Genomic DNA, 42,329 nt, shown 5'->3' with positions numbered 1-42,329 from the left:
TGCCTTTCATTCACATCACCACCGTACATATCATTTGGTACACGGCGGTTTTCTAGTTTCATATAGTTTCAAATAATACTCTTTGAAACGTGAGCCGCCAGGGGTACCAAATAAGAAACCTGCTTATTAATTTATACTAATAAGCAGGTTAAGAGATTTATATTAAATTGAAACTACTGAAAATACTAGACCAGATATTAATTTACCTATTTACAGCCTGTAGGATCATCTATTAAGGTAACAAATATATAATCATGACAATGATTATCATCTACACTGGTAGCACCTTTAACGCAGTGAACATGTCTGTCATTTCCCACTGGAATCCCAGGTCCTGTTTTATTGCACATCATATGAAAATGATCTTCATAATAATCGGTTCTATTTTCTAATTCATGATAATGATTTCCGCCAGGCATTGGTATTGCTTCTCCGGTAACACCTGCAAATCTATGATTATGGGGGTCTTCCTTGTCTGCAATTTTAACGCTGCCTAGGTATTCATGGGTATGGCTTTGCTTTTTACAATTATTGTTACTGTTGTTATAATTGTTTCTATTATGATTATTAGCATTATAGTTATTTCCATTATAGTTATTTCCATTATAGTTATTTCCATTATAGTTATCACTATAATTGTTCCCGCCCAAATTTAACCTCCTGAAATATAAAATTTCTGACAACTCATTTTTATTTTCAGTACAATGTATGCATAATTTTTTCACGAGTGTTTGTACAAAACATTTTTATCCAGAAAGTTACAGCCTTAGTGCTGCTTCCTAATTTTCTTGATTTAAAGTTAAACATAAAGTAAGAATTAATTTGGACATTTCTATTATATAATTATATTAAAATGCATCTATAAGAAACCTCTAAAATTGCGCCTTTTGGCATTAGTCAATGTTATCTTTTAAGGTTTTATATAGATGCATTTATATGAAATAATGGTTTTATTCAATAATTCTTAACAACACAATAGTTCTTAAAAACAAAATAATTCTTAAAAACAACATAGTTCTTAAAACAAAATAATTCTTAAAATAACATAGTTCTTAAAACAACATAGTTCTTAAAACAACATAGTTCTTAAAACAATAAATCTCAAAGCATATATTTATAAATTTTGTCTTATTCAGATATGTATTAAAACAGGAATGTATCTTACCGGTTCATTTCACTTTGATAACCGGTACTTTGGTGTCCTTCTATAATTCTATCTATTTCTCTTTTGTCTGTAGAAGGCAGATCACCTAATACCGTGTTTTTAACCGCACAGGCGGCATTACCGTATTCTAGGGCTTTTTTGCAGTCACCATAAGCAAGGAGACCATATAAAACACCGGATACATATGCATCACCACTGCCGATACGATCGATTACTTCAATATTTTCATAGGGTTCTTCCTGATAAAACTTATCCTCTTCGGCATTATAAATGGTGGAACCAAAAGTATGTTTTTTAGGGCTTATGATTTTACGCTCGGTTGATGCCAATACTCCTATATTGTATTCTTTTGCAAAGGATTTTAATATATCCTTTAATTCACCGGTCTTTCCAAAGGTCCGTCTGGAAGTTTCCTCTGATATAAACAAAATATCTACGTAAGGCAGAATCTCTTCTATGTATCTCTTAGCATCTGCTTCGGACCACAGATTCGCTCTGAAATTTACATCAAAGGATATTAACGCACCGGCAGCTTTGAATTTCTTTATGAAGGCTGTAGCGGTGTTACGAGTCTGTTCTGAAAGGGCCAGTGAAATGCCGCTGGTATGAAACAATCTGGTACTGTTAAACATCTCTTCAGGAATATCTTCGGGTTTTATTGAATTAACAGAAGCGTTTTTTCTGTCATATACAACGGTAGGTTTTCTTGGATATACTCCATGTTCATAATAATAAATCCCAAGTCTTGCCTCCGGACTTTCATCATAGATCAATCCTTCATCGCTTACGCCACAGAACCGGACATTATTCCTGATATACATCCCAAGTTCGCTTTTGGGGAGTTTGGAGATGATTCCTGTATGCAGACCCATTAAAGACATTCCGGATACTACATTAAGCTCCGCACCACCTGCTCTTTTTTCGAACACTGCTCCTGATATCATTCTCTCATTCAGAGGTGATGATAATCTTAATAGTAATTCACCGAATGCCAGGGCATCAAATTCCTTTATTTCTTCTGAAAACTTCATATGTCCTCCATAATTGCACTTCATTTATATACAACAATGATTAAGTGGGTTTATATTAAATATGTTTATATTAAGATTGTTATATTAAGTTTGGTTATATTAAGTTAATTATATGATGTCGGGGTCAAAAGGTAAAAATCAAGAATTTCTATGTTGAATATATTCAAAAAAATTGCATTCAAAAAGAAGTTTTCGATATACTTTTATTGTTCAATTTTACAAAGAGCCATGTGAGAAATGAACTTTTGACCCTGACATCATTATATAGCCTTATATAAAGTATTCCTACTTCCTTTGAAGTAAATGAACGGCGAAGCCGCCAATCTCTTCTTCCAGATAAATTGCAGCCATTTTACCGTTAGTATCATATTTTACAGAATCCCTATTAAAAACTACGCCCTGTTTTTCAAGATGGTAGATTGCTCTCTCGATATAATTAGTCTGAATCGCAATATGACCATTACTTCCGAGATATGGTGTTTTCATAACTTCAATTCCAAGTCCGGCAAATACAGAACTGACTCCGGAATTCCGTGTAAAGCCAAACAGTTTCTCAAAAGATGCTGCAATACTATCTGCCTCTGATTCCTCCGAGGCATTAATTCCAATATGGCGCACTTCAAAACCCAGCATTCTGGTTACGGCTTCTTTTGTTAATTCCCTGATTTTTTCAAATTCTTTATTCTGAATCAGCGCATCACTTACCATCCAGCTACCGCCGCAGGCAATAATTTTGGGAAAGTCCAGATAGGTATTTAAATTCTTTTCGTTAATTCCTCCCGTAGGCATAAACTGCATATTAACATATGGTGCCGACATGGCTTTTATCATGTTCAGCCCGCCTGCTGCTTCTGCGGGAAAAAACTTAACTACTTCAAGACCTAATTCAATTGCTTGTTCTATATCACTGGGGTTGGCACAGCCCGGGGTTATCGGAATCCCTTTGGTGATACAGTACTGTACAATTCTGGGATTGAGCCCGGGGCTCACTATAAAAGAAGCACCCGCGTCTACTGCCTGGTCAACCTGTTCCGTCGTTAATACGGTCCCTGCTCCCACAAGCATATCCGGGTACTTTGTCGTCATAATACGTATTGCTTCTTCAGCTGCATCGGTACGAAAGGTTACTTCCGCGCAGGGCAGACCGCCTTCACACAGTGCCTTTGCTAAAGGTTCTGCATCTTCTGCACGCTCTAGTTTAACTACTGGGACAATACCCATCTTTTTAATGCTCATTAATGTCTCGTTCATATTAATTCCCGCTGTATATTGCAGTTCAACCTGCAATACTGCTGCCACATAAAATTAAAACTGTCGGTGGCATTCCTTTCTCTGTTAATTGATATGTAACTTTTGTCCTTGGCATATCAGTAATCCCTGGTCGCAAGAAGTCTGTTATGCCATATTTATCTTGTATCAGTATACCCTATTAAAATTGTAAATTCAATAAATTATGCCAAAATTTTAGAAACTGGTATACCAGTTCAGCTATACCAATCTGATATAATCCGGTTTTGCTAAAATAGTATTTTCCCCAGATTCATAATGAATTTTAGTAAGAGATTATTATTATACAGGGTGCTTAAAAACTCACTTTTATTTATTAGTTCGAATATGGTCTTACCCCACTCCGTACTGCTTAAAAGGGTCAGAAATATACAGCCAATCCATACTACTATAATTCCGTGCAGAAGCCCCGCAAGAAGACCGGCGGTTTTATTAAGTCCGTTTATCAGAGGCAGTTTGCTTATTATATCCAGCGTTTCGCAAAGCAGTGCCAGTCCGATGGTTATAAAAAGCACTATCACAAGGAAAACTGCCGCATTGATAATAATCCTTGCTACGGATTCACTGATATAATCTTTGAAATTGTTGACATCCATGGCTTGATAGACATCTTTTGTATTATTTTCTATCAGGGTATGTTTCATTATTTTAGGCAAGGGCAGTTTATTGATAAAATTTACCTGATCTGTTATTTTATTTCCTTCATCGGTAAACGTAATTACCTTTTCAACTTTTTCTGTTACAAAATTCATGATTTTATCGTTTTTCTGCAGTTCTTTACTAATTACCGGACTGACCCACATGGTCAGGATTAACGAAAGTATTGTTGAAAAGAGCGTAAATACGGTACGGATAAATCCTCTCCTATGTCCGTTAAAGGCATACCCTGCCAGTACTATTATTACAAGGATTACTAACCAGTTCATTGTGACCCCCTTAACTATATTGCTATTGACCAGTTCCTGTACTAAATAAATTTTCATCATCATAATTTTTCTTTCTTATTCTTTATCTCGGTGTGGCTTTTCAAACGATAGAGGCAGAGTAAAAACCACTCACCGTTAATGATGCTGCCCTATCTTGTTTATTTTTTAGTAATCGCAAATGGAAAACCCTTTCGATACTGCAATAACAAAAGAGAAGGACGGCTCATTTATTCTTTTTTTCTGACAATTTTACTTCTTCCATATTTGTATTATCAATTAAAATATATTTATCTGCATTATTGACCGGAAGAATATAGGAAATATCACTTTCAAAGGTGTAATGGAATTTTATATCACCATTTGTATTTAATATAGTCCAGTCTAAATTGGAATAGAGGATAATATCTCCGCCAGATATAATAATCTTATCATAATCATAATTAATGCTTTTCGTTAAAACAGCTTTACCTTTTAAATCATACAATAGCAGCTGGTATTTATCGGTTCCCTGTCCGTTATTTAAAACAAAACCCACATATTTATCACTGTAAAATATACTCTTTATCTGTGATTTAAAGGTTTCTTTGTAGATTTCCTTGGGAGTCTGCTCCATGGAATAAAGGCTGAATCGGTCATCTCCAAAAACACATACTGTGTCATTATTTAAAAATTCTATTTTAGGTACGATTGTCTGGTTGAAACCTTCCGTGCCTACCAACCTATCCCCGAAATTCTGCCCAACACTTCCAAAGTTATAAAAAGTGATAACACTATTCACTTTACCGCCATTAAAGGACAGATAACTGGTAACTAATTTTCTTCCGTCATTGGATATCGAAATATCCATTGGGAAACCGTCATTTTTATTTATGGTTCTTTTACCAACCAGTTCTACCCCGTCTTCACTGTAAATGCTAAGGTAATTTGCCCCATCCCCATCCATTAAAACAGCAACTACTCCCTGTTCTGCAATTTCACTTTTGATAATTGCGTTTGCTACATTAATAGTTGACATACCGCCATCCCCGTTAAATATCTGGAGGGTTTTATAACCTCTGTCACTGATTACTGCATATTTACCGCAGACATCAACAATAGGATCCTTCATCTGATAAGTTCCATTCCATAAGAGATTGCCGGCTCCGTCCATAGCCATGGCACCATCCCTGCTATAGCGGATAACCCCACTGCCATAGTGCTCATACTGGGCTGAATTGCTGTCGCTTCTCTGGGTTTTATGAATTACTTGGTAGCTTGTATAGTTTTTATGTAAAACTGCATTGACTGCAAAGAATATAAATACAATTGCTGCAATTATTATTACAATCATCAATATCGTTATGAACTGTTTATGTTTTCGTTTTCTTAATTCATAGCTTCTTAATTCATTTTTCTCTAATTCTATCGCCATGATATCTCCTTTTTATAACTGTACATACCACATATCTTTTTTCTGAACCGGAACTTCATTATACGAAAATCACTATCCCTCCGGCTTTGTATGATATTATACCTTATTTTGTACATGTACGATAATTATACCTTATTTGCCACGTATTGACACTACCTTTTTTATTTTTTTAAATTAGTAAAGCTGTCCTCCTGAGCGTTGAATATCAGGGCTCAGAAGGGCAGCTTTTCATAATTCTATGATTCCTGTATTATATAGGAAATAATACCTAATCTGATCGTTTGCCACTGTCCTTACGGTACGATTAACTTCTGTCCTTCAAATATTTTGTTTTCATCTTCTATACCGTTTAATTCTTTTATTTCGTCCATATAGCAAAAGGTATGGTACAGTTCAAAACTGATGGCGGCCAGGGAATCACCGGCACGCACGATATAATATTTAACCTGGGCAGACGCCGGAACAGCTTCTTTTGAATCCTTTTTGGTATTCGTGTCTTTCTTATCCTCTGCCTTTGCCGCATCTGTCTTTTTGTCGGTATCCTTTTTAACTGTACTCTTTTTTCCGGAGTTATCCTCCGCAGCCTTGTCCTCTTTTGAACCGGCAGGGGTATTATCTTCCTCTTCTTTGCTGTCAAGATTTCCTTTTACGGTCTCTACTTTTGTACTCTCCTCATCTGCATCCGTTGAATTAGTATTGTTATTTTCGGTTTCCTTAAGAGACTGTGCGTCATCTGCGCTGTTTAGCTCTGCTGTGTTTTCCGCCACCTGACTGTTATCCTCATTATCACCCTCGGCTGCCTTTACCGCCTCCTTATCCTTTACTTCCGCAGTTTCCGACAGCTCTGAATTTCCGCTTAAATTAAGGTTTTTGGATATAGTATTCAGGGCTGTCTCCATACTTTTCATCTTATCATAATTGTCAAGCATCGTGGCGGCAATCACTAATACTATAATTGCCAACAAGGTACTGGCGGCATACAAAAGACGGATAACACTTCTGTCATCCTTAACTTCCTTTTTTTCCTGTATTACATTTCGTATCTTTCTGGTGGTATGATCACTGTAAGTTTTCTCCTCACTGGGAATCTCCTTATTTTCCACCATATAATTCTGCATTTCTTCGTTTTTTTCGTAATATATGTAATAGCCGGTCTGTTTTACTAATTGATTATTTTCATTTAAATAAAATGCTTCTTCTTTTTCCATACTATCCATTTTAAGAAGGACTTTATCTGGTCCCTGGAAATTGTCCATATGGATTTTACGTATTTTATCAACACTTTCAATAAAAAATTCGGGACCGATAAGGGACCAGCCGACAATTTCAATATCGCTGAAATATTTTTTAATGTTCTCATAGATACTTGTCCAGCCTTCGTCGGAAAGTATGATTCCATTGCTAAAATCCGTATTCACCATTTCAAGGGCACCTTTGATGAATATATTCTTGCCCTCTTCATTCCTTACGTAGTATCCCAGTAATACCGCTATCTTGCAGCCGGAATGTTCTTTATCGGATAGCTGTTTTATATAAGTCATAACATAGTCTTCTACATAGATTACTTTATTACGGGCGCCGATGCTTCCTACCTGTCTTACGTTCTTTGGCATTTTTGCAGGTACCGCTTTTACAGGTGCGGGTTTTACAGGCTCTGGCTGGTTATTGGTAGTTCCGCCCTTGCCGTATGAGTTGTCCATAACTTATTATCCTCCTAACCACAGTCTCATTCAGACAATGATATATATAGCCTTAAATTATAGAAACCTTACGTTTATTTCTATAATATTACTAGTTGCAATCGTACCATATGGAGGTTAAATATTATGTCAAAACAATACGCTGTTTTTAAATATCTTACCTGTTTTATCTTTCTTTATTCGCCCTGAATTTTCACATTCTGTCAATTTAGTCCCCTGCTTGTCTATTTTGTGTGGGAATTAATTCAATTGTTGGTGAAAATTGACTTTGAAATTATTCCTATATTCTGACTATTTTGCTTTTTTGAGGTAATACTTTTGTTATTACAGAATATGGTTGTAGTGTACGAGTATTAATAGGAGGTTATTAATGAATAGAGAGTTAGAGGCAGAAAAGAAATTATTTTATTTTAATACGAAAGATCGTTATTCTGTGTATGATTTTAGTAAGACATTACAAGAAATGATACAAAAACAGATCTATAATAAAAAGCAGATCGTATTTCTATGTATAGGCACAGACCGGGCAACCGGTGACTGCTTAGGGCCTATCGTCGGCTATAAATTATCCAAACTCCAGCATAACATTATATTATATGGAACTTTGGAACAACCTGTCCATGCGAAGAATCTTAGTGAAACGATGAATTATATTTATGAAAAACATCAGGGTGCCATGGTTATTGCAATTGACGCTTCTCTTGGTAAATCCGGACATATTGGGTATATTACCCTTGGCGAAGGTCCTCTTTTACCCGGTGCCGGAGTAGATAAGGCACTTCCGCCGGTAGGTGATATCTTTATAACCGGCATTGTTAACTTCTCCGGAATGCTAGATCATATGCTGTTACAGACCACCAGACTGAATATTGTTATGATTCTGGCGGATTTTATCTGCACCGGAATTAATTATTGTTTTTATAAACTGGCTAAAGAATAGCAAAAAGGGCTGTTTTTCTGATTTAAAAACAGCCCCCCTTTTATTTCAATAAGATCTAATTAAATTTTATACTGCTATAATAATATAAGGTAATTAATAATTCCCTTCTTTATAGAAAGCGATCGCTTCGGATACACTCTTTAAATCATTGTCGGTCATGATATCTGTTAATATGGTTAACTTCTCTATTGTCATAAGTTCTTTTCCCAGATACGCTTCATAGTTATTTGCTATACTCATAGATAAGTTCTTTATCTTGTCATCTATGTCTTTCAGCTCAATATATACCTCTGCATATTCTTTTTTCAAAGCATTTAAATCGTCTAAGTTTCTAGCTTTAATTTCTTCCCCGATAACGGGCCGGGTAGTATTTTCAAATACGCTCAAAGCTTCTTTCTTTTGCTCCGATATGGATTTTAAGTCATTATCCAGTTCGGTAAGTTCCTGATTAAAATCCTCCAAGCCATACTTGCTTTCATCCTTGTCTTTTAAGATGCCTTTTCTGATTTTATCCCGTTTCTTTTTATTGTCGATGATTTGCAGGCGGAGCCTGTAAGTCCGTTTTATGGTCTCCTTATGCCGGTCTTTTATATTGTTATCGATTAACATATATAAACCGCCGAAGAATATAACGGTAATAAAATAGATTAATATAAGATATACCATATTTTCTTTTGGAATTACATAAAAATAAATAAAACAAGGTAAAACCAAAAGGCATGCTATAAGGGCTACCGCAATAATAGCCAGATCTCCCATACCCCTTGGCATAAATAAGGCATAAAAAAGCTTGGTATTACTAAAAGCAGGTACTTTATTCTGCTTTAACAGGGCTTTGCTCTCAAGTGCCATCTGCCGGTATTCTTCTTTTAGTTGAAAGGTTTCCTCTTCGATACGTTCTGAAATTTTGGCACTTTTCGATTTCTCTTTTCTGCCCCGGATTTTTTTAATTCTGGCCCGTGTCTTTTCCAGTTGTTCATCATAGGCTGCTTCTATTTCATCTTTTCGTTTTTTGGTAGTAGCGGCAATTTCGTCGGCTATGGCCTTTTCTTTATTTTTTATATTTCTTTCCAGCTTCGCTTCTTCCGTTACCAGTTCATCGTTCCTGTCCTTATAACCGTCCAATTCCGATAATATATCTTTTAGTCCATTCAAGTCATTCAGTCCGCCGGATAATATATTACCTTCCATATATCCTTCCTCCTATGTGATGTAATATGTTTACCTACTGTATTCAACAAAATATTTCTATATTCGATTTTACTAGATATGCCAGGAAAGGTCAATGGATATTAAGTGCTTTGCCAAATTATAAATCCAGTTTCATCACTCTTACGCTATCCTGTTTATCGATTACTGTAAATCCGTTTTCTGCATACATATTCATAGACCCACGGTAACTAAGTTCGGATGACTGTACAGAATTTACCGGCATCGCAATGACAGAATTAAATTTTTGCAGTTTAAAATCCGTTATGGCCTGTTTTAATAACAGTCTTGCAACACCCTGCCTGCGGTAGTCAGGATGTATGACATAGCAGGTTACACAGCCTGCTTTCTCATCTTTTATCAGCGGATTGATATATTCCTTGATACGGATAAACTTGTCCGCATTATCCGCATTGCACCATCCAATACATTTGTCATTGTCAAATGCAAGATAACCTTTCATATGACCTGCTTTGATTTCCTGCAGCGCTTCCATTCTGTTATCTTCTCCGGTCCGTCTCATCCATTCCTCCTGGCTGCAGTCTGTAAAATAAAATCTGCAAAAACAGGTTGCCCAATGTGGTGCATGACTAAAATCCAGATTTCCTAAAAACTCAGCAAATATTTCTTTATTGTCCTCCGTAACTGCTTTTACCGTATAACTCATATGCTTTTCCTCACTTTATTGACTTTTCCGGCATTATGTTTCAAGATTTTTAATGGTTTCCTATATTTTCTATTTTTATTTTACTGGTTATGTAAAAATTGGTCAAGAGATAATAAAGGGCCGTCACAAAATTTTAAGAGTAAATTACCTGGTGGTGAAAGCACAATCTGGTTTTCGGACCGAAGATAGGTAATCTTACTATTTTGCAACAGCCATTTTATAGCTTATATATAATTCTCCCCAAAGAATTGTTTTAATGATATTGTATTTCTTACAAGTTTATCCTGCATTAATTGCCTTGATTTTTTCTGTATCAATCCTATGTTTTTTACCGTTATAATGTCATTATACTTTGAATCAAATACAAAATTTACATGATATTAATTGCAGTATTAACTTAGTATGATTATGCTATGTTTCATAAGTGCTTTATTCCATTGCATGTACTATTTTATAGTTTAAATTTTTTTATAATTAACTGTAAATCCTGAGCCATGCCGGCAAGTCCCTCGCTTGCCTTTGCAACATCTTCAACGGAGGCAGCCTGTTCTTCTAACGAGGCTGTTACCTGTTGGGTAGAGGCCGAATTCTCTTCTGCTATGGCAGAAAGATTCTGTAATGTTTCCAGGATTTCATTTTTCATGGTTTCCATTTCCTGTCCGGATACATTTAGGTTATTTACCGCTTTTTTTGCTTGATCAATCGCTTCTGCAATTGCCAGGTAGTTCTTTTTATTATTTTCCACGCTTTCTGTCTGCTCTTTCATAACAGCTGCTATTTCTTCTATTGTTTTAACCGCATCGGCTGAATTGGTCTGCAGCTCCTTAACCACATCATCAATATTTTTTGTAGAGGCTGCGGACTGTTCCGCCAGATTCCGGATTTCTTCTGCAACCACAGCAAACCCTTTGCCTGCCTCTCCTGCTCTTGCTGCTTCGATAGCCGCATTTAAAGCTAATAGGTTCGTCTGTTCTGCTATGGAAGATATTACACTACTGGCATGACCGATTTTATTGGAACTGTCATTGGCTTTTAATATTACGTCCCGGATATTCTTAGAGGCCTGGAAGTTTTCTTCCGTTTTATCAGAGAGAAGTTTTATCTCCTTTAATCCTTCCTCCAATACGGATACTACTTTTTCCGTAGCCGAATTCATTCCGGTTAAATATTCCTGATCTCTTTCAATGGCTTTGCCTAATGCGTCCGCTTTAACTGAACCCTCTTCCGTATGTTTTGCCTGATCGGAAGCTCCTTTTGCTATTTCTTCCACTGTAGTCGCTACTTCTGCAGAGGCGGTGGCTGACTGTTCGGTGGTGGCTGTAAGTTCTTCCGAAGCTGCCGCCAATTGCTCTGAGGAATTATTAATTTCTCCAAGTATGTTTTTTAAGCTGTCCGTAATACGTTGTAATGCCATAGAAAGGGTTCCGATTTCATCTTTTTTCTTAAGATATTTCTCATCAATATTATCTGTTATATCAAGAGAAGCTATTTTTTCCGCATGTTTTACTGTATTAATTATAGGTTTTGTTATGGAGCTGCCAAGTAAATACACGATGCCCATACATATTACTAAGATTATCAAAGTTATAATAACTATTGTACTTCTTAATATGGGAATTGAAGACAATACCTCAGACTGATCTGCGGTTATTACGAATTTCCAGTCTGTCCCTTCAATAGCTGCATAACCTGCATATAGATTTTTTCCCTCATATGAGTAAGCTTTTACACCGCTTTTTTCAGAGGTGATTGTTTTGAATAACTCTGCTAAAGAGGTTAATTCCGGTTCTTGTTTTACCGCTTCGATCGGGTTGAACTGGCTTAATACTTTATCTCTGTCCGGATGTGCTATAACAGTTCCTTTACTGTTAATGATATACCCATAACCATCTTTTCCATATCCTGTATCGTCTACAATCTCACTTAATGCATTGCCGTCCCTGCGACCGATTAATGCTCCTGTTACTTCCCCGCTCTTGTTAAAAATGGGTGCTGCAATCATAATTACCGGTTGTTTTGTGACCTTGCTTATTAGGACATCCGAAACAGTCGTCTCACCTTTTAAGGCTTTTTGTATATAGTCTCTGTCTGCAAGTTCACTGGTTGTTCCGTCTGAATATTGGGCCTTTCCGTTTAAGTCAACGATAGCCATGTCAAGAAAACCAGTGTCCTTTAATAAGGATTTTAACAGTGCCTGCTGGTATGCCCAGTCCATGCCCTGAATGATACTATTCAAGGTAAGCATATTCAAAGTCCTTTTCTGGGTCTCTAATCTGCTCTGGGTTAATTTGGCATCTTCCATAGAAAGGGATACTAATGCTTTTTCCCCTTCTTCTGTTATTGATTTACTGAACATTTCTATTGAGATAGCTCCCAATAGCAAGGAAACCAATAACACCAATAACGAAAAATACACAATCAGTTTAGTTTTGATACTTTTCATACAGTCCTCCGCTTGTATTTTAATTTATAGTGAAAAAATTAAACCCCTTTTCTTCTTTTGGGCATCAGAAAAAAAGGGGTTCATAAACATAACAGCAACCGGCTGCCTTATTACTCTTTAAACTTAGGCCCTTGGCTTTGCGTCCTTACCTTTCGATAAGTTTGCCCTTTTTATTAATGTCGGCTTTCTCTATCGTTCTTATTTATATAAAGAACATATCAAAACACACGGTTTATATCATACATTACTTCTAATAAATATGCAATGCCATAATTAGACAAAATACGATATTATTTTCATTGTTTATTATATTCTTTTTTATATGTGTTAATCGATACTTTTTCAATGATTCTAAGTTTACATTTTAATAAAATAGCTGTAAATCGTGCGAGATAATGAAACACGATATACTAATTATTCAGCACGGAAGACACTCAGAATTTTATATTTCTTCACACTTTTTTCAAATTTTCAACAAACTTTCTACACATTCGGGCAATATAATGTAGGTATCAATCAAGGAAGTCCCTCTCCCTTGTTTACATATATTATACCTTTTCATAAGGGACTGCAGAAAAAATATGTGTTTTCAATCTTGACCGAAAGGCAGGACACTCCCCCGTTAATACATACAACTTAATTTCTGCTGTCCCACTCCTCTAATAATAGTATCATCCCCTATTACCACCAACTAACCCGGTGCCGTTTTCGTTTATCTCCCGCTTCATTTCATAAAAACTTTTCCTCACAAATTTCGCACATTTCACACATGAAATACGTTGTTGACTTAGTTCTTCGTGAATCATATATCCACAGCTTTCCTTACTACAATACTGCAATAAAAACTGCCATGGTAATAAAGATTTTTTTACCATGGCAGTTTTCATTTATTTATTTATTATGTATTTAGCTTATTTTACAATTGTTGCAGTGTCTTCCGCTTTTAATTTTTGCACCGCACTTCTGGCAGGTAAACCAGGCGTCGGCGGAATCATCAGAAAAAGCCAGCCGGTCCTCCCTTACCCATTCCAACAGCTTTGTGGGCAAAATATCATTTGCTTCTGAAATCTCTACAATGGTTGCTTTGGGATGAGCCAGAATATAGTCCTTAATCTGTTCGAATTTTTCTTCTTCTTCCCTTAACACCGGACGAAGCAGATATTTCTTTTCTGTGTTAACAGGTTCCTCTTTTTCTTTTGAAACTATTTTGGAACAATCCGGACATAATTCCGGTCCATAAATATATTTAAATAACTTCCTGCAATTCTTGCATACTCTTAATTCCATTCACATCTCCTATTAACAGGCATCAAAAAAGGGTGTCGTTGGGCAGATTACCTGGCTGCCTCTATTCAAAGGTTACTGTTTTAACCACTGTGGGGTTCATCAGTACAATTATACTATAGTAATAAGCTCATAGGCAACCTTTATTTATTACTCATCAGGCTTTCTGGCTGCTTCACCTTCAAAGGTTACTGTATATACCAATACAAAATCAGCTCGTAATCTTTTTAAAGCACTTAGATTTCTTTCTGTTAGAAGCAGGTAAAAAATAAGAAAGCCTCACACTGGTGTAATATTATTTTAAAAAACACTCTGCTACAATTATTTTGTCGAAGGATAGAGAACTTATTTCCCTGTTTATACTGGTAAAAACCAACCGCATATAAAATTCCGTGTATATGTGTATTCTGGATTTTTACAAAGAAAGGAGGTGCAAAAAATGGATATATATCTCGGAACTATTGAACTTTTTGCATTTAATTATGCACCCGTGTATTGGGCATTATGTGACGGAACCACATTAAGTACATCTGCTTATCCGAAGCTTTATCAGCTGCTTAAAACAACCTATGGCGGTGATGAAGACAACTTCCAGTTGCCTAATCTGTTAGGTACAGAACCGTATCCCTACATGAAATATTATATTGCAACAGCTGGTGAGTATCCGGTGCTGTAATCATAGTAATAATTTCTGTAATTTGTAACGCACTGCCAATAGAAAAAAAGGAAAGAAGGTGAAACTTTATGTCACCATTTATTGGACAAATACAACTATTTGCTTTCGGTTCAGCTCCTCCTAATTGGGTATTGTGTGACGGAGCCATATTGCCTATAGGAAGTTATGAAGCTCTATTCTATTTAATATTAACTAAGTTTGGAGGAGATGGTAAAACAAACTTTGCTGTGCCCGATTTAACCAATGCTGTCCCGCTTAATGTTAATGATGGTTTTATGTGTTATTATATTGCAACCGTAGGTGATTACCCTTACCAGTATTAATTTTTATGATTCCGGGTAAGGATCTGCCCAGTGAATCGTTATGTCATTAATAAAATTCAGAAAGAAGGTATTACTTTGGAAGTTTATACAGGTACAATTCGATTATATCCATATAATTATTCACCAAGGGGCTGGATACTATGTAACGGGGCTAAATTTAATATAGCTCAAAGTATTGCACTATTTCAATTAATTGGTTTTACATATGGCGGTGATAATAAGACTTATTTTAATATACCAAATTTGATCGGCGCAGAGCCAGACCCCAATTTAAAATACTATATGGCAATTGACGGCTATTATCCGGTTGGATCGTAACCATTAAAAGGATATAGAGAAAATATATAAGATATAGAAATATATGTTCTATAAAATAAGCTACTAAAAAAATACGATACAGGAAAGGATGTATACTACAATGGGCAATGTGGCTTTAAACAAGATAGCTTCCTCAAACATGTCAGTAGCACCATTTACACCAGATAAAGCAGTGTCAGGAATATCTGCTGCCATTGACAGATGGGTAGGAACGGTACCCGGTTTTGTTACGCTTGATTTAGGTTATCCCTATTGGATTAACCAATGGACAATTAAACATATGGGATGCATAGCAGGATGGGAAACCTACATAATGAAAGACTATACTTTACAGGGCAGCGACGATGGTGAAAATTGGACCGAGGTCAGCAGTATTTCTGATAATACCCTTGTTACGACTGAAATGAATTTTTCCCCCTGCCGTTACCAATACTTTAGAACCTACGTTAGCAAGGGACTTGCGGTGAATAATTCGGTGGCCTCTATTGTTGAATTTGGTCTGGAGGAATACGATGATTCCCCTTATCTTTCCAAACTAACCTTATCCGCCGGAACCTTAACCCCAGCCTTTTATAAGCAGACCTTTACCTATACTGCAACGGTTCCTCAGGACCAGCTGCAAATTAATGTCACTCCAACCACCTCTGCTGCCAATGCGACAATAAAAGTAAATGGTCAAACAGTCGCAAACTCTCATGTTTCACAAAATATTAATTTGGATAATGACACCACCATAATTACAATTGTAGTAACCATTAATAATACCAATATAAAAGAAACTTATACTGTTACGGTAATTAAAAATCCGTCTCCATATATTGACGATATAATAATACCGTTAGCTTCTATGACCACGAATTTTAACAGTAATATTACAGCTTATGAAGCTTATGTAGATGCTGATGTAACCGGTGTTAACGTGACAGCGATTGCCCGAACCCCAGCTGCCGTGGTGAATGTAAACGGAAAGTTACTTCTTAGCGGAGAATCCTCCGGAGATATCAATCTGGTAACTGGAAGTAATTTAATTTCAGTTTATGTCGAATATGCAATACAACCGATTATATATGAAATAAATGTTATAAGACTGGAATGATGATTTACATGCTTAAGGATGTACTATATTACCCAATACAATATTCGTGTTTTCACTTGCCAATAGTTTCGTTTAAACAAGAAGGGAGTAAAATTTTGTGAAAAAATCAGGAACATTACTACTTGTTATACTCTGCTTTGTCGGGTTTTGCAGTATAACTTCAACAGCAAAAGCCTCTACAGATCAACCGATGGAGTGGTCTGAAACAACAAACATAAATGATAGTACGATAACTTCCGCTATGACGAGTAATACAAAGGCAGCCTATGTCTCCGACCACAGTGGCAACCTTTATACTGCATGGGCGGAACGAAGTGGTACTTATTCTATCATAAGAGCTAAAAAATATAATGGTTCAACCTGGGATACCATTGACGGAGGCGAAGGCTTAAATATAAGCTCTAGTATGAATGCCGTTGATCCGAGTTTGGTTATTTATCAGGGGAGCCTCTATATAGCCTGGTTGGAGCAATGTACTACCGGAGACGGCTCAAGATATGCGATTTATGTTAAGAGATATGATGGGCAAACTACCTGGACCCGGGTGGATGATGGCGGCACCGGCGGCATTTGTTATGATGAATTTCCAGATGCCGACAGCATTTCTATGGAGGTTCATGGAGATAACTTATACACCGTCTGGGAAGAGGGCTACGTTGGTATTAAGAATTATAAAATCCATGTTAAGCAGTATAACAGCAACACCAATACCTGGAAATTTGTTGATGGAGATACTTTAACTGGGATTAACCAAATCCCTGGTCACGAAGCTTTTAACCCTTCCCTGTTTTCCTATGATGGTTTGCTCTATGCTACCTGGTACGAACAAGATACCAGTCTTATTGGCCAGGTAATTGTAAAGCGCTGTGATGTAGATAATACAGATAGTACGTATAACTGGATTTCTGTCAGCGGAAACACTGAGACCGGACTTAACAATAATTCTACTAAGGCTGGTTATAATTCTAAACTATTTGCCATGAATGACACCTTATATGCAGTCTGGCAGGAAAATCTGCAACTTTGGATAAGAAGCTATGATAAATCCTCAGACAGCTGGAGCGCACCTACTAGTCTGGCAGGAACAATGGTTTCTCATTATAATATTGCAGTGTATAATAACAGTCTTTACCTGGTTTATATAAAGGGTGCTTCAACTTACAAAACCTGCGTTCTAAAATATGATGGTATGAATATAACCAATTTGCTAAATGGCACCGAAACCAGCCTTAATACGGATACTAATTATTATAAAAATCCCCCTGCAATTGCAGTACATAATAATTTACTCTTTGTATCCTGGGTAGATCAGGCGGCTTCCGGCGTTTATAGCTACAATATTAAAAACAAAGCAATGACCCTACCCCACATTGTTACAACACCTAAAAACCTGTCGGAAGATACCTTGGACACAGCAAGTTTAAGTCTTTTACTATATGGAACCAGTTTTAAAGATACTACCTATGATACAAAAAATTTTACTTTAACCAATGCACCTGCTGGCTTATCCATTGAAAGTGTCACAGATAATAGCGGGGTATGTACAGTAAATCTGGCATATAGTGGTATTAGGGATTTTGACTCGGATATAAATCATCTGGGTATATCAGTTGCAGGTGCCGAAATCACTTCTGGAGATGAATTATCTGATACCTTATCCATAGCCGCTAATGACGATATGGAGTCCATATCCATTACAGATGATGGTAACCTTTGGGAAGGAGCTGAGAACGGGGAAGTAATTACGGTAACCTTGATAGGAGGAACATTTGAAGATACCATTACACCTGCGAATTGGACGGTGGCAAACCTTCCCGATGGTGTCACATTGGGTTCTGTAGAAAGAGTGGACGCCCATAGAGTTAATATAAAACTATCCGGTAATTCAACCAAAGATTATGATACTGATATTACCAATGTATCCGTATCCTGTTCAACCAGTGAATATGCAGACTCTACCGGAGGCGGCCCACTTGCAGCCGACACCGGCGTTACGATACGGGCTCATGTGAAAACTTTGGAGAGTATTGCAATTACTACTCCTGCCTCTAAGCTGATATATGCCGTAGGAGATGCCTTAGATATCAGTGGACTGGAAGTGACGGGTACTTACAGTGACGGCTCTACTAAAATAGTTAACCTGACAACAGCAGATATAAGCGGTTTTGACAGCAGTGCGCCTGCTACTGATCAGGTACTGACCATAACCGTGGATGGAAAAACTACCACCTTTACCGTATCAATCCTTGATAACAGCACTGGAGAGGCTACCCTTGAAAGCCTCGCAATTACTACTCCTGCCTCTAAGTTACTATATGCCATAGGAGAAAACTTAGATCTCAGTGGCTTGGTTGTGACGGGTACTTACAGTGACGGCTCTACTAAAATAGTTAACCTGACAACGGCGGACATAAGCGGTTTTGACAGCAGTGTGCCAGCTACTGATCAGGTACTGACTATAACCGTGGATGGAAAAACTGCCACCTATACCGTATCGATCCTTGATAACAGCACTGGAGAGGCTACCCTTGAAAGCCTCGCAATTACTACTCCTGCCTCTAAGTTACTATATGCTGTGGGAGACAGCTTAGATCTCAGTGGCTTGGTTGTGACGGGTACTTACAGTGACGGCTCTACTAAAATAGTTAACCTGACAGCGGCAAACATAAGTGGCTTTGACAGCAGTGTGCCAGCTTCTGACCAGGTGCTGACCATAACCGTGGATGGAAAGACTGCCACCTATACCGTATCGTTCTTTGATAACAACACTGGAGAAGCTACCCTTGAGAGCATCGCAATCATGACTCCTGCCTCTAAGTTAATCTATACCGTAGGAGATAGTCTAGATATCAGTGGCTTGGTAGTGATAGGTACATACAGCAACGGCAATAATAAAATAGAAACCGTCACAGGAGGGGCAATCAGCGGTTTTGACAGCAGTGCACCAGCAGTAAATCAAGTGTTAACCGTAACGGTAGGCGGCAAAACCACCACCTACACCATAACCATTCGGGCTATATCAAACGATAATGGCAGCCATTCAGGCAACAATGGCGGTGGCGGCAGTTCCTCAAATGTTGAAACCAGTAATTATGTATCCGAATCGGGCGGTGTTCTGTTTAAGATTTCCCATAGTCCGGATAATGAGATACTTAACCTTGATATTACTCTTACCCCAGCTTATGAGAATGAAGAAAAAGAGCTTACTATTCCACTTACAACCCCAGATATCCTAAACGAGATTGAGACCTCCAACGCACACCAGGTAACTATCACCGTTACCTTACCCTCATCCAGATTGTCAGGTGAGGAAGTAAAACAGATCCATATCGATTTAGCCCCTGAACTGTTTGAGGCAGCAAAGAAAGCAGGGAAGAATATCACCGTATCCGTTCATGATGAAACAGGGAAGGAACGCTACTCCTGGACCTTTACCAAGGATAATCTTACGAATTCAAAACAGGAACTGGGAAAGGTTAATCTATATCTTCAGGTTACCAGTGTAAACAGTACTGAAAGTCTTAAAAAACGTTTAGAGGATAACGGTACTAAAACCCAGAACGGTATTGTTATCAGCTTTTCACATGACGGCATATTGCCAAGCCAGGCTGGTGTAAAACTTTATGTGGGTAATACACTTATGGCAGGAAGCATCGTTTATCTGTATCATTACGACCCGGAAACCGGAAAGCTTATGTCAGTGCCTTTTAACAGTAGTTCTGTAGATAAGGATGGTTATATCACTATTGATATTGTTCACTGCTCCAACTATGTATTGCTTGAGGAACCGGCAGCAAAGGGTGTCATAACTCCATTGAAAAATCAGATTAGCATAACGGAACCAAAAGCATTCCTATACGCAGACGGATCCAGGGATAAAACATCTGCTATTCATGTCAAGCTTCCAGCAACCCTAGAACTAGTAACGGATTTATCAGACAAGACCTCGGAATCGGCAATTGGCGGTGTAACGATAACCCATCGTTCTGATAATAATAAAGTTGCCAAGGTAGATAAGAATGGTATCATTACTGCTGTGGGTGTCGGAAAGGTAACCATTTATACTACCGTGAAGCTTTACAATGGAGAATCAAAGACCTTTAAAAATTCTGTTACCGTAAAAGAAGCTTATATCCAGTTTACAAAAAGCACCTCCAAAATGTCAGTCGGGGATACCTTTACCTTTAAGGTAAAAGCATACGGTTTAGATGAAAAAGATATAAAATGGGCAACAACAAAAAAGTCCATTATAACTGTTAATAAAAAGACCGGTGAAGTAAAAGCAGTATCTTCCGGAACAGACTATGTGGTTGTGACTCTTTTAGATAAAGAAAAAAAGCTAAAGGTAGTTGTCAAATAAAGAGATACCTGGCAGACAACCATAAAAATCTCATAAAGCCTGAAGCAGCTATTTGCTGTAAAAACAGGTCAAAAGGTCAGCATTTACGTTTAATATTAAACGGATGCTGACTTTTTTAAGTCACTAAATAACTTAGGTTTCCTAGCAGTCTTTTATGCACATCTGTCTCTTTCAGACCTTCTATTACCTGCCTTTCCCATATCATCCCATTCACCTGAGTATACAGTTAATAAAATCCCTTGATTTCCGATCAAATAAAATGGTATAATATGTTAAATATGGGGGATAATTTTTATGGCAGTTATTAATTGTATCAATGACAAATTCATACCAGCACCGCTTCCCGGAATCTGCGCACCAAGACAAGAACTCTTAAATCTATATAATGAGGCAAGTGCAAACCGATTGGCAGTAGTCTGTGCACCTGCTGGATATGGTAAAACAATCTCAACCTTGCTGTGGGTCAAAGCGTCAGGGCGCAAATCAGTGTGGATTGGGCTGGATGAATACGATAACGCCCAATTTGTATTCTATAAATTATTTTGCACCGGTATCTTATCTGCCCAGCCGGACAACACAAAAATGCAGGAGATCTTATCCAGCAAAGCCTTCAATTCCGCGCCAATTGAATATACCATCAATCTTTTGTCCGAGTTTGTACAGGACGAACAGACTTATGTCTTAATTCTTGACGATTTACATACCATCACCAATAAAGAAATTTTAAAATCCCTGCCCTTTATCTTAAAGCGTCTGCCACATTCCTTTCATGTTCTGCTTTTAAGCAGAGTCAATCTATCCGAAGAGTTCAACGAGCTTACAGACGTCAGAAAAGTTATTCCTATTACCGCCCTCGAGCTTTCCTTTTCTGCAGTAGAAATACAGCAATATTACAGTGCTTTAGGACGAGCTATAACTAGAAACCAGGCACAGACCGTATTGGATATTACTGGCGGCTGGGCTATGGGAATCGGTGTACTTTCCAAAAGTGAACAGATTGAGCCGGTACAGGGTGACGACCGGATACTCGCTAATTATATCAATAAAAATATATGGGAAAAATGGGACAAGGAGTTACGGGAATTCATGCTCCTTACCTCTGCCGCCGATGAGTTAGATGCTCCGTTATGCAGCATTCTTACTAATAGGCAAAATACAGAAGCAGTTTTGCATGAACTTATTGTTCAAAACGCCTTTGTAATCAAAACCTCAGCCAATACTTACCGATACCACCACTTGTTTTTAGATTTTCTGCGTGGAAAGTTAATGGAATGTACGGATATCCAAATATCTGCCTTAAATCTTAAACTTGCAAGCCTGTATTTTGACCGGAAGGAATATTTCACAGCACTGGATTACTACGTCCGTGCAAGAAATCATGACGGCATTGATATGTCCCTCTACGAATTAAACGTTATTTATATGGATTTTAGTGTCGAAGAATGGCTTAATACTTTTTCTGTTCTTGTTCATGACAAGCTTTCCGATGAATTTATTAAAGAAGATATCCCTCTCCTAATTGAATTTGCCTGGACTAATTTCTTAAATGGGAATGCAGAGGCTACCCTGCATTATATTGATATGATATATGATTATCTTGAATCGGAAGAAAAAGTAAAGGTGATCATGGAAAAAGATATGATTGGTTATGTCAGTGTAATCAGATTCGCTGATTTCCGCCAAAGCCTTTATGAGTATTCCGAAGAATTCTCAAACTGGATAAATACACTACCTGAAAAAAATCTCTATCGCATCAATATGTACACGCCATCCATGACGCAAAATTTTCCGATTATGCACCGTTCTATCTTTGACTGCCTGGATATCGTGCTTGATATGGATAACCGTTTACAGGCCATAAAAGAAGCTTTCGGTATTTTTTATGCCAATGAAACCGATTTGTTTTGCTATTGCGTTAGATCAGGCCTTTATTATGAACTGAATGAACTTGAAAAAGCCAATAAGGTAATTCTATTAGCTCAAAGCAAGCTAAAAAAAGACACCCGGCTGGAAATACGTTTCTGTGTATTTATGATTTTATCACTTATACTAAATGCAATGGAAAAAAATAAAGAATCCGAAACTGCAAGAATGACTATTTCCGAGTACATTAAGAAGGAAAATGCCCTTTATCTGCTGCCGAATATGTCTGCTATTGATGTAAAGCAAAGACTATGGGATGCGGATAAAGAAGCAGCGAAATTATGGCTGGAGAAATTTTTTGTTACTAATGATGAACAGCTTTATTTTTATAAGCTCTATCAATATTTCACTACTGTAAGGGCTTATATCGTGCTGTCAAAACGGGAGGAAGCCCTGGTGATTATCCAAAAATTAAAAAAAATTGGAACAGAGTATCACCGACCCCTAGATATTGCCGAAGCAGCCGTATTACAGGCAGTACTTGAATGGGCAACAGGATTTAAAAAGGAAGCTGTTAAAACCCTTGAAACCGTTTTGGTTGCAATGCAGCCTTACTGGGTTATGCGTATCATTGCAGATGAAGGTGGGTCAGTACTGCCAATTTTAAAAAAGATAATTGCTAAGACCGACAGAGCAGATTATCAGGGGCAGATTGATCGTCACTATTTGGAGCAGGTTTATATCTGTGCTTATAAGGTCTCCAAAAAACATAAAGGAATCACGGCATACTTAAATGAAAAACCGGTTAAGCTTTCAAAACAGCAGACATATATCCTTAAGCTGCTGGCACAAGGTTACAAAAATGCAGAAATCGTAAAAATGACCGGACTGACTATCAATACCATCAAAGCTCATACAAAGCTGGTATATTTAAAGCTTGGTGTCAATTGTGCCGTGGATGCTATTTTAAAAGCAAAAAGTTTAGGTATTATTGATTCATGATATTTTATTTTTATAATTTATAACTGTAGCAGTTTTAAAATCTAGATCAACCAGGAAAGAATAAGGATTATATTTTGTTGATATTTGCAAAATATAATCCTTATTCTTTCCTGGTTAATTCAGTCTTTGACTCGCAGTAGGTATTATACTTTTACTTAAAATTAATCTAACGCTATTCTAAAAGACTTCACACTGGCAAATGACCAGTTAAAAATTTAATTTTAATTAACCTCACACTAGTGTAATTTTTATGTAGGAAGTGAAGTGCTAGAATTGTATTAATGAAGCACGATAGAGGGTTTCTTCTGTTTTTATAGTACTTATTCGGATAAAAAGAGAGGTATTGGAACCTGTTCCTAAGACAAATCTGTGGTAGGCTGTATTTAAACAGAGGTAAATTCTTATAGGTGTATTCAATAATATAAAAAAATTACTAAGGAGGTTTATATGAAAAGCAAAACACATATTTTGATGGCAAACTTAATTCTTGAAGATTTGAAGAAAGGGAAACTTAATCTGAATCAAATAGGTTCTTATGCAGTTCCCAAAGAAATCAGACAAGCCATTATCAACAATCCGGAGTACTTTAGAGCAGGTTCCATTGGACCAGACTTTTTACCGGATATGATTGTGGGTCAGACGGTTATCCATCCGGAAAACTCCGGGGAGTGGCTGGAATATTTATTTCAAGCGGTATTAGATTTGTCACCCCAGGATACAAAAAGGGAGGAAATTATAGCCTTCTATTGTGGTGTAATGATGCATTATGCAGGGGATTTATACGGACATGATTATGTAAATGGCTGGGCTAAGGGCTGGTTCCCATCTATTAATGATATTCTGGATCCCACTAATACTGAAAATGCAAAGATTGTAATTAGACATATCCTGGTAGAAGCTTATATGGATCAAAAGGTGTCAGCAGATGAGGACCTGTCAATAAAGGTGCCTGCTTTATTTATAAAAGAATGCTTTACTAACCCAGCAGGTATAGCAAGATATCCCGATGATAATTCGTTAAATATCCTTGATTTCATGTCCAGGATGTCCAATAGCATACATAAAATCTCCCAGAAAAATACTTATGCTTCTTTAAATGTCTTTAACTATTTTAATTGCTGGGATAAAGATATTGATAAAGGTATTCTTGAGTGGATTACTACCTGGAACAGGATTGCTGCGGATTCCATGAGTGAAGATAGTTTTTTGAAGATGAAAGCTGACATGGAGGAATGGTTCTCCTACTATTTCCTAAAGATGATAGGTGTCCCAGATTTTATGGTAGAAGCATTCCATGCAGTTTCAGAAATTATTGATAATCTAGCTATTTTAAATCAGATTAAGGAAGTTCTTCATAATATTGTTAAAAATCTGATTATACGATTTGTATGTGTTGCTACCGGCAGAGAATATGACGACGTTGAAACTGCGATACAGGAAATCAAAGATATGCTGAAAGATCCGGCAACCTTTTTAAATAACGGATTTTTATTTGAAGATACCAATATTACTGAGCAGCTTGACAGAGACTTCGGGAACTTCGGAGAATCAAGAGATACGAACAATCAGGATTTTACTGCCTTTTACAATTGCCTGAATATGTGTAAGCTGTGCCTTATAGGACCTGATAATCTGAATGCCTTAGCTCAGGAAAAGGGTGGTGTGGCACACTACGAGCATAAGCGGTGCATTAGTACCATAAGAAATTTAAATATAACAATAAAAACCAGCAAAGATAAATGGTCTGGAACAGACGATAACGTTTATTTTGGTGTGCTTACAAAGGATAAGAAAAAATATGAAATACTACTGGACAGAGCAGGATATAATGACTTTGAACGTGGTGATGTAGACTGCTACAGATTTGAGCTGCCTTTTAATATTCCTAAAAGTAACATCAGCGCCTTCTGCCTGCGCAAGGATTATATTCGAATTTCAGATGACTGGAAACCAGAGTGGATTCAAATAACCGATGCGAATACTGACGAACAAATCCAAAAGGTAAAAATTAATAAGGTTATAAAAGACCGGGAACCTTATAATATAAATTATACAGGTGCTACGGATGATAGTACCCCTAATTACATAGAGCTTGACCCCAGTATTATCTCATTCATGTACAGTCTTGATGCAAAAGGACTTTGCAGCCCGGGTGCACAGGGATATGAACTGAAAAATCCAACACCTGACAAACAATGGGCTCATGATGCATTTACCTTTTACGGTGATGTAAATCTCAGAAATAATGTAATGGTTCCGCTGTTCAATCTCTCTGTTTCACAGTATAGTTCAACCATATTTAATGATTATACCTTGGCTTATTCGAAATCAAAGCTTACCTCTATTATCGTTTATGCTGGAGAGGTAGTAGATGCCATTCAGCTTGTATATGATTCCAATTATTATACACCCATCCATGGGGCAATAGGAGGTACTAAATACACCTTTACTTTAGATAAGGATGAGTATATCACTAACATCTCCGAGGACCTTGTGGATTACCTGGGTAATCCTGCCATAGGCAAATTAATTATAACCTCGAATAAAAAGAGTAATACTTATGGCGTGGACGAGAACAGCACGCGTAGATTTACTTTTTCGGCATCAGATGGAGAGCAAATAATTGCACTGTCAGGACATTGTCCAATAAACTATGATCTTAGGAGTCGCTATCCTTCGGATATTAGTGTCAGTCTTTATAGAACGATTCAATAAAAGATAAAAAGTTTAGACAAATCAACTAAGCAAAAAAAACAGACCAGAGGGGCGGTTTAATACCTTTCTCCTGGTCTGTTTTATTTCTATTATAATTTCTATTACAATTTCCAATATGCCAACCAATTCTACTTGCTCGAGGATACGGAGTTGCCTTTTGGATAAAGGGTAGTGCCTGGTGACAAGTGATTTGTTATCTTTACAACTCTACCCGCCCTTCCAGGGCCCGAAGTAATGTTACCTCGTCTATATATTCCAAATCCCCGCCAACAGGAACACCGCTTGCAATCCGGCTTACTTTTATTCCGGTAGGTTTAATCAGCTTGCTGATATACATAGCAGTGGTTTCCCCTTCCAGGCTTGAGTTCGTCGCTATTATGACTTCGTCTACATCACCTTGTAAGCGTTGTATTAATTCTTTTAATTTAATATCATCCGGACCGATGCCAAGCATCGGTGAGATTGCACCATGGAGTACGTGATATACGCCATCGAATCTTCCGGTTTTTTCATAAGCCGCCAGATCTCTTGGATTCTCTACTACCATAATGACATTTCTGTTACGCTTTTCACTGGCACAGATTGGACATAACTCACTGTCTGTTAGTGTGTAACAGTTGGAACAGTATCTGACATTCTGCTTAGCCGAGGTTATCGCCTCTGATAAACTATTTACCTGATCCTGAGGCAGATTAATGATATGAAAGGCAAGCCTTTGTGCAGTTTTCGCTCCGATTCCCGGCAGTCTGGATAATTCTTCGATTAATTTACTGATCTGACTGCTGTAATAATTCATTAGAAAGGAAATCCTCCTAAGCCGCCGCCTAACCCTCCGGTTATGGAACTCATAGCAGCCTGTGATTCATCCTCCATCTTACGGAACGCTTCATTCACTGCTGCGGTTATTAAGTCCTGAAGCATTTCGATATCATCAGGATCAACGACTTCTTTGGATAAGGTTACGGAGGTAAGTTCTTTTTTGCCGGATACTTTAACCGTAACCGCTCCGCCGCCAACAGAAGCCTCCCATTCCTTTTCCTCTATCTCTTTGGTTTTCTCTTCCATCTGCTTTTGCATTCTTTGAGCCTGTTTCATTAAGTTATTCATATTGCCGGGCATTGCTCCTCCCGGAAATCCACCGCGTTTTGCCATGATTTATTCTCCTTCCGATTCTTAATCTTCGTATTCAATGGATATATTCTTTATTATTTTTGTTAAATCAGGAATATCATCTAGATTTTCTTTTCCCTCTGTTAACAGTTTTGTCTGTATCTCTACTTCTTTATGGATAATCTTTGCTATGGCTGCTTTTAATTCCTCCATGTGGCTTTCCTGGGATACTAAATCTTTGTCCATGGATTCGGTAAATACCAAAAGCAAGGAATCATTATTACCGATACTGGGCTTCGCATTCATTAGGGAAGCCTTGGTTAAACGGGAAGTTACGGCTACAATATTGTTCCAATTCTTCGCTAGCTCCTGTAAATCTGCGGATACTGCTTTTTGCAGGACTACCGGCGCGGATGGTTCTTCTTTTACAGCCATCATTACCGGTTTATCCACAGCCGTTACACCAGGTGCTGCTATGATACCGTTCTCCAGTTTGTTTTCAATAAGTTTCAGACGGTTTATGATATCTTCATAACCCGTCTCCATCTGGGGTCTGCATAATTTAATGAGTGCCACTTCCACCATGACCCTTTTCTGGGAGGCATATTTTATCTGATTGGATAAATCTGAAAAAATCCGGATGTAGCGTATTAAAGTCTCCACATCCATACCTTCTGCCTGTTGTTTTAAAATAACCAGGTTATCCGTTGATACCTCGATTACCTCAGAGGTATCCTCCGACGTCTTTACTAACAGCAGATTTCTTAAATACCAGGTAAAATCAATGGTAAACTGAGTCAATTCTTTCCCTTTTATAATAAGTTCCTCAAGTAAAGCCATGGAACCGGATACATTACCGCTTTGTATGAAGTCAAGCAGTCTTGCAAACACTTCAATATCCACTGCACCAAGTACTTCTAACACTTTATCAAAGGTCAGTTTCTCCCCGAAATAAAAGGCGATGCATTGGTCTAGCAAACTTAAAGCATCCCTTAAGGAGCCATCACCCATTCTGGCTACATAGCGGACCGCTTTTTCCTCAGCTTCTACTTCTTCCCGCTGAATTAAGTCGGTAAGCCTTGCTGCTATGGTATCTATGGTAATTCGCTTAAAATCATAGCGCTGGCACCTTGAGAGAATTGTAATGGGAATCTTATGAGCTTCTGTCGTTGCCAGTATGAAGATTACATAGGACGGGGGTTCTTCCAGGGTTTTTAACAGGGCATTAAAAGCACCCGCTGAAAGCATATGAACCTCGTCGATAATATATACCTTAAATCTGCCTTCCGTGGGAGAGTAGCGAACCTCCTCCACGATTTCCCTTATGTTATCAACACCGTTGTTAGAGGCAGCATCTATCTCAATTACATTCATTGACGTCTGGTTATTAATGGATTTACAGGTGGGACATTCATTGCAGGGATTACCATCTACCGGGTGTTCACAGTTGACGGCTTTGCCGAGTATTTTAGCAACGGTAGTCTTACCGGTTCCCCTGGTCCCGCAAAATAAATAGGCATGACCGATACGGTCTGCTTTTACCTGATTCTTTAAGGTTGTTACAATATGATCCTGACCCTTGACATCATTAAAATCGCCTGGCCGGAACTTTCTGTAAAGAGCAGTATATGACATCCTTGCACTTCCTCTTTTAACATAGCTGTAAACAGCCAGTCTATGTTTCTCTTACTTTCGTTTTTATTTTACCAATATCATGGCAGATTGTCAAAAGGTTTATCTTAAGGTGTCAGGGGTCCAGTAAGTACCTCTTCTCCCTTAAGGCTTTTTCGATATTGTCTAAAATATCCTCTGAATCTGCCTCCACCGTATGAAGGTGGACACCGTCGGTTAATTCTTTTAATGGAACTGTATTTCTTAATTTTACCTTTTTTACAAAGTCATATACATCCTGCCGGTTTTTTATAATTAAATCGGCGGCGATTTCTCCGTAAAGATCATGGGCAACGATAACGTCTAATACTTTCCCGCCGTTATCTACTATTGTACATAATTCATCCTCTATTTCTTCCGTTGAGTGTTTTACTAAAAAGCAGCGGTTTACTTTTTGTTTTTCCTGAAAGTATATCATATAACCTTTTGTAGTCGATAGGATATTCTTATTTGTGGCACGCAAAAGGGCAATATCCTGAACGATGACCTGCCTGCTGACTAATAGCTTTTTCGCCAGTTCCGTACCGGATATGGGTTCTTTTGCAGTTTGCAACAGTTCTATTAATTTTTCTCGGCGTTCCTGCCCTTCCATTTCCATACTCCTCCTTATCGGCATAAAACTCAAAATCATAATGTAATTCTATAATATCTTGATAGGAAATGCAAGATATTCCAGTCGTGAATAGCACCTTCAAAAGCTCTGCCACTTTGTTTGCAGCAATTTGCAGGCAATTAGGGGAACTATACATATTATATGAAGAAAGATACCAGGAAGCAGTTCCTAGCATAACTTGAACATGTTCCGGGTATCTTTATTACAGAATCTTTTACTTTTTAGAAAAACTCAACCGGTTGTATCGGCGGTAACTCCTGTCCAGGTACTGTTGCCGGACTTTCTGATGGTATTGGAGTTATTTCCGGAGACGGACTGGTTATTATGGTATCCGGCTGGGGCGACGGTATGGTAAATGGAGTCGGTATTCCTATTTCTCTCCCCGGTTTCTCAGGCGGAACTTCCTGTTCTGAGCTGCCTGGTATCTGCTTCGTTTCCTCTGGTCTAAATCCAATCATAATTTCTGCTCCTTAGGTTTATTTTTCTTATTTTTACCTTTACGAGGATAAATTATGCTAAGGTTTATAAAGACAACCGCCTCTAAAAAACTATACAGTCCTGATGTTCATATGTTATAATCCCATCTTTGACAGGTCAAAAGCGGAAAACGCTGTATTTATAAGGCATTTTCCGCTTTTTAATGATGAAAAAATGTAGCTATATATTATTACTTTTTCTTTGTTTCTCGAATAGTCTTCTTCATGTTAACGTCGGTTATAATCTCATAATCCGTACGGAAACCAAAGGCTTCATGTAAAGCATCCGTAAGGTCTGTCCTTGTGTAGGCTGGTATGTAACCAAGTTTTTCTCCTGGGCGTGATATCATCATAGTTCGCAAGGTATCCATGATCTCTTCACAGGTGTATTCTCCAGAAAGCTTTTTCTCCAGTACCCGGAACACGAATAATGCAATGTAGCACGTAATGAAATGTGCTTTGATACGATCTTCTTTCTGAAGATATATAGGGCGGGCTTTAAACTCTGTTTTCATGATACGGAAGCATTCCTCAATCTCCCAGCGCTTCTTGTTAATCTTAATAATCTCATCAATCCCCATGTTCTCAAGGTTCGTACATACGGAGTAAAAACCATCATATCGTTCTTCTTCATGGATAGCAGTTGCATCCAGAAATGGGATATCTTTTGAACATACCTCACCATCCTCCGTAACAACCTCATGTCCAATAAAACGGTGTGGGTCGTTCTGATTTTTGGGACGTTGTTTATATTTTCCACTATTGATAAGCTCCTGTGCTCGGTCAATCTGCCCCTGACGTATTTTGCGTTGATAGCGTTGATACTTTAAAGAAAAGGAAACAATCAAATGCTGTTCCAGTGGGGTAGCACCCTGTTTGATTTTTCTTTGGGACAGGTCTTCTTTTATCCAGCGATCCTTGTAGTAAATCTTATTGTAATCTTCTGTTTCATCCAGCTCACTAATGTTATAGGTTCGGCTGTCGCCAGCCAGGCGCCACCCATCTGGATCAAGGGCAAAGTCTTTTAGATAGGAAGGGAGTTGTTTGACTGACTGCGTAGTAATAAAACTACGGAGTCGCTCGCCTCCAATGGATTTATCATTAAATTTACGGTTGCTCTTGGATGAGAGCCCTGCATCGGTGCAGACAATGATCTGATCCAGACCATAATCACTGATCACCTTTTTTTCTAAAGGTTTCAGAGTAGGCTGCTCGCTTTGATTTCCGGGAAAGATATCAAAAGCCAGAGGAATACCATCGTAATCCATGAAAAGACCCATACCAACCAGGGGTAAAGGCTGATGCTGCTTGCTCTTTCCGTATCTGCGAAGATCATCCGCTTCTTCAAGTTCAAAGTAAAAGTTAGTACAATCGTAGTAAAGGATATCCTTGCGTCGTTCCACGACTTTCTGACTATTTTTATAAAGCTCTGCCTGGATAAAGTCATTTTCTTGTGCCAGAACAGATAAGGCACGATAAATATCATGCAGTTCGAAAGAAGGTTGTTCTATGAACACGTCGGCCTGCCTGTTTGAAGCCAGTTTAGAAGAAGGATAGAGAATCCTTGTATAAATAAGTTTGGAAAGGATATCATTTAGGTCATACTCAAAGGAATGCCTTGAACGGATTGAGCTGCATATTTTGTGGAGACCAAGACTGTAGTAAGCATCCTGCAAGAAAAGATATCCGCAGTTAAAAGCTTTTTGCTCACCCTTTTTTAAGAGTTTAGTAGGGGAATAACTAACAATAATCTCTTTCTGTTCGTCGTACACTTTACGATTGAGTTCATTTACGTATTCCTGAGCCCAAATATATGGATCCATGCCATGAGCTTTTGTTCTTACTTCATCAAGGTTACCTAATTTTTCAACTGTAACAGTGGTAACAGAGCCATTCTGCTTGCGTATGGTTTTTTGTACATAGAAAGATGAAGAATTTTTGGACTTACTAACAGTTAGTTTCATAAAAAACACCTCCATGCCTTATTATACCATATATAGCCAAAAATAGCTACATATATTTACGCGAAATTTGACAAAAAAATAAGCCTATATCAAGGCTTACAGCAATTTATTCTTCATTTAACTGTCAAACTTCCGGGTATCTGCTTCGTTTCCTCTGGTCTAAATCCAATCATAATTTCTGCTCCTTAGGTTTATTTTTCTTATTTTTACCTTTACGAGGATAAATTATGCTAAGGTTTATAAAGACAACCGCCTCTAAAAAACTATACAGTCCTGATGTTCATATGTTATAATGGGTGAAAAGAAATGATATAGTAGTTGTAAAACCAGATATTAATATTTTTATTTGACGAATGGAGAATGCTATGTTCCGATTATGGGCCAAAATATTTAAGGACAATCGTATGCTTAAGGATACGGTTATCTGTAACGATAAAATAGAGTTAAGCCGTACCAAAAAGATTTTTGATGCTATTGATGAAATCTGTTATGAGTTTGATTTGTCAAAACCATTTTGGTTGGACTCTACTATTGAAGACTTTAAAAAGCACGATAAGACCAGGTTTACCCAGGATAATTTTATTGACCGGATTGAATTCGATTACCTGGAGATTCATGTTATAGAGGAGGGTTAAATAAAATGGTGCAGTTATTATGAAAAGAAGAATTTCACTATTTTTACTTCTTATATTGGTTTCTTTCCTTGTAATCAATCGTACAAAGGCTGAGATTGTTAGTCTGGACGGAATCCGCTTATCTGCCAGGGGTAACCAAAGCACTTCTAAGGGAGTCAGCACCTCTGCCGGCAATAACAATAGTAAATCAAGTAAAGCAACTAGTACCCTGCCAATGTCGAAAAAGTCTCTTCGGACAGTATCAGCCGGTACGGTAATTGACATAAAGAAACCGGGAGACCTCATAATGGATAACTGTTTTTACTATGAAAAGATTAAAGCGGATATTAAGAAACGTATTGTTGGAAAATCCTACAAGAAAGATTGTACCGTACCTTTTGAAGATTTAAGATATGTAAGAGTTTTATATTATGGCTTTGATGAGAAAACACATATAGGCGAGCTAATTGTAAATAAAGGGATTGCCTCTGATATTGTCGATATATTTTCAGAATTATATGAAAAGAAATATCCCATTGAACAGATGGTTCTGGTGGATGAGTACGATGCGGATGATAATACGTCTATGGCAGCGAATAACACATCTTCTTTTAATTACCGCCCGGTACCCGGATCCACACATTTATCTAAACATGCACTTGGGTTGGCAATTGATATTAACCCCCTGTATAATCCTTATATCCAGTATACAAAGAAGGGTACTATCATATTACCGGAAGAAGGCAGTAAATATGCAGACCGGACACTTGACTGTCCTTATTATATAAACAAAAAAGACCTCTGTTATAAGGCTTTCACAGAACGAGGCTTCACCTGGGGCGGCTTTTGGAAAACTGAGCCGGACTACCAGCACTTTCAGAAAACCCTGGAATAGTAATAAGACTCACCTTCCTTTTACTTTACATAGCAAAAGGGGTTGCACCGCAGTTTGAATTCACCGGTACAACCCCTTATCTTTTACTCATATGACAGTAAAAGACTGCAATATATAATATCTTTACTTAATATCATTTTGTCAATTATAAGCTTTTAAATATTTAAAATCCCTTTGTCAATTATAGGCTCTTAAATAATTAAAATCCCTTTGTTAATTATAATCTCTTAAATATTTAAATCCCTTTATTAATTATAATCTCTTTAAAAGTTCTTCTCTTTGTTTTTCAAAGCCTGGTTTACCAAGAAGTGCAAACATATTCTTCTTATAGCTTTCCACACCCGGTTGGTCAAATGGATTCACACCCAGAATATAACCGCTGATACCGCAGGCAAATTCAAAGAAATAGAATAATTCACCTAAAGAAAATTCATTCTGTTCCGGAAGATTAACCATTAAGTTAGGAACGTTACCGTCGGTATGAGCCAGCCTGGTTCCGTTCATTGCACTTTTATTAATGAAATCCACACTCTTGCCAGCTAAATAATTCAATCCGTCAAGGTCAATTTCTTCCTCTTCCATAATAATTTCATTCGAAGATTTCACAAGGTTGATAACTGTTTCAAACATGGTTCTTTGTCCATCCTGGATAAATTGACCCATGGAGTGAAGATCGGTGGTTAAGTCAACAGCTGCGGGGAAGATTCCTTTCTGGTCCTTACCTTCACTTTCACCGTATAACTGCTTCCACCATTCAGATACATAATGAAGGGAGGGTTCATAGTTGGCAACAATTTCAATATTCTTTCCTTTTCTTAAGAGAATATTACGAACTGCCGCATAAACCATAGCATCATTGGATTCAAAGGGATTGTTAAGGCAGCGTTCTCTCATGCTCTGTGCGCCTTCCATTAATTTATTAATGTCGGCACCGCTTGCAGCTATAGGTAACAGACCAACTGCTGTTAAAACAGAATAACGTCCGCCTACGTCATCAGGAACTACAAAGCTTTCATAACCTTCTTCTGTTGCCAGGTTCTTAAGCGCTCCTCTTTCCTTATCGGTAGTGGCATATATTCTCTTAGCCGCTTCTGCTCTGCCGTATTTTTCGTTCAACAGCTTTTTAAATACCCTAAATGCAATGGCTGGTTCAGTGGTTGTACCGGATTTACTTATAATATTAATGGAGAAATCCCTGTCCCCGATCACTTCGGTTAAGTGACTGATATAAGTACTGCTGATATTATTGCCAACATAATAAATTTCAGGAGTTTTTCTGATTTCTTTTGATACAGAATTATAAAAACTGTGTCTTAAAAATTCTATGGCTGCTCTGGCACCCAAATAAGATCCACCAATTCCGATTACTAACAAAACTTCGGAATCTTGCTGGATCTTCTTTGCAGCCGCCTGTATACGGTTAAATTCTTCTTTGTCATAGTCTACTGGTAGGTCAATCCATCCCAGAAAATCATTTCCTGCACCTGTTTTATTCAGTAACTCTGCCTTTGCACTTTCTGCAATTTTTTCTATCATCTTAATCTCAGATTCGGCAATAAACCCTTTTGCTGCTGAATAATCAAACGTTACATTTTTGCTCATTTCACGCACTCCTTTAATAGTTGATTATAGGGTTATTATTTCATTTTCCTCTTTATTCTATCAAAGTGATGCAGGTTAATCAATATATTTTTTTACAGTTTGGATGTATTTATTAAGCTAAAAATTCTTTTAAAATATCTTCTATTAATTTCTCATCTTCTGAAACCGTTGTTTTTGCCTTCTTATTATAAACTGGTTTTGCCTTTACTGTAGAGGATGTATCCCCTTTGACAGCCTGATTCTTTACTTCTGGTTCTAAAGATGTACTGGTTTTAAATACCTGGGCTTTTTCTACTTTGACTTTTTCCATATTGGCTTTTTCCACATGGGCAGTCTCCATATTAGCCTTTTCAATATAAGCTTTTTCTGCTCTGATATTTTCAATATTTGCTTTTTCTGCATTGGCTTTTTCTATATTAGCTTTTTCTATATTTACTTTTTCAGAATTCATTCTTTCTGTATTAACTTTCTCCATACTTGTTTTATTCGTATTTATTTTTTCATTGTCTGCTTTGGAAGCACTAACCGATTCAGGGGATTTTTCTTCAACTCCGGTATTTTCCTTAAACGATTTTACTTCCACAGGTTTTCCATCCATTAAAGCAGCTGCAATCTTATCCTCCTGCCTGTTTGAGAGGATTACGTCTTTTGCTTCCTCATTAGCTTCTAAGTTTCTGCGTTCTCTGATCTCTCTCTTTAAATTTTCTTTTCTTTCCTGGGCTATTGTTTTATACTCTACTGGCTGGGGTTTCACTTTTTCTTCTTTTAAGGCTTTCTTTTCTAACATCAAAGCTTTTTTAATTTCTTCCTGTCTGTGTTTTTCTTCTTTTTTACGTTCTTCACTTGCTTTTACTTCTGCTTTGATTCGCTCAATCTCAGCCCGTTCTGCTTCTCTTTTTCTCTCTAAGGCCAATTTTGTTTCTTTCTTAATACGCTCGTCTTCCTCACGGGCCTTCTGCCTGTTTTGGACTTTTTGTAATTTCTTTCTTTCCTTCGCCAGTTCTTTTTCTTCTTTTTTCTTTGCTATGGCTGCTTTTGCCTCTGCTTTTTTCGCTGCCTGCTCAAGACTCTTAGCCTCTTTCTGCTGTTTCTTTTTTCTTATTCTTTCCGCCTTTTGCTTAGACAGCATGTCCCTCTTATCTTTTCTGGACAGTTTTAAGGCTTGCTCACTTGAAGCTGCCATAAGTTCAGAACTCTTCATGGCCTGGGCTGCCTCCTCACGGAGATATTCCTTCTTATACTGCTCAATTAATTCAGGCTGAATCTGCTCCTGTTCCAGTCGGACCTTTAAGATATTTTCAAAATAATCCTTCATATTCAGCCGGATTAATTCCTTTCTTCCGGCAAGGTTAATGAGCCCCTCTAAAAATATCAACAACCCGCTTGTTAAAATACCCACAGAAAATGTACTTAAAATCTGCTGTTTTCCACATTCATAAATAAGGCCTATAATCGTACTGATTGAGCCGATTAAAAGGCAAAGCATTAAAATTTGTCCACCGATATTTTCCCATGTTGATAAAAGAATTCCACATATTCTATGGCGAAATACATACTTATCCACAAAGATATCCACATTATTCACACCTATCTTAAGTGTGTAATACGTTTCGAACTTCTTTTTCATCATTTGCGTTAATTTATTCTTTGACTTTGCCATATTATCCGATGCTTTAATCAGCCGTGAATAAACCAGGTTTAATATTAATTTTAATAATATTCCACATGCGCAAAGAGCTAACATTATGTACGAGAAAATATTTTTGTCAAATAACTCTTGTACCACAATAAAGTCCCCTTTCTTCCCATTAATTTACAGTTATTATATCGAATAACTGACCATTTGAAAAGAGAGGGGACCATAAAATCGATTGACAAATCCGGTCATACAGGAACGTAAGCCTTTAGGGTTCATCATTATTTTCAAAGATTTTCTCAAAAATATGATGTATTATAAAGTTTTGTGTCAATTACAGTCAATGAAAACTTGTCTTATCGACTCCAGTTTCTTACTATAATTTAATTACGGGATTTTTACAGTTCCTCAATCAGGGCTGTAACAAATTTTACCGTATGGGCAATGGCTGCGGCTTCAAACTTGCCATAATCCATATTGGCGCTGTCATCTGCTTTATCGGATATGGCACGTATAATTAAAAAAGGAACTTTATTTAAGTATGCAGTATGTGCTATGGCTGCACCTTCCATCTCTGTACAAAATCCCTCAAACTGATTTGAGATCCAGGTTTTCTTAGCTTTATCACTGATAAACTGATCACCGCTTACGACTCTGCCGGAGTATACAGCTATATCAGGATTTACCTGACTGCAGATCCGGACTGCTTTTTTAACAAGCTCTTCTTCCGCTTTAAATACTGAGGTTTCCATTCTTGGAATAACACCGTATTCATAGCCAAAGCCAGTCGCATCCATGTCATGATGAAGAGCATCAGTTGACACAACCATGTCCCCGATGTTGATTTCTGCTTTTAAGGACCCGGCTATTCCGGTATTGATTACAACACCCGTTTGAAAATCATCAATTAATATCTGAGTACTTATGGCTGCATTTACTTTGCCGATACCAGAACGTACAATAACAACATCTTTACTGCCAAGTTTACCGGATAAAAAATCCATTCCGGCTTTACCGGTAACTTTTACTTCTGTCATCTTACCCTTTAACTGGTTAACTTCTTCATCCATTGCACCAATTATACCAATTCTATCCATACCTTACATCTCCTCACAATCATAACTTATATTGGTAATTGAGAACCTTCCATATGATATCTGCGTTCAATGCAATTACCCAATACTCTATATTGATGTATTATAACGGAATTCAGGGTTTACTGCAAGATTATTCCTGCACAAAATACACAAGGTGTTATGGCTATCCGGCAATTGTAACGATTTTATCTAAATTCATTCTTGCACCGGCTTCAAAAAATGTTATAATAATAAAGAACTTGAATCTGAATATTTCAAGGGTTACCATTTACATAGAAAGGATATGATGATTATGTTATATAAGACTTCTGGTGTCTGCTGCTCTGAAATCAGTTTTGAAGTAGAAGACAATATTGTTAAGAATGTTATTTTTATAGGAGGATGCTCCGGTAATACTGCGGGTATCTCTAAATTAGTTGCAGGTATGTCCATTGATGAGGTAATTACAAGGTTAGAAGGGACAAAATGCGGCTTTAAATCAACTTCCTGTCCTGATCAGCTGACAAAAGCCTTAAAGGAATGGAAAAAATAAGGTTGAATAAAGGTTGAAAGAAAATATAGAATTGAAAGGATGCCACACTACGATTCTTCCAACCTGTGAAACTTGTTTCACATTTTATTATGTGGCAGTATCGCAAGGAGCTTGCGATATGCAATGGGTATAAAAATGAAACGAATTGTCTTAACCGGGGGCGGAACGGCCGGGCATGTTACTCCTAACATCGCCTTGCTTCCTGCACTAAAGAGAGAAGGATATGAGGTTCATTACATCGGATCCTATGACGGCATTGAAAAAAAATTAATCGAGGAGCTTACTATTCCTTACTATGGCATATCCTCCGGTAAATTAAGACGGTATTTTGATCCCAAAAATTTCAGCGATCCCTTTAAGGTGGTAAAAGGTTTTTTTGAGGCGTTGACCTTAATTAAGAAGCTAAAACCGGATGTCGTATTTTCCAAAGGAGGCTTTGTATCGGTTCCTGTGGTACTTGCAGCCAAACGAAAAGGTGTGCCGGTTATTATCCACGAATCTGATATGACTCCCGGTCTTGCCAATAAGATAAGTATTCCCTCTGCCAAAAAGGTATGTGCCAATTTTCCCGAGACAGTCAAATTTCTGCCGGAGGGCAAGGCTGTCTTAACCGGAACTCCCATCAGACAGGAGCTATTTTCCGGCAATAAGCTGAGGGGACTTGACTTTTGCGGATTTTCCCGTAATAAACCAGTGTTATTAGTAGTAGGCGGCAGTACCGGTTCCGTAGTGGTCAATGAAGCAGTAAGAGCCATTCTTCCTGTCTTACTGGAGAAATTTCAGGTTGTCCATCTATGCGGAAAAGACAAACTGGATGAAAGCTTAAGAAATACTCCGGGTTATGTCCAGTTTGAGTATATAAAGAAAGAATTAAGTGATCTGTTAGAGGCTGCCGATGTTGTTATTTCAAGGGCAGGCGCCAATGCAATCTGCGAATTGCTGGCACTAAGAAAACCCCACATTCTGATTCCTCTCTCGGCAGCTTCCAGCCGGGGTGACCAGATTTTAAATGCCGAGTCTTTTGAACGTCAGGGTTACAGCTATGTGTTAAAGGAAGAAGCCTTATCAAAGGATTCTTTATTAGATGCCGTTGAGTCCGTTTATACAAAACGAAAGACATATATTGAGGCGATGAGTCAGAGCGAGTTAAATAATTCTATCGAAACGATTATAAAACTGATCAAGGATATTTCACATTAACCGCCAGCCTAACGTAAATTTAATTTGGTACTGCTTTTAAAATGATGAAAATAGTTTTTTAACTTGTACTTATTGTGGTTTTACAATATCCTATAAAATTGTTTAAAAATATTTTACAAGTATTTGATGTAGCTTTAGAATCAGAAATTAAATATAATAACTTTCATATAAAAAACACGTCATATCAAGTTATGAAGCTTTCTTTCACCTTAATGGCTTTCTGCGGATATCTTTCGGTTTAGAATACTTCATCTTTTGATTTGGCGTGTTTTCATGATTCATTACCTAAACAATTCTTGCTCGGATTGCTTCTGCTATTGACTCTGCTTCTCCTTCCCCGTAACGATCATGTCCCCAGGTAATATCTACAGAATCCTTATAATATCTGGGGATAAAGTGGATGTGAAAATGGAATACCGTCTGACCGGCTGCTTCTCCATTATTCTGCAGGATGTTAAGACCGTCGCAGTTTAATTCTTCTTTTATTGCCTTGGCCACTTTGGCTACTACCACAAAAACTTTTGAAGCGGTATTCTCATCCATTTCAAATAGATTGGCAAAATGCTTCTTGGGAATTAAAACAGCATGTCCCTTTGCAGCGGGGGAAATGTCCATTATTACCTTAAAATCGTCATCTTCATACAGCGAAACCGAAGAAATTTCATTCCCAATAATCTTACAAAATATACAATTATTACTCATATTTCTGCCTCCTAAATCATTTTATATAATTTTCTACAAATAATACTACATTAATATACATTTTATAATCATTTTCAAAGTGTTTACTGTCGTTTCTTGTAAATGAGATTATATTGTATAATATACCATATTCTGCTAATATTAGTTCAGGAGGTGAACAAAATGTTTACGAAGGAAGAACAAAAAAAACTTACGGAATTAATGAATTCCAATGATGATTTTGCTTACTTTATTAACAAAACTATGAAAGAATGTAATATTCTTACCTCACAAATCTCTCACGAGATTCGAAATCCATTAACTTTGATTAAGAGTACAGCCCAGTTAATTGAAACCGTCCACCCAGAAGCCAAAGAATTTAAATACTGGAATCAATTAACGGAAGATATAAACGGATTAGAAATTTTGTTAACTGAGGTTAGTAAGTTCAATCATAGTGAATCAATAACAAAGCAAAAGCAGGATTTCCTTCTTTTACTAAAATCGGTAATAAGCACCTTTTTACCCCTAGCCGAACAAAACGGTATTGATTTGACATTAACGATAGCAGAAGCTGATATACCCTACTATATCAGCTATTCCTTAGACCCGGTAAAGATTACCCAAGTCTTTACAAACTTGCTTCGAAATGCATTTGAAGCAACCGAGAGAGGCTGCTATATCAATATAGTATGCAGAGTTTCAGTACCTTCCCATCTAATAATTGAAGTCCAGAATAACGGTAAGATAATCCCGGCTGATGAATTACCCACAATCTTCAAGCCCTTTGTAACTTATAAGCCTGGTGGTTCCGGTCTCGGACTAGCAATTTCTTCTAACATCGTTGATGCCCACAACGGTACGATCGAAGTAACCTCGACTGAGGAAAAGACCAGCTTTATTATCAACCTTCCATTATCTTAATAACAACCGTATAACAATATGGGTACTCCCCCCATACTGCTTATTCTGATGTCTACGACGGAATCATTTTACATAATTTTGTCCCAATTACCTGTTTTATCCTATTCAAAGGATTAGTTTCCGCTAATCCTTTGAATCCCTACAAAAAATATTCCTTGGAGCAGAGCTATATGATATTAAACTGGAATATCTGGTCGAAGGTCCGTAAGGTTTTAAAATTACCTTTTGCTGTGAGTTCACCCGACATAAAAGCTCTCTGGACCGTCATCCGTCCGTTAATTATTTTATTCAATACATCATAGGTAGTTCTGGCGGCAACATCCGCATCTTCCTTCTCTCCATAATAACAGTTAAGATTGGAACCGTTTACATCAATGACCAGGGTTTTCATGGTATCATTAATTTCTATGGTATAACTGGCTTTAAAATCATTTAAAGGATGAAAATTCTCTCTTATGTTATGGATAAACTCCTGTTTTAATTCCTTTTCCTGAGATCCAAGCATTCCTTTAAAAATCTGAGCCAGCTCCTCAATATCTTCTTTCTGCTTCTTAACATAGGTATCGTCCGATACGTACATGGACAGTTGTTCATTCTCCTGGGGTGTTAAATCATTGGAAAAGCCTTTTAGCATATTATTTCTGATTACTGAATTACTTGCCGGCAGCATCTTGGTCTTCTGATTAATTACTTTATAAAATAATTCCGCCTGCTTCTCAATTATCTGCCCATATGTGGAATTCGTCTCAAAATCCACATGATCTTCCACATAAGCACGGAGTCCGTTACAGGTTATCCCTCCAAGCATTTCCCAGGCTTTTATTAAATAAAGTTCTGCTTCCCGTTCTCCGTAGGAATTAGCCATAACGATGGGCATCATATATAATTTACTGATATG

The 42,329-nt window shown here is 37.5% G+C and carries 35 protein-coding genes and 1 riboswitch (2 of these 36 cut by a window edge); of the genes, 13 read left to right on the top strand and 22 right to left on the bottom strand.

The features are described 5' to 3' along the window. The 7 genes from QA584_RS00490 to QA584_RS00460 all read right to left on the bottom strand — a co-directional run. On the bottom strand, nt 1–10 hold the beginning of the coding sequence (locus QA584_RS00490; RefSeq protein WP_278272571.1) for a hypothetical protein. Its footprint begins 143 nt before the window's first position; only the first 10 of its 153 coding nucleotides appear in the window; it begins with the start codon at nt 8–10; its stop codon lies beyond the left edge, outside the window. A 196-nt stretch (nt 11–206) separates the two neighbouring features. Next, nucleotides 207–650: a YmaF family protein gene (locus tag QA584_RS28585; protein WP_331487808.1), complete on the bottom strand. Its 444-nt coding sequence runs from the start codon at nt 648–650 to the stop codon at nt 207–209. 511 nt (nt 651–1,161) lie between these two features. Then, on the bottom strand, nt 1,162–2,196 hold the full coding sequence (locus tag QA584_RS00480) for a sugar kinase (protein ID WP_278272570.1): 1,035 nt from the start codon (nt 2,194–2,196) through the stop codon (nt 1,162–1,164). A 285-nt stretch (nt 2,197–2,481) separates the two neighbouring features. Next, nucleotides 2,482–3,447: a bifunctional 4-hydroxy-2-oxoglutarate aldolase/2-dehydro-3-deoxy-phosphogluconate aldolase gene (locus QA584_RS00475; RefSeq protein WP_278272569.1), complete on the bottom strand. Its 966-nt coding sequence runs from the start codon at nt 3,445–3,447 to the stop codon at nt 2,482–2,484. A gap of 266 nt (nt 3,448–3,713) precedes the next feature. Continuing rightward, on the bottom strand, nt 3,714–4,409 hold the full coding sequence (locus QA584_RS00470) for a CvpA family protein (protein WP_278272568.1): 696 nt from the start codon (nt 4,407–4,409) through the stop codon (nt 3,714–3,716). Between the two features lie 223 nt (nt 4,410–4,632). After that, on the bottom strand, nt 4,633–5,820 hold the full coding sequence (locus tag QA584_RS00465; RefSeq protein ID WP_278272567.1) for a DUF5711 family protein: 1,188 nt from the start codon (nt 5,818–5,820) through the stop codon (nt 4,633–4,635). A gap of 293 nt (nt 5,821–6,113) precedes the next feature. Continuing rightward, nucleotides 6,114–7,520 (bottom strand): LysM peptidoglycan-binding domain-containing protein, encoded by a 1,407-nt coding sequence (locus QA584_RS00460; protein ID WP_278272566.1) that lies wholly within the window; start codon nt 7,518–7,520, stop codon nt 6,114–6,116. Nucleotides 7,521–7,890: 370 nt separating this feature from the next. On the opposite strand from QA584_RS00460, the gene yyaC reads away from it, so the two are divergent. Continuing rightward, nucleotides 7,891–8,460: a spore protease YyaC gene (gene yyaC / locus QA584_RS00455; protein ID WP_278272565.1), complete on the top strand. Its 570-nt coding sequence runs from the start codon at nt 7,891–7,893 to the stop codon at nt 8,458–8,460. Between the two features lie 93 nt (nt 8,461–8,553). On the opposite strand, the gene QA584_RS00450 is transcribed toward yyaC, so the two are convergent. The 4 genes from QA584_RS00450 to QA584_RS00435 all read right to left on the bottom strand — a co-directional run bounded on the left by QA584_RS00450 (nt 8,554) and on the right by QA584_RS00435 (nt 14,066). Then, the gene (locus QA584_RS00450) at nt 8,554–9,651 is read right to left on the bottom strand and encodes a hypothetical protein (protein WP_278272564.1); all 1,098 of its coding nucleotides are present in this window, start codon (nt 9,649–9,651) and stop codon (nt 8,554–8,556) included. A gap of 118 nt (nt 9,652–9,769) precedes the next feature. Beyond that, nucleotides 9,770–10,336: a GNAT family N-acetyltransferase gene (locus QA584_RS00445; protein ID WP_278272563.1), complete on the bottom strand. Its 567-nt coding sequence runs from the start codon at nt 10,334–10,336 to the stop codon at nt 9,770–9,772. 451 nt (nt 10,337–10,787) lie between these two features. After that, on the bottom strand, nt 10,788–12,779 hold the full coding sequence (locus QA584_RS00440; RefSeq protein ID WP_278272562.1) for a methyl-accepting chemotaxis protein: 1,992 nt from the start codon (nt 12,777–12,779) through the stop codon (nt 10,788–10,790). A gap of 90 nt (nt 12,780–12,869) precedes the next feature. Next, nucleotides 12,870–12,955: riboswitch (cyclic di-GMP riboswitch) on the bottom strand. A 730-nt stretch (nt 12,956–13,685) separates the two neighbouring features. Next, nucleotides 13,686–14,066, bottom strand: coding sequence for a hypothetical protein (locus QA584_RS00435; RefSeq protein WP_278272561.1), 381 nt, complete (start codon nt 14,064–14,066; stop codon nt 13,686–13,688). A gap of 436 nt (nt 14,067–14,502) precedes the next feature. Here QA584_RS00435 and QA584_RS00430 point away from each other — a divergent pair, with 436 nt between their 5' ends. From QA584_RS00430 to QA584_RS00400, 7 genes are all read left to right on the top strand, one after another. Further along, complete coding sequence (locus QA584_RS00430; RefSeq protein WP_278272560.1) at nt 14,503–14,739, top strand: phage tail protein; 237 nt, start codon at nt 14,503–14,505, stop codon at nt 14,737–14,739. Between the two features lie 68 nt (nt 14,740–14,807). After that, the gene (locus tag QA584_RS00425) at nt 14,808–15,062 is read left to right on the top strand and encodes a phage tail protein (protein WP_278272559.1); all 255 of its coding nucleotides are present in this window, start codon (nt 14,808–14,810) and stop codon (nt 15,060–15,062) included. A 30-nt stretch (nt 15,063–15,092) separates the two neighbouring features. Further along, a complete protein-coding gene (locus QA584_RS00420) occupies nt 15,093–15,380 on the top strand; it encodes a phage tail protein (RefSeq protein ID WP_278272558.1) in 288 nt (95 codons plus the stop codon). Nucleotides 15,381–15,480: 100 nt separating this feature from the next. Further along, nucleotides 15,481–16,476, top strand: coding sequence for a cadherin-like beta sandwich domain-containing protein (locus QA584_RS00415; protein WP_278272557.1), 996 nt, complete (start codon nt 15,481–15,483; stop codon nt 16,474–16,476). Between the two features lie 97 nt (nt 16,477–16,573). Then, nucleotides 16,574–20,836: a bacterial Ig-like domain-containing protein gene (locus tag QA584_RS00410; protein ID WP_278272556.1), complete on the top strand. Its 4,263-nt coding sequence runs from the start codon at nt 16,574–16,576 to the stop codon at nt 20,834–20,836. Nucleotides 20,837–21,130: 294 nt separating this feature from the next. Then, on the top strand, nt 21,131–23,701 hold the full coding sequence (locus QA584_RS00405) for a LuxR C-terminal-related transcriptional regulator (protein ID WP_278272555.1): 2,571 nt from the start codon (nt 21,131–21,133) through the stop codon (nt 23,699–23,701). Nucleotides 23,702–24,148: 447 nt separating this feature from the next. Continuing rightward, a complete protein-coding gene (locus QA584_RS00400) occupies nt 24,149–26,416 on the top strand; it encodes a jacalin-like lectin (RefSeq protein WP_278272554.1) in 2,268 nt (755 codons plus the stop codon). Nucleotides 26,417–26,615: 199 nt separating this feature from the next. Here QA584_RS00400 and recR read toward each other — a convergent pair whose 3' ends face one another. The 6 genes from recR to QA584_RS00370 all read right to left on the bottom strand — a co-directional run bounded on the left by recR (nt 26,616) and on the right by QA584_RS00370 (nt 32,250). After that, complete coding sequence (recR, locus tag QA584_RS00395) at nt 26,616–27,212, bottom strand: recombination mediator RecR (protein ID WP_278272553.1); 597 nt, start codon at nt 27,210–27,212, stop codon at nt 26,616–26,618. Next, a complete protein-coding gene (locus tag QA584_RS00390) occupies nt 27,212–27,568 on the bottom strand; it encodes a YbaB/EbfC family nucleoid-associated protein (protein ID WP_278272552.1) in 357 nt (118 codons plus the stop codon). The genes recR and QA584_RS00390 overlap by 1 nt, the downstream gene beginning before the upstream one ends. 21 nt (nt 27,569–27,589) lie before the next feature. Further along, complete coding sequence (gene dnaX / locus QA584_RS00385) at nt 27,590–29,161, bottom strand: DNA polymerase III subunit gamma/tau (protein WP_278272551.1); 1,572 nt, start codon at nt 29,159–29,161, stop codon at nt 27,590–27,592. A 112-nt stretch (nt 29,162–29,273) separates the two neighbouring features. Continuing rightward, nucleotides 29,274–29,789, bottom strand: a complete 516-nt coding sequence (locus QA584_RS00380; protein ID WP_278272550.1) for a transcription repressor NadR — start codon at nt 29,787–29,789, stop codon at nt 29,274–29,276. A 242-nt stretch (nt 29,790–30,031) separates the two neighbouring features. Continuing rightward, a complete protein-coding gene (locus QA584_RS00375) occupies nt 30,032–30,268 on the bottom strand; it encodes a hypothetical protein (RefSeq protein WP_278272549.1) in 237 nt (78 codons plus the stop codon). Between the two features lie 209 nt (nt 30,269–30,477). Next, on the bottom strand, nt 30,478–32,250 hold the full coding sequence (locus QA584_RS00370) for an IS1634 family transposase (protein ID WP_278269738.1): 1,773 nt from the start codon (nt 32,248–32,250) through the stop codon (nt 30,478–30,480). 365 nt (nt 32,251–32,615) lie between these two features. Here QA584_RS00370 and QA584_RS00365 point away from each other — a divergent pair, with 365 nt between their 5' ends. Both QA584_RS00365 and QA584_RS00360 read left to right on the top strand, forming a co-directional pair. Continuing rightward, nucleotides 32,616–32,885: a hypothetical protein gene (locus QA584_RS00365; RefSeq protein WP_278272548.1), complete on the top strand. Its 270-nt coding sequence runs from the start codon at nt 32,616–32,618 to the stop codon at nt 32,883–32,885. Nucleotides 32,886–32,904: 19 nt separating this feature from the next. Then, nucleotides 32,905–33,759, top strand: a complete 855-nt coding sequence (locus tag QA584_RS00360; protein WP_278272547.1) for a M15 family metallopeptidase — start codon at nt 32,905–32,907, stop codon at nt 33,757–33,759. Nucleotides 33,760–34,011: 252 nt separating this feature from the next. Here the strand turns inward: QA584_RS00360 and QA584_RS00355 are convergent, their stop codons facing one another. The 3 genes from QA584_RS00355 to QA584_RS00345 all read right to left on the bottom strand — a co-directional run bounded on the left by QA584_RS00355 (nt 34,012) and on the right by QA584_RS00345 (nt 38,094). Further along, nucleotides 34,012–35,361 (bottom strand): glucose-6-phosphate isomerase, encoded by a 1,350-nt coding sequence (locus QA584_RS00355; protein ID WP_278272546.1) that lies wholly within the window; start codon nt 35,359–35,361, stop codon nt 34,012–34,014. A 112-nt stretch (nt 35,362–35,473) separates the two neighbouring features. Beyond that, nucleotides 35,474–37,147, bottom strand: a complete 1,674-nt coding sequence (locus tag QA584_RS00350) for a hypothetical protein (protein ID WP_278272545.1) — start codon at nt 37,145–37,147, stop codon at nt 35,474–35,476. A 248-nt stretch (nt 37,148–37,395) separates the two neighbouring features. Continuing rightward, entirely contained in the window at nt 37,396–38,094 is a 699-nt protein-coding gene (locus QA584_RS00345) for a 5'-methylthioadenosine/adenosylhomocysteine nucleosidase (RefSeq protein ID WP_278272544.1), read from the bottom strand. 292 nt (nt 38,095–38,386) lie between these two features. Between QA584_RS00345 and QA584_RS00340 the strand changes: the two genes are divergently transcribed. Next, a complete protein-coding gene (locus QA584_RS00340; protein ID WP_278272543.1) occupies nt 38,387–38,626 on the top strand; it encodes a TIGR03905 family TSCPD domain-containing protein in 240 nt (79 codons plus the stop codon). A gap of 135 nt (nt 38,627–38,761) precedes the next feature. Beyond that, a complete protein-coding gene (locus tag QA584_RS00335; protein WP_278275090.1) occupies nt 38,762–39,826 on the top strand; it encodes an undecaprenyldiphospho-muramoylpentapeptide beta-N-acetylglucosaminyltransferase in 1,065 nt (354 codons plus the stop codon). A gap of 285 nt (nt 39,827–40,111) precedes the next feature. Here the strand turns inward: QA584_RS00335 and QA584_RS00330 are convergent, their stop codons facing one another. Further along, nucleotides 40,112–40,528 carry an HIT family protein gene (locus QA584_RS00330; protein ID WP_278272542.1) on the bottom strand — a complete coding sequence of 139 codons (417 nt, stop codon included), beginning with the start codon at nt 40,526–40,528 and terminating at the stop codon, nt 40,112–40,114. A 162-nt stretch (nt 40,529–40,690) separates the two neighbouring features. Between QA584_RS00330 and QA584_RS00325 the strand changes: the two genes are divergently transcribed. Beyond that, nucleotides 40,691–41,431: a sensor histidine kinase gene (locus QA584_RS00325; protein ID WP_278272541.1), complete on the top strand. Its 741-nt coding sequence runs from the start codon at nt 40,691–40,693 to the stop codon at nt 41,429–41,431. A 166-nt stretch (nt 41,432–41,597) separates the two neighbouring features. Here the strand turns inward: QA584_RS00325 and QA584_RS00320 are convergent, their stop codons facing one another. Further along, a protein-coding gene (locus QA584_RS00320) for an SCP2 sterol-binding domain-containing protein (RefSeq protein ID WP_278272540.1) crosses the window boundary here: on the bottom strand, nt 41,598–42,329 show its 3' portion. The gene runs 267 nt beyond the window's last position; the window shows 732 of its 999 coding nt (coding positions 268–999); its start codon lies off the right edge, out of view; its stop codon occupies nt 41,598–41,600.

The sequence above is a fragment of the Anaerocolumna sp. AGMB13025 genome (assembly GCF_029689925.1).
Lineage (GTDB): Bacteria > Bacillota > Clostridia > Lachnospirales > Lachnospiraceae > Anaerocolumna.
This window is presented reverse-complemented; position numbering and strand designations above follow the sequence as displayed.

Excerpts from the sequence above, each read along its gene's own strand:
- QA584_RS00480 (WP_278272570.1), bottom strand. The coding sequence starts at position 2,196 with ATGAAGTTTTCAGAAGAAATAAAGGAATTTGATGCCCTGGCATTCGGT.
- QA584_RS00475 (WP_278272569.1), bottom strand. The coding sequence starts at position 3,447 with ATGAACGAGACATTAATGAGCATTAAAAAGATGGGTATTGTCCCAGTA.
- QA584_RS00470 (WP_278272568.1), bottom strand. The coding sequence starts at position 4,409 with ATGAACTGGTTAGTAATCCTTGTAATAATAGTACTGGCAGGGTATGCC.
- QA584_RS00465 (WP_278272567.1), bottom strand. The coding sequence starts at position 5,820 with ATGGCGATAGAATTAGAGAAAAATGAATTAAGAAGCTATGAATTAAGA.
- QA584_RS00460 (WP_278272566.1), bottom strand. The coding sequence starts at position 7,520 with ATGGACAACTCATACGGCAAGGGCGGAACTACCAATAACCAGCCAGAG.
- yyaC (WP_278272565.1), top strand. The coding sequence starts at position 7,891 with ATGAATAGAGAGTTAGAGGCAGAAAAGAAATTATTTTATTTTAATACG.
- QA584_RS00450 (WP_278272564.1), bottom strand. The coding sequence starts at position 9,651 with ATGGAAGGTAATATATTATCCGGCGGACTGAATGACTTGAATGGACTA.
- QA584_RS00445 (WP_278272563.1), bottom strand. The coding sequence starts at position 10,336 with ATGAGTTATACGGTAAAAGCAGTTACGGAGGACAATAAAGAAATATTT.
- QA584_RS00440 (WP_278272562.1), bottom strand. The coding sequence starts at position 12,779 with ATGAAAAGTATCAAAACTAAACTGATTGTGTATTTTTCGTTATTGGTG.
- QA584_RS00435 (WP_278272561.1), bottom strand. The coding sequence starts at position 14,066 with ATGGAATTAAGAGTATGCAAGAATTGCAGGAAGTTATTTAAATATATT.
- QA584_RS00430 (WP_278272560.1), top strand. The coding sequence starts at position 14,503 with ATGGATATATATCTCGGAACTATTGAACTTTTTGCATTTAATTATGCA.
- QA584_RS00425 (WP_278272559.1), top strand. The coding sequence starts at position 14,808 with ATGTCACCATTTATTGGACAAATACAACTATTTGCTTTCGGTTCAGCT.
- QA584_RS00415 (WP_278272557.1), top strand. The coding sequence starts at position 15,481 with ATGGGCAATGTGGCTTTAAACAAGATAGCTTCCTCAAACATGTCAGTA.
- QA584_RS00405 (WP_278272555.1), top strand. The coding sequence starts at position 21,131 with ATGGCAGTTATTAATTGTATCAATGACAAATTCATACCAGCACCGCTT.
- QA584_RS00400 (WP_278272554.1), top strand. The coding sequence starts at position 24,149 with ATGAAAAGCAAAACACATATTTTGATGGCAAACTTAATTCTTGAAGAT.
- recR (WP_278272553.1), bottom strand. The coding sequence starts at position 27,212 with ATGAATTATTACAGCAGTCAGATCAGTAAATTAATCGAAGAATTATCC.
- QA584_RS00390 (WP_278272552.1), bottom strand. The coding sequence starts at position 27,568 with ATGGCAAAACGCGGTGGATTTCCGGGAGGAGCAATGCCCGGCAATATG.
- dnaX (WP_278272551.1), bottom strand. The coding sequence starts at position 29,161 with ATGTCATATACTGCTCTTTACAGAAAGTTCCGGCCAGGCGATTTTAAT.
- QA584_RS00380 (WP_278272550.1), bottom strand. The coding sequence starts at position 29,789 with ATGGAAGGGCAGGAACGCCGAGAAAAATTAATAGAACTGTTGCAAACT.
- QA584_RS00375 (WP_278272549.1), bottom strand. The coding sequence starts at position 30,268 with ATGATTGGATTTAGACCAGAGGAAACGAAGCAGATACCAGGCAGCTCA.
- QA584_RS00370 (WP_278269738.1), bottom strand. The coding sequence starts at position 32,250 with ATGAAACTAACTGTTAGTAAGTCCAAAAATTCTTCATCTTTCTATGTA.
- QA584_RS00365 (WP_278272548.1), top strand. The coding sequence starts at position 32,616 with ATGTTCCGATTATGGGCCAAAATATTTAAGGACAATCGTATGCTTAAG.
- QA584_RS00360 (WP_278272547.1), top strand. The coding sequence starts at position 32,905 with ATGAAAAGAAGAATTTCACTATTTTTACTTCTTATATTGGTTTCTTTC.
- QA584_RS00355 (WP_278272546.1), bottom strand. The coding sequence starts at position 35,361 with ATGAGCAAAAATGTAACGTTTGATTATTCAGCAGCAAAAGGGTTTATT.
- QA584_RS00345 (WP_278272544.1), bottom strand. The coding sequence starts at position 38,094 with ATGGATAGAATTGGTATAATTGGTGCAATGGATGAAGAAGTTAACCAG.
- QA584_RS00340 (WP_278272543.1), top strand. The coding sequence starts at position 38,387 with ATGTTATATAAGACTTCTGGTGTCTGCTGCTCTGAAATCAGTTTTGAA.
- QA584_RS00335 (WP_278275090.1), top strand. The coding sequence starts at position 38,762 with ATGAAACGAATTGTCTTAACCGGGGGCGGAACGGCCGGGCATGTTACT.
- QA584_RS00330 (WP_278272542.1), bottom strand. The coding sequence starts at position 40,528 with ATGAGTAATAATTGTATATTTTGTAAGATTATTGGGAATGAAATTTCT.
- QA584_RS00325 (WP_278272541.1), top strand. The coding sequence starts at position 40,691 with ATGTTTACGAAGGAAGAACAAAAAAAACTTACGGAATTAATGAATTCC.